Below are 57,671 nucleotides of genomic sequence, written 5' to 3'. Positions count from 1 at the left end.
TTCACTTTCATGTAGTAATGTATGGGAACGTCAAGTAATTGTTCCACCGTTTGCACAGACATGTTAACGCCCCCAAAAGCATAGGCATGGTTGATCTTATCCTCCGTGCCGTGACCAACAATATTCGTTCTGGTATCTCGGGGGATGTTAAACATAAGTGCGGATTGTTTCGCAGGATTAACACTTAATACAATCATGGTGTCGGAGCGCCCCCGATCATTGGAACGTTCATCCACACCCAGGATCAAAGCATTAAAAGGTTCTTCATTCTCCATGTCCACAGGGAAATCTCCCCCACCCCGCTGGTCAACAATAGATACCTGCTTGATGGGTTCCCGGGGTTCATACATTTGATCCGCCGCAGATTTAACATGCAGATACAGATACACCGAATATCCAATCATGACGACTGCAACAAGGGATATGGCCCCTAATATAATTTTGATCCCGCGTCTCATGTTATGGCCTCCGTCAGATGACTGCCGTTTTTCTTCCATCGATATTGGTTAGACCTGGACGACCGACGGAGTAGTATTGAAAGGATGTGCCTTGAATCTGTTCTTCTCCGTAGATATTTCTTCCATCAATCAGAATGGGCTGATTCATATGCGCTGCCAAATCGGTCAGATTAACCTCCACGAACTCTTTCCATTCGGTCAGAACACAGAGTGCATCAGCGCCTTCCGCCGCGTTCATGGCACGATCCTCCCACGTAATGGATGGGGAATCCACCTCTTTGCGGAAGTTCTCGGTAGCGATGGGGTCATACGCCCGAATCACTGCTCCTTGCTCAAGCAAACGCTGAATGATCTCAATCGCCGGAGCATCACGAACATCATCGGTATCCGGCTTGAAGGCGAGCCCCCAGATCGCGATCTCCTTCCCTTCGAGTGAGCCCAACGCGTCTTCCAGTTTGCGAATGACGTTGAAGCGTTGATCCTTGTTCACTTCCACCACGGACTTCAGCAGTTTGAAGTCATAATCTACATTACCTGCAATTTGAATCAGAGCTTGTGTATCCTTAGGGAAACAGGAACCTCCGTAACCAATGCCTGCCTTGAGAAAGGAAGCACCGATTCGTCTGTCATAGCCCATGCCTTCGGCAACCCGGGTAACATCGGCTCCTACTTTTTCGCAAATGTTAGAGATTTCGTTGATAAAAGAGATCTTGGTTGCCAGAAAAGCGTTGGATGCATATTTAATCATTTCGGCTGAGCGAATATCCGTAACAATAATCTGATCGGTTAATGGCTGATGCAGCTCTTTCAACGTGGCAACAGCCCGATCACTATGTGTGCCAATGACTATCCGGTCAGGATACAGTGTGTCCTGCACAGCGGTACCTTCCCGTAGGAACTCTGGTACCGATGCCATGTCAAATGGATGATTCGTCAAACTGCTGATCCATTCCTGAATACGATCGTTAGTTCCGACAGGAACAGTGCTTTTAGTCATTATTATTTTATAATTATCCATATGAGAACCAATTTCTCGTGCAACAAGCTCAATATAACTCAGATTCGCTTCGCCATTAGGCAGGGATGGTGTTCCTACAGCGATGATAATAATATCCGAACGACTGATGGCATCCTGAATGTTCGTCGTGAAGGACAGCCTTCCCGCTTTCATATTGGCATTCATAATGTCCTTGAGACCCGGTTCATAGATCGGGACGTGACCATCCGTCAACAAATTTACTTTTTCCACATTATTGTCGACACAGATCACGCTATTTCCCAGTTCCGAAAAACATACGCCCGATACCAAACCCACATACCCTGTGCCAATCACCGTTATATTCATTCCATAATCTCCCCCATGTCCTAATGTGTTGGTTACGCGTGCTTCACATATGTCTGAACAATGTCCTGCCATTCGGTAGACACTCTAACGATATCTTCCTCGATCAGCTGGCTGCCGATCTGCACTTCGATGATCTCCAGTTCCGTAACGGCTCTGACGGAATGAAGCATACTCCGGTCAATGACCACCGTATCTCCCTGCCCGATCATTCGGCTCTGACCATCCAGAATCAATTCCCCTGTTCCCGATACAACCGTCCACACCTCATTGCGGAGCAAATGGTATTGATAACTCAGGTTTTTCCCGGCACTGATGCAGATTCGTTTGGTGAGAACCTCACCGCCAGCTTCATTTCTTGTATAATCCAGAACCCGGTAGCAACCCCACCTACGCTCCTCATACATGGGGCGTTGATCCTCGTTCTTCAAGATTTCCTTGATGCGTGGACTCGCCTCTTTGTCACTGACCAGAATGCCATCCGGACTTACGGCCACCACCACATCCGACAAGCCCAATATAGCAACCGGAATGTTCAGTTCATTGACCAGGTGTGTGTTCAGGGAATCTCCTGTAATCCACCCTTTTCCTACCACCGAAGTTCCCATTTCTTCCGTGAGTGTGTTCCATGTGCCTAAATCTTTCCAAAATCCGTTATAAGGAATGGCGATAATCTGATTCGCCTTCTCGACAACCTGGTAATCAAAGCTGATCTTGTTCAATCTTCCGTATTGCTTCAGCATCTCGTCATACTGGATCGGTAGTTCCATCTCAATCAGCAGATTGATCAAATAACCCAGCTTAAAAGCAAAAACCCCGCAATTCCATAATGCGGCCTGCTCCATCATAAGGACCGCATCGGATTCGCAGGGTTTCTCCTGGAACTTCGCTACATTCACGTATTCATTGTTATTTTCACTGGAAGATAGGGATTGCGGAATGATGTATCCGTACTTCTCTGACGGATAGGTCGGCACAACTCCCATTAAGGCCAGATCGGCACCTGACTTATCGAGCATCTCCGGCAAGGTTGCCAGCACTTCGAAGAATTCTTTTTCAACAAAAGGATCTACCGGCAATACTGCAATCGTCTCATTCAAACTCACACTCTCTACGGAATACAGATAGGAGGCCGCCAGCGCAATAGCAGGAAACGTATCTCTGCGTTCGGGCTCCACGACCAGTCTCACATCATCTCCCAACTGAGAAGTCAGAATCTCTACCTGCGGCAAACTGGTTGCGATCAGGGCCTGTGATGCAAGTCCGGCATGATTCAGCTGTCGCCATACCCGCTGTACCATGGATTCCGGACTCCCCTCCGGCCCATGGAGCACTTTAAGAAACTGCTTGGATCTGGAATCATTGGATAACGGCCAGAGACGTTTGCCAGAACCACCGGATAACAGAATACTTCTCATAGGGCTGCACCATCCGACAGTACAACCGAACTTGCTCCCTTGCCGGTCTCGGTTTGCTTGGTATATGTGCTGGTCTGATTGGATTCGAGTCTGCCTGCTGGGTTACTCTTGGTCCAGGCTGCATAATAATTCGAGTTCTTGCCATATGAATTATCCAGCAGGATGTTCGGTTGATCCAGGAGACAGGCCAGAATATGTCCATGCAGACGGGATGTCGTAATGGTTTGGTATTTATTGAATTCCTTAATGGCCGTATGTACCATCCGATCAGAGTATTTGTACCACAACCAGCGGGCGAAAGAGCTACCTTTCCCTGACTTCAACCGGGATGTAATCATGCGAATGATCTTCCGGTCAACCCGGTTGTACAATGTCTCCCAGTCTTTAAACGTGGCCTTAGGTCCACTGACGGATTCGTAATGCACCTGATTCTGAGTTTTCTCAATGTCTTTACGGAAGAAATACAACATCTCTGCAGTGGGCTTGCTCTTGGACTTCAAAGGCCACAATTGATGTGCCATATCCGGAGACAGATAGACATTTGTTTGTTGAAATTCTTTACTGGCTATCTCATAAGATAAGGTATCCCGGACAAAAAAGTGCACATCCTTATGACGATTGAATACTTGGGCTGTCTTTTTCAATTCAATATCACTTTTGTAAAACATCGTCTGAGGCAGAATGACGATCCGATGATTCGGATGCTGGGCAATCATTCGTTCTCTCAATTTCTGATGCGCAGGGTACAGATCACCAAAGTTACCTCCCCCATGCAACACAATCGTGATACCTTCCGGTACCTTGAGAGACAAAGGGCAATCCAGAATGCTGTATCTGGCACGTACATGAATATCATTGTCCCGGAAGAAAGCCTCAGTACCTTTCATAATCAACAAGTCGCCACCATTGCTATGCACCGGGTAATCCAAATAATAGATTTCGGTACGCGGTGGAATGACCTTCAAAATCTGACGTAACTGTCCCTTCAACTCTTCCATTGGATGAATATTGTTAGTGCCCAGCATCTCCATCTCCTCCTTGGGTGACTCTTCTTCTTTTTTTGTTTAACCGTTCATAGAGAAACGGTAGATCTTCCTTGTCATAGAACATGCCCGCAAACTTCACCTTAAAAACAATCTTCATCGCGGCCACAGTAACTACCATTCGTACAATGGAGCCGATCAATAAAGCAATCGCAATTCCGTTGAGCCCCCATAGCGGAGTGAACACGAAGAACAAGGCCACCGTCACCGAGAGTGCAATGAGCTGTCTGATCATCACAAGCCCTGGTCGACCAAGTGCATTAAATGCGGATGCCAGAATCCATGAACCACCACCAATGATGCATTCCACAGCCAAAATATAAAATGCGACGCTCGCTTCCAGGAATTCGGAGCCAAACAGAAGACCCATCAGGTAGTTCCCCACAAACATGGTAGGGATTACAATGATCATCATGACTATGAGCGAGATGCGGAAGGCCCTGCCAACCGTGCGAATAATCTGCTCTTGAGGCAATCCGGTCACTTTCGGAAAAACAACATTGCTAATCGCCGTCTGAACGGCATTATAGATTCGGGATAAGGCAAATACGACAGAATACAGCCCAAAATCACGCGGGGTGAGCAAAGCCAAAATAATGATTTTATCGAACTGGGTATACAGCGTTCCTAACAATTCAACGCCATACACCTTGCTGCCATAACCAAAAAGCTTCTTGGCTGAACTCCGGTCCACCCGATCCTTGAACCATCTCAGTCTCAATTCATTACGGTTGGCATAGATGGCCCACGTCACCACGGAGAAGCTGGTTACAAAATAGATGGCAGCCGCGAGCTGAATGCTCAGCATGCCCAGGCCCCATAACACAAAAAGCCCACCTACATTAAACAGGGGGATCATTAACCGGATGCCATTATATACAGCAAATTTCTCCCGACTCTGCGAGAGGGCTGATATGAGATTGATGACAATAAGTACAGGAACCGTAGCAATCGTATACCATCTGGATATCTGCACAACCTCCGGCGGAAAGCTGGAGAGCCAGAAAGGTAATCCAAACCAGGCCACAATACCAATGATGATGCACACTGGAACTTGAAAAAGAAAGCTTAATCGAACATACTGCGCACTCTTCTCGGTTGCGCTCTGTTTGATGTTATAAATGATAGAAGTGGGTAGTCCAAATCCGACCAATCCGGTTAAGAGCGCAGGCCAGAACAGAATGGCCGAGAATGCTCCCTTTCCTTCTACGCCGAACATGCGTGACGTCAAAATGGAAGACAGCATCGTCAGTGTCATGACCAGCAGGTTGGTTCCGCTTGTCTGAAATATGGCACTCATTAAGCCGTTTCCTCTGAATACTTTGCGAAGTGCAACTTGCGCCATAGCGATCCTCATCCCTTACTGTTTTGACGAAGCGACCCAACAATCATGCCGTTTCGGTAACATACTTTGGCAAGCTGACGTGTGAACCGATCTGCATTATAAATGTAGATCAGAGAGGTTGTGATCCCCTGTGCAAGCTTGATGCCATGTTTGGCCGTACGCACAACACCACGATCTTGATCACGAATGGCATCACTCACACCCTGCCAATAGATTCGGCGCAGAAACCAGTTCTTTGTCGTTCGCTCTTTGGCTACTTTATGTTGTACCGCGCCGTACGGCGTGTAATATACCTTGAACTTTGTCCGTATTCTTGCAATCAACTCACTCTCTTCACTGGAGAGGAGATTGTTCCCCACTCTTCCAAGGTCTTCACGGAAGGGAGCCAGTTGATCAAAGACGGATAAACGAAAAGCCACATTCGCACCAAATGGAATATAGGGGCTTTTCATTTCAGTGACTTCATCTGCAAAATCCAGAATGGTGAACAGTGACCTGTTTTCAGGTGGAATCCACATCGGTTCTGGCACTTCCCAGATCGGATCAATCTTGCCACCGACACACCCGATAGTTTCACTCATCTCAAACACACTAACGATCTGGCGAATCCAATCCCTGCAAGCATAGGCATCATCGTCAAGAAACAGGATATACTCGCCGCGCGCCTCGTGAATGGCCCGGTTACGGGCTACAGACAAACCTTGCTTTTCTTCCAACACATACCGGATCGAATGGTTCTCATGCTGCAAGATTGTTTGAAGCACGATTTCCCGTGTGTTGTCTTTCGAATTATTATCAATGAGTATGATCTCATAGTCGCTGCTTGCGTAATTCTGTTGTATTGCACTTCGTATAGCCTCTACCGCATCATGTGCACGGTTATACGTACAGATCGCGACGGTTACCTTCATCATTTCATCCCCATATTTTTCAATTAGGTCCACCCTTTCATCTGTACTAACTGGAGTACAGGGTAAGTGTCCTTTGGGCAATCACTGGCCAATCCAGCCGCTCTAACGCTTTGACAAAACCACTGCCTTCCTGAAACTCCGATTGTTTTAAACGGATCATATTCATCGCTTTAAGCAATCCATCCGGATCGGAAGGTTCATAGAGTACCGCACAATCGTCGGGCAGGTATTCTTCCAATAAGCCAATCCGTGGTGCCACGACCGGTTTACAGAAGGTCAATGCCAGAATCGCACTACCCGAAGTTGCAATTTGCTTGTATGGTAGAATGATGGAATCGACCGCATCAAAATAGTCCGAATATTCATCATCTTCAATAAAATGAAAATGGGTATGAATATGTCCGCTCTCGAGAAATTCTTCACCGAGATCGTAGTCCTTCACTTTTTTACCGGCAATCAACAAATGGGCCTGATCCGAATCCAGCTCCTTGAATGCCTCCAACAAATCATCCACGCCCTTGTACGGTGACACCTGACCAAAGAACGCATACACATAACTATCCTCCGGTATGCCAAACCGGGAGCGGATATTCACACCTTTTCCTTGATACACTCCCTTGTAATGTCCATGCGGAATAACCTCGATCCGGCTGGAATCAATCCCGAACGTTGAACAGATCTCAGAGATCAGGGGTTTGCCCATGACAATCAGCTTGGAGCAGTTTCGGACCAGTATTTTTCTCATCCAATAATCGAAGCGCGTCTTACCACTGTTGTGAGGCCAGATGTTGTGCACCGTCCAGAACAATTTGGCCCCACGCAAACGTGCAAAACAAATCATCAATACATATAGAATGGATTTGATCACGGTTGACAGCATGGATGAACCTCTGTAATAGAAGCTGGGCCAATGAAAATGCAGCACATCATTTTTTCTCAGTTTGATTAGATCTTTTTTGGTAAACTGTTTTACTTCCCATCCCTTGTTCTCAATGGAATCGGATAACAGCTCATTGAATTTATTGTTCTCAATCATCTTAGGCAGCATATACACCGTCGGATTTTCCATCCAGGCACCTCTTACTTTAGTTTCATTCGCACAGGTTCCTCTGTATACGTTCCAACTGCGCGCCTTGCATGAAATCTCATCAGAAATCCTTGCATCATAATTTTGGTATTACGCTTGAGCAGCACCCAATCTTTCCACCAGGGATACAGCGACAGTGCTTTTTTCAAATAAACGTTATTGCGAAGCGTATTTCTCGACCATTCGAGCATTCGATAATGATGTAATTGGCGGCGCTTCTGTTCCTTGGACATATCGTTGTAGTATTTCAAAATAATCTTGCGTTGGCCTTTGTACTTGGCCGTTGTGGAGGTTGAAATGCGCGGCCCGCTGTGGATATTGATATCCACGAGCGGTTCTTTCACGTTCACGGCGATGTAGCCACGTTTCAATATGCGCAGATAAAAATCATAGTCCTGAGCGGATGTCAGATTTTCATCAAATCGAACTTCACGGGCAAGCGAGGTAAGTACCATGATTTTGGACGTTTCCCCAATCCAGTTGAATGTAAGCAGATCCTCATACCGAATAACATCGCGAGGTTCCACCGACAATTTCCGTTTGACCACCTGATGCTGCTCATTCGTGTATGCGAGATACTTGCTGCAAAAGGTGAATGATTCCTGTGTACGCTCCAGCACTTCCGCCTGGGTTTTAATTTTGTCAGCCATCCATTCATCGTCATCATCCAAGAATGCAATGTACTTGCCATTGGCATGGGATATCCCCACATTCCGTGCATGATTGGCTCCTTTGGGATACGGAACCCGAATGTACCGAATCCGCGAATCTTCCCGTGTCCAGGCCTGACAAATTTCCGGCGTCTGATCTTCTGAACCATCATCCACAATGAAAATCTCCAGGTACGGATGTGTTTGCTCCCGTACACTTCTTAACGCATTTTTCAATAACTCGGCCCGGTTATGGGTCGTAATGATGCAAGATACCAAGGGGTTCATTTCATCACCTTTTCCTGTTCACTAGGATACCTTCACTTGAAGTGCATCATATATTCCTGACAATCTGCCTACGAGAAGATTCATATCAAATCTATCCGATATAATCGCTCTGTTATATGAACCCATTCTTGCTCTAATCTCTTCATCTGTAATGAGATATTCCAGTGCTGATGTTAGCCCGTGCACATCTCCCGGCTCGATTAACAGCCCATTATGACCGGATGTAATCACTTCGGGGATGCCTCCGACGTTGGTCGATATAATGGGCAAGCCACAATTCATTGCTTCAAGTATGGCCATAGGTAATCCCTCATGATAAGAAGGCAGGACCAGCAGATCCGCTTCCCGCATCAGCTTTTCCTTTTGCTCTCCGTTAATCCAGCCGAGTACGTTGACACGCTCCTCTATTCCATACTGCTGTACAAGCGCTTTGACTTCTTCGACTTCGCCATCCCCCGCCAGATTGAAGGTAGCTGTAACGCCCAACGCCTTTAATTGCTGAATAGACTGAAGCAGATCATAGACGCCTTTTCGCTCACCCAGTCTTCCCATGAAGAGAGCATTAACTGCCGCCTTCTGCTCTTTCGCAAAGGGCTCTTTCACAAAGACTCCGTTATAGAGCACCTCAATAGCTGTCTCCGGCACAATCGTGACAAAGTATTCTTTCCACGTCTGGGATAAGACAATCAATTTATCGGCCTGATTCAAAATGTAGTGACAATACTTGCGTTGCAGGGCGAATCGATTGTAGAAATCATCAAAGCTGGCCGCATGAATATGCAGAATGACTGACTTTCGAAACAACTTTCTTGCGGTTAGCAGGAATAGTGACTTCCGATAAAAGCTTCCGTTGTTCGCCATATGAATATGAACAATATCCGGCTTGAACGTGTACAGCTTCATCCAGAATTGAATGAATCCCCGTATAAAAATAAGCAGCCGTGAGAACACGCTGCCCGTGATATACGTTTCGACCCGCTGCATGGCATACATTTCCGAGATCGAGGAATCCTCAATATTTTTGATTACACTCACAATTCCGCCCATATCCTTCAAGGATGATCCAACAACCAATACTTTTGGTTTCATGATAGACTCCTTTTTTCATGGTTAATCTTCAGACTACTTACAGACTATTTACGTAATTTTTAATGGATGAGATCAGATCAGACTGTTTTCTCACATAAGGCTGGAACGTCTGCTCCTCTATGCAAGGAATCAGTTTTTGTAATTCAGCCTGACTCTCTGCAACGGCAACATAGCCGTTCTCCTGAAAAACCTTGGAGATCTCGAGTTGATGATCATCGACATGTTCGCCCCACTCTTTCCGGCGCGGAATGACGATAACCGGCTTGCCGTGTTCGAGACAATTCGTGATGGAGCCAACGCCCGCATGGGTGATAATACATCTGCTGCGCTGCACATATCCGTTCATCTCTTCCTGCGTCAGGAAAGGAATTGCAGTGAAGTTTCGCGGCTGATACTCCGTATATCCGGATTGGGCGACAACTTCTTCTTCAATAATGCCCGCCTCAATCGCCTCATCAATAAGCTCGAACATGCGATTGAAGGGAAAGCGCTGGGTTCCAACAATAGCAAATATCAAAATAAAGCCCCCCTGTATTTCGCATTGGGATAGCTATCCTGCAACGTTTCCCACTGGATAAAGAACTCATCCGAGATTTTGTACATCAATCTCCCGGTTGCGCTGGAGGAATAGATTTTGGCATAACTTTCGATATAAATCAGCTTGGCACCGAAGATTTTACCGATGAGGCAAAAAGGATATGTGGCCCCTGCCCCTGTCGTAATGATGACCTTTGGACGCTCGCGCAGATATAAAAAGAATGATTTGAATATGTTAGCCATAAAAATCAGGAAAAACATCGCATTCTTACGCTCTTGCTGCATTAAGAAATATACTTTGCCCTGAGACGATTCTACTTTTCTGCTTTTGTTCTTCTCGGTAATCAGGAAATAATCATGTTCTTCAACCGCAGGAATAATTTTGGTTAATTCATCAAAATGACCACCTGTAGAACTGATTAAACAGACCTTCATGTTCTAATCTCCTTTGAAAAGGATACGTCCTTGGCTCGCTGTACCTGTATATCCACTTCTGCTTCAGCCCCTGACTTGGAGTTTACTCCTTTTCCCGTAGCATATAATGCGTTCAGGAAGATACAGAATGGAGCAATCAGATGAACCGTGGACAGGGTATTGTCAAAAAAGGAATAGGTCAGGAAACCGATAATCATACCGGCAAAATACAACCGGATCATGCCGCTCAATCGGAAGTACACGGCCCGGAATACCAGAAGCAGTGATAGAAACAACAGGATGGCTCCAACTAACCCGCCATCGTAATAAAAACGAATGTATTCATTATGCGGAACGACGAAGCCAGAAAAGATACTTCCATCATTAGCGACGAGAGTTGAGCCGAGCCCACGTCCAAATATCGGATACTCATTCGCTTTACCAATAAAATAATTCCAGGCTACATCCCTTCCCGACAAGCCTTTGCTCTCTGACCTCATCTCATAATTGTCCCACTGCGCAATCACCATATAGGCCACGGCCACAACGAATAGAATGAGAGGAATGATGGCACTGACTCTGCCTTTGATGAAGGCTTTCAGTTGATCAAAGAGATAGACCAGAATAATCGGAATAAGCGCAATAAGTGGCCCCCTTGTTCCCGTCTGGACCAGAATGACCAGATGTGTCAAGGTAAGCATGTAATACAGAACAACCTGATGGCCTTGCTTGATCTGAATCAGACAGACGCAGCTCGAGATAAAACACAACATGGCCAGATGCGCAGCGATGTTTGCTCCCTGTAACCGGGTTACGCCTGACATCTCCAGGTTAGTAATGGACAATATGCCGGCGAGTTGCAGAATATAACCACCAGCAAGACTGAACAATGGCAACCATGCGAGTACACGTATAATTCGTTGACTGATCTCTCTTGAAAAATGGGGCATCAGCAACAAAAAAGGAACAATTACTCCTAGAAAAGCCTTGAATGGATCGAGTGGACTAACCTTACTGGGCAGATCCGATAGAAAATAACTCTCCACAAATAAAAACCCAATCGCCAGTGCAGGATATATCAGATCTTTTCGAATACCAAAGCGTAAAAAAAGAGAAATGACAAAACCCAGAATCGCCAGCTTGTAGAAGGACAGCGAATCCAACCCTGCCAGATGAATGCTAAATATCTTATCAATGGACAATGAAAAACTTACAATGAGAATCATAAAAATCCAGCTGGGCTGTTTAATATAAACGCCCAGCAGAATCACAGCTATAAGTGCAACAACCGAAACTAGCGGAAGATAGATTGCTGCGAAGACGATTACCAGCGAAAAAAGAATGATATTAAACGACTTCATATTCAATGCAGCAAGTATACCGGTCTTTTGCATATCTGCTATGCCACCTCAAAGCCAGAATCGTGTTTCAAAACGCATCCTTCGAACCTACCAGCACCTTGAACGTTCTGAAGATAATTTTGATATCCACCATCATGCTGCGTTCACGGGCATACGTCAGATCCAGCTCTACCATTTCTTCAAACCCAACACTATTTCGACCGCTGACTTGCCATAATCCCGTACAACCCGGGATCATCTGCAGGCGTTGTCTGTCATAGGAAGTGTAGTTCTTCACTTCTCTGGGCAGAGCCGGTCTGGGTCCAACGAGACTCATCTCACCTCTGAACACGTTCCACAACTGAGGCAGTTCATCCAGACTGGTTTTCCGAATGAATTTGCCAATGCGGGTAATGCGGGGGTCGTTTTTCATTTTAAACATATTCCCGTTCACTTCATTCTGATCAATCAGTTGTTCCAGTAAATCTTCAGCATTTGCAACCATGGACCTGAATTTGTACATATGAAACTCTTTCCCATTCTGTCCGACCCGTACCTGACGAAAAAAAACAGACCCCTGAGGGGCCTCGATTTTGATCAGTATTCCGATGACCGCAAACAAGGGGCACAAAATGATCAAACCTATGAAAGAACCCAGCAAATCGAGCATTCTTTTCATAAATAGATACACTTTATCCGCATTTTGTCCTGACATCGTTGATGCATTGTACCCCAGACTTGGGTCCATAACAATCTCCGCTTCCTTCGTTTGGGGAGATGGACTCATTCAAACTCCCCCCCGGCTGCATATTCTACCGACTCTTTTTCCAGGATATGTTGCAGTGCTTGCAGCATTGGAATTCTAAGTTCCTGTTTTTGCAGAGCGAAGTCGATGGTTGTCAAAATGAATCCCAGTTTCTCGCCCACGTCATAACGTACTCCCTCGAAATCGTAAGCATACACTCCTTGTGTCTCATTTAAACGCTGAATCGCATCTGTTAATTGAATCTCTCCCCCTTGGCCAATCTCTTGTTGCTCCAGATGTTCGAAAATCTCTGGACTCAGTACGTATCTCCCCATAATCGCCAGGTTGGAAGGCGCTGTGCCTTGGGCAGGTTTCTCTACGAACCTGAGAACCTCTGTCAAACGACCATCCGATTGAAGCGGGTCAACAATACCGTATCTGTCTGTTTGTTCAGCAAGTACGGTTTGTACGCCAACAATGGAATGTTGAACCTGATCATATTGATCAATCAATTGTTTGGTGCATGGCACTTCCGATACGACGATATCATCTCCGAGCAACACGGCAAAAGGTTCGTCACCGATAAAGTTACGTGCACACCAGACAGCATGACCAAGTCCTTTGGCCTCTTTTTGTCTTATGTAGTGGATATCCACGTTAGAGGATTTGCGAACCTCTTCAAGCAGGCCCAGCTTCCCTTTTTCCAGCAAGTTATGTTCCAGTTCAAAAGCGTTGTCGAAATGATCTTCAATCGCGCGCTTCCCTTTACCTGTTACGATGATAATGTCTTCAATACCAGAGGCAATGGCTTCCTCAACGATATACTGTATAGTTGGTTTGTCCACAATAGGGAGCATTTCTTTGGGCATCGCTTTCGTGGCTGGCAAAAAACGTGTACCCAGTCCAGCTGCAGGAATGATTGCTTTTCTCACTTTTTTCATAAATACCACCCTATCCTCTTTTTTTTTAGTTTAAAAGTTGAACCAGGGCATCTAACCCGTCCTCACGTCATACCTTCGACGATTAACGTCTAAGGTTCACTGAACCCACAGCATGACCGAGTGCCTACAGTGATAAAGGTGCAGTAGACATTACCTGTTTACCTGGAACAACGGACAGAACTTTACTTCTCTCCGTAACCCACCGGAACTGCAACGTTTTTGATATTGTTCAGGATTGCGCCCAGGATTCGTGCATTCACATGCTCCAGAGCAGCCTTGGTTTTCTTCACCAATTCCTTCTTGACCTTGCCTGAGTTCACGACCAGCAGAACACCATCACACAGCGAACTCACAATGAGAGCATCCGTTACTGCGAGCACCGGTGGTGTATCAAACATGATGACATCATATTGATCCTCTAACTTCTCCATCAGCTTTTTCATCCGGTTGGAACCGATCATCTCGGACGGATTGGGCGGAATTGGGCCAGAAGTGAACAATTGGAGATTATCGATATAGCTCTCTCTGAGCACTTCTTCCACACTGTACTGATTGGACAGCACACTGCTAAGCCCGATATGATTGGGTACGGAAAACACCTGGTGCAAAGAAGGGTTACGCAGATCCGCATCGATTAGCAGAACTTTTTTGCCTTCCTGGGCATAGGTTACCGCCAAGTTGCTAATGGTTGTGGTCTTGCCTTCGCCGGCTTCGGCCGAAGCCACCATGATCTTTTTGATATGACTGTCGATTGAGGAGAACTGAATATTGGTCCGTAATTTACGGTATCCCTCCGAGATTTGAGATTTGGAGTTAAAATAGGTCACCAGACTGTTATTTTCATTGGTTAGCCGCGACATATTTGCCATCCCCCACTTTCTGTTGAGATACGTAATTTTTCGTATTTTTCAGATCATCTTTTTTCATTTTGGATATCACCGTAAGCACAGGCAGGCCCAGTTCTTTTTCAAGTTCGGTTTCGGATTTGAATGTGTCATCCAGATAATCCATCAGGAATACGAGTGCAATCGCGAGCACAAGTCCTGCGAACAGGCTGACAATGATGCTTAATGTGGTTTTCATATTAATTGGAGATGCGTTACTATCCACTTTGGCTTCACTGAGGATAGCCACATTATCGATTTTCATGATTAGGGGGATTTGAGATTGGAACACGTTGGAGATGGCATTGACCGTTTTTGCGGCTTTTTCGTAGGTAGTCCCTTGTACAGTTATGCTCATCACTTGGGATTCGCTGGCTGTAGAGACGGAGGTGCTATTCATGAGCTGTGCTGAGGTTAATCCCAAGTCCGGATACGTGGCGGCCACTTTATCCATAATGGCGGAAGATTTAATAATTTCTCTGTAGGAGTTAATGAGTTTGATATTCGTTTGAATCATGCTGAAGTCCATCATCGCCTGGCCTTGAACGTTAGAGGTCTGATTCACGATAAGCTTGGAACTTGCCTCATAGATTGGTTGGGTGAAGAAAATACTTTTGACCCCTGCACCCACACCCGCTACCAGAGCTATTGCAACAATCAACCACAGTTTCTTTTGTAAGAGTCGAAAATATCCTTTCAGTTCCACTTTCATTCCTCCTATACGTTGTGATCTATCCTATGTAACTACCAGATGGACAGTAGCCATTTGCGAGGTTTCCAGCGTTCCGTGACCAGACACGAATTCGATAGGATGTGCGACGCATTCTCTGCCAGCCTCTTAACGGCTTCAGCTCCAAAACGACGCTCGATGACCCGCTCCCCTTCACTTATGGCAAATGTCCTTTTGCACGTATCATGTGCATCTGATGAAATGAAATGAAACCCGTTTTCTTTGCAAAAATGAAAACACCACTGCCGAACTTTCCATCCGAAAAGCCCAGTGAAAGATTGAGCCGTAAGCTGACATAGTCCGCCTTGACTCAAGTAATCAGCCAACAACTTTGGCTTCTTCAAAATGATACGATTGCGTTCCGGATGAGCAATAATAGGGGTAATTCCCGCTATTCGTAATTCATGCAGTATCCTGGGGAACTGTGAGGGAATATGACCAAAGGGCAGTTCCAGCAACATGTAACGACTTCCGGCGAGTGTGCAGCACTTTCCTGCATATAAGTCTCCAATCAGGTTGTCATGCACCCTGATCTCCTGTCCGGGACGGATCTCCAGGCGAATGTTACGTTTGCGAAGTTCTGCATGAAGCAGGTCCACGGCCTGATTAACCACCATCGGTTCATTGTTGTATTGCCCGTTCAGGTGATGCGGAGTAGCAATAATGGAGGTGATTCCAGAGGCTGCCGCCTTCTCAGCCATCGCAACGGACTGCTCCATTCGAACAGGACCATCATCCAGACCGGATAATATGTGGCAGTGCATTTCAACCATATCCAAACTTCCTGAAATAGTATGAGCCCCCTCGCCCCTTTATTCATTGCGCAAATGCTTTTGGTGTTAAAGAACTAATGCATAACGCTATGAAATATAGTAAAATGGCGTTAAGTACATGTTTTGTTCAGAAAATGTTAAGAATTTACTTGGAATTATATGGTGAAATCAATGTAATGATAGGTTTCCTGCAGAGCCTTCTGCTCTGTTGCCTTTTCATACTGTAAACGGGAAACCGTGGGAAACTGAACTTCAGTAAGCATTGTGTTTAACTGTCCAGTTATATATAGTTTCTGTTCGTGCTGAATATGCAAGTTTGAATGATACATTGTGAGCTCTCCGAAGGGCTGTTTCCATTGCAACCTTGCGTGGAGTCTTACACATACATGATGATCTTCAACATCCAAACCTATGAGCATTTCTGATGATACTGGCAAGTTCAGGTCGCTCAGGAATGTGATTGCTTGAGTGTCCATTCCAAGTAACAGAACAGGGCGTCTTTTGCGGTCTACCATTTTCCCATGAAACTCCTGAATGTACATATGGACATTTAATTTCATATCAGCCCATTCCTGAATCATTGAATACATGGTTTCATTCCTTTAGAATGGATTCGCCTACATGGACTGCTTCTACTTCCTTCTCACAGGTATATGGTCCAGGCAACAAGGAGATACTTAAAATATCCCAAATGATACATTTTGTAACTCCATACGTCCAATTTACGATACAATACGTATCATGTCAAGCGGTATTTGGACATGGTTCTTTTGATTTACGACAATTTGAGATGTCCTTAGACAGACCTATTTACAAATGGAAATGGGTTAAAGGAAACGCATGAGGAGTTACTCTTTTGCAGGAAAGCTGCCCTGATCAAAAACTTGGCTCAGGATTGTTTCAATATATATTTGATGTCGTTCAGGGGGAAATAGCTTATGAGCTACGGAAATCGCATTGCTGAATTACGGGAACAGCGGGGACTTACTCAAGAAGAACTTGCGAGCTCCATTCATATTACCAGAGCTGCTCTCTCCCACTACGAGAAGAACCGACGTAAACCGGATTTCGAAGTGTTAACGAGACTTGCTGACATCTTTGATGTGTCTATTGATTATCTTATAGGACGTACGAAGCAAAGCGATGTCGTGATGGATGAAGACGTACGTGAATTCGTTGATACCTTGGAGTTATCGGACAAAGAAGTGTTAGAACGCTTCGATCTGATGATTGATGGGAAGTCCTTAACGGAAGAAGAGGCACGTCGTTTTATTGCGTTTGTCCGAATGGAACGCAGCATGGACTAAACCCGAAAAGAGGACCCAGTTCCCGAGAGATGGTATCTCTGGCTTCTGGGCTTTTTTTGTGTGTCCTTATTCCCCTCCATTCCATGGTTATCTATTGTGTCAAGGACGCTTGTTGTTGACGGAGGATATGAAATGGTTCCAACGCTCCGGGTCGATTCCGCATTGCAGTAAAACTTTCATGATGTCCATCTGGGTTGCTTCGACTTGTTTACCTGTCGGCCTACGATCGTCCCTGTTTGGATGCTTCATATTCATTCCGCTAACCTCTCTTATCTATATACTTTCCCTGCCCTCCAAAACTAGCCTTATTATACTTGAGAACGTTCCTCGATGTTGTCGTCTCATGACGATAACGTTTTTTGAAGGGGTTCTAATTTTGTCGAAAACCAAATAGGAGCTATATGGTGCCAAAATGGCAACCATATAGCTCCTATTATTCTTAATACAACCTGTTCATGCACTTCCACCTTTGAACAAGGAAGTTATTAGCCCCCGGCACGTGCAAGTTCACGCATATTCGCTTCAAACGCTGCAAGCAGTGCTGCTTCTCCAGTCAAGCCTGTCGCCTGAACCCGTTCAATCTGCTCTGTCATACGCTTGAAGTCCTTCGGAATAACCCGAACGAACTGGTTCACCGCATCTTGCCAGTTATCCAGAATGCGCTGACCGACAGCACTTCCTGTATTGGCAACATGACGTTGAATCATACCTCGCAGATCTGCACTTTCGGCCACATCTTCGATACGCTCCAAAAGAACCATTTCCAGATTACAACGTTTCAGGAATGTGCCTTCTGGATCATAGACATAGGCAATACCTCCGGACATCCCTGCTGCAAAGTTACGACCTGTATCGCCGAGTACAACGACACGTCCACCTGTCATATACTCACAACCATGGTCGCCTACACCTTCAACGACTACTTTGGCGCCGGAGTTACGTACAGCAAATCGCTCACCCGCAATACCACGGATATACGCTTCACCACTTGTTGCGCCGTAGAGAGCCGTGTTACCGATAATGATGTTATCTTCTGCCTCAAACGTTGCTTTCGGAGAAGGCATCACGATCAGTTTACCTCCGGACAGTCCTTTACCTACGTAGTCATTGGAATCCCCTTCAACGGTCAAGGTCATGCCTTTAGGTACAAAGGCCCCAAAGCTTTGTCCGGCAGAGCCGACAAATTTGAATTTAACCGTATCTTCAGGCAATCCTGCGAGTCCATATTTACGTGTGATCTCACTACCCAGAATGGTACCTACTGCACGGTTAACGTTCGTAATTGGAAGCACCGCTTCAACCGGTTGACCGGATTCAATAGCAGACTGTGCCAGTGGCAACAATTGCTGCATATCCAGCGTTTCTTCCAATTGGTGGTTCTGATGCTGTGTACGGTAACGTGCAGAGCCTTCCGGCATTTCAGGCACGTGCAGCAATACAGACAGATCCACACCTTTTTTCTTCCAGTGATCTACGGCTTCTACCGTTTCGAGGCAATCTGTACGTCCGACCATCTCCTGAATGGTACGGAAACCAAGATCAGCCATGATCTCACGCACATCTTCAGCAACAAATCGCATGAAGTTAACCACATGAGCCGGATCACCCATATAATTTTTACGCAACTCCGGATTCTGTGTTGCTACACCAACCGGACAGGTATCCATTTGACAGACACGCATCATGATACAGCCAAGTGCAACGAGTGGTGCTGTAGAGAAACCGTACTCTTCAGCTCCAAGCAAGGCTGCAATCGCCAAGTCACGGCCGTTAAGCATTTTGCCATCTGTTTCGAGTACGACACGATCACGCAGATTGTTCAGCATCAACGTTTGATGTGTCTCTGCAAGACCCAGTTCCCACGGCATACCCGCATGTCGGATCGAACCTTGCGGTGATGCACCTGTACCACCGTCATAACCGCTGACGAGGATAATATCGGCACGCCCTTTGGCTACACCTGCCGCAATGGTACCGACGCCCACTTCCGATACGAGCTTCACGTTGATCTCAGCACGCGGATTGGCATTTTTCAAGTCATAGATCAGCTCTGCCAGATCCTCGATCGAGTAGATATCGTGATGCGGCGGTGGCGAGATCAGACCTACACCCGGTGTTGAACCACGGACTTCAGCAACCCAAGGATACACTTTGCGTCCTGGCAATTGTCCGCCTTCACCCGGTTTTGCTCCTTGTGCCATTTTGATCTGAATTTCGTCGGCATTAACCAAGTAGTTGGATGTAACACCGAAACGTCCGGATGCGACCTGTTTGATGGCACTGCGACGGGAATCTCCGTTGCTATCTTTAATGAAGCGAGCCGGATCTTCTCCACCTTCTCCGGTATTGGACTTACCTCCAACACGGTTCATCGCGATGGCAAGATCTTCATGCGCCTCTTTACTAATCGAACCGAAGGACATTGCACCCGTTTTGAAACGACGCATGATATCTTCTACGGATTCAACTTCTTCAAGTGGAATGGAAGCTCCAACCGGTTTCAGTTTCAGCATGGAGCGAATGGTCAACAGTTGATCATTCTCACCTTGCACAAGTTTGGAATATTTTTTATACAGCTTGTAATCCCCGGTACGAACTGCGTGTTGCAACGTATGAATGGTTTGCGGATTGAACAGATGCTCTTCTCCGTCATTACGCCATTGATAATCGCCACCGGAATCCAATACTTTGTCGTTACCGTCTTTCTCTGTAAAGGCACGGTTATGATGTGTCAGCGCTTCGGCCGCCACTTCTTCCAACCCAATTCCACCGATCCGGGAAGGTGTCCAGGTAAAGTAACGGTCAACGAAGTCTGACTTCAGACCCACCGCTTCGAAGATTTGAGCGCCACGATACGATTGAATCGTAGAAATCCCCATTTTGGACAACACTTTAGTAACGCCTTTGGTAGCTGCTTTAATGTAGTTTTTCACTGCTTTCTCATGCGAGATGCCACGCAGCAATCCTTGCTGAATCATGTCATCCAGCGTTTCAAAGGCCAGATAAGGGTTCACAGCACTTACACCGTAACCCAGCAGTAATGCATAGTGGTGAATATCACGCGGCTCTGCTGATTCAAGCATAATGCTGACTTTCGTTCTGGTTCCCTGACGAATCAGATGGTGATGCAGACCTGCTACAGCAAGCAATGCAGGAATGGCAGCATTCTCTGCGTCCACACCGCGGTCAGACAGGATCAGAATGTTATGACCTTTGTCGATGACACGGTCCGCAGCTTCGAAGAGCAAATCCATTGCTTTGCGCAGTCCTTCTGCTCCTTCCGCAGCGGTGAAGAAAATCGGAATCGTCATGGAGCGGAAGCCTGGGCGGCGCACATGGCGAATCTTCGCAAAATCTTCATTGGACAAGACCGGTGTATCCAGACGGATCTGGCGACAGCTCTCCGGTTCAGGGTTCAGCAAGTTGCGCTCAGGACCAATGGTTGTTGCCGTAGACGTTACAATCTCTTCACGGATTGCATCGATTGGCGGGTTGGTTACCTGGGCAAACATCTGTTTAAAGTAGTTGTACAGACGCTGCGGACGATCCGACAGCACAGCCAGCGGTGCATCATAACCCATCGAACCCGTAGCTTCCATACCTGTTGTTGCCATGGGCTCCAGGATTTTGCGAAGCTCTTCAAATGTATAACCATATGCCAGCTGAAGCTGGGTCACATTATCATGTTTTGGATCAGGAAGTTCCGGTGCTTCCGGCAGCTCGCTCAGATCCATCAAATGCTCATCGAGCCAATCCTGATACGGATTCTCGGCTGCAATGAGTGCTTTTACTTCCTCATCAGCGATGATGCGGCCTTCTTGTGTATCCACAAGCAACATCCGGCCTGGACGCAGACGATCTTTGTACAGGATCTCTTCAGGTGCGATATCAAGTACCCCAACTTCAGAAGACAGGATAATGCGGTCATCCTTGGTTACATAATAACGAGCTGGACGCAAACCGTTACGGTCAAGTGTTGCACCAATTTGCAAACCGTCTGTAAAGGCCATTGCTGCTGGTCCATCCCAAGGCTCCATCATCGTGCTGTGATACTCATAAAATGCCTTTTTGGCAGGGTCCATACCCTCATCTGTGCTCCAAGGTTCAGGAACCATCATCATTGCCACGTGTGGCAATGAACGGCCGCTCAGATACAGGAACTCCAGTGTGTTATCGAACATCGCTGTATCGGAACCATCCGGGTTAATGACCGGTTTCACTTTGGCGATGTCGTCACCAAACAATTCACTCTCGAACAGGGACTGGCGTGCATGCATCCAGTTCACGTTACCACGCATCGTATTGATCTCACCGTTGTGGATCATGAAGCGATACGGGTGGGCACGTTCCCAGCTTGGGAAGGTGTTCGTACTGAAACGGGAATGCACGAGTGCAATTGCAGATTCCACAAGATCTTGCTGTAGATCCAAATAGAATTCTCCCACCTGTTCAGTGGTCAGCATACCTTTGTAAACAATTTTGCGACAAGACAAGCTTGGCAGGTAGAATGAACCGCCTTCTGCTTCATCTGCCGAATATCGAATAGCAAGCTCAGCGCGTCTGCGAATAACATACAGTTTACGTTCGAATCCAAGCTCATCCTTCACATCTGTGGATCTTCCAATGAACACCTGACGTACATAAGGTTTCGCTGCAAGTGCAGAACGGCCAAGCATTTCATCAAAAGTAGGAACATCCCGGAAACCCAGGAACGTCTGTCCTTCTTCTTCAATAATCTTCTTGAGGCTCTCTTCGTGCGCACTACGGATGGCAGGGTCTTGGGACATGAACAACATCCCTACGCCATAGAAGCCCTGTTCAGGTAATGCAAAACCAAGACGTTCCGCTTCCTGTGCAAAATAACGATGTGGAATCTGAATCAGGATACCTGCTCCGTCACCGGAATTCGGTTCACTTCCCTGTCCTCCACGGTGCTCCATGTTACTGAGCATGGTCAGTGCCTGACTAACGATATCGTGTGAAGGTACTCCTTTGATGTTGGCAACAAAACCCATTCCGCATGCGTCTTTTTCGAACTGCGGGTCATACAGACCCTGTTTTGGAGGTAATCCGATGTGTCTCATGGAACGCAACCTTTCTATAATGAAGTATTTCGGAAAGATCAAGAACATAGGCAACAGGCAACAATGAAACGGGAGGAGCTGGCCTTTCGCTTGCGATAGAGCCTGCTAGATAGAAGAGGTGACAGCATGAGACTGTCAAAAATAATGCCTGCTATTGGGCAGAAGCCATTGAATGAGATGAGCTGATCCGGACGATCCGGCAAACAGCATGTATAAATCAACACGCAACCGCTGGCACGGCTACTGAAATGGAGCGACGTTTTTTTGATATAGTTCTATTATTTTAACACCGACCTAACATCAGCGCAATTTAAACTTTTTAATACCTCTGATAAGAAATGTTTTGCAGTACAGCTTTACAGTAGTGACGTTTAAATTCATCTCTTTTTCGAATAATTATACACTTTTTAAACCAGAGTACAACTGAATTAAATTGCTGACAGAAGAAAATCGTTCCATGTACAGCCTACGTTTATCCATAATTCAACCAAATTTTCACTGCTTAAGCCAGCGAATCTTTACTTCTTTATGCATTTGTATACAAAATAGCCTGCAACCCCTTTTTGGGGCTGCAGGCTATTTGCACTATTTGACTACTATATTGCATAATTTCACTACAAGAAAATAAAGTTTTTTTCAGAAATATGACTATGCTGAAGATCAGGTTCGACTTATGCCGTCACAACTTGACCAGAATCAGCCTGTTCGACTTCTTTTTTCGGACGTCTGCCATTCCAGAGGAAGTAAGCAAGCGTCAGCAGAATGGATACACCTGCATAGATACTAAGAATTCCTGCTTGATGCCACATCACATCCAGATTACCACTCGATACAACGGCTTTGAAGCCCATAATGCTGTGTGTCATTGGCAACCAAGGGCTAAATGCCTGAAGCCACGATGGAATCAGTTCTACCGGGAAGGTTCCTGCACTAGCCGCAAGTTGGAAGACCAGCAGCAGAATGACAACATAACGTCCAGGCAGATCCAGCCAGGTTACAAGCGCCTGAACGATCAACATGAAGGTCAGCCCTGTAATAATGGTAAACAGATAGAACAGCCCTACGCTGTGCGTCTCCAGTCCAAGACCGTATAACATGAAGCTTGCCACGATAACCGATTGGAAAATACTCACGGAGCCAAATACCAGTGTCCGGCTGACAAAACGATTCCAGCCTGTTGCACCTGGTACGGACGTTTCCCGCATTTTCAATACAATCGTGGAAATCAATGATCCTACAAACAGACCGATCGACAGGAAGAAAGGTGTCAATCCTGTACCATAATTGCTCACGTTCTCTGCTGTGTTCTCAGAGGAGTTCACCGGTTCAGCGAACATGTTCACCACATCATCCGTTTTCTTCACTTCGGATGTTTTCTGAGCGGCATCATTCAGTTTGGTTGCCAGTTCACTTGAGCCATCTTTTAGCTCGGTAAGACCGTCAGCCAGTTTGCCCGCGCCATCACCCAGTTGCTTGGAACCATCGGTTAGTGAATTAACGCCACCACTGAGTTTACCTACACCCGTTTGCAAAGCCGTTGTCCCTGAGCCCAGCTGCTTGGCACCATTGGCGAGCAATGTACCGCCATTTGCAGCATCACCCAATTTGCCGCTGAATTGCTTCAGACCATCGGAGAGTTTCGCTCCCCCTTGACTAAGCTGTCCAGCCCCTGCCAGCAATTGCTTTTGTCCATCTACCAGCTGGTTTGCACCAGCCAGAAGTTGCTCCTGGCCACCATGAAGCTCGGATGCGCCCGCGGCCAGCTGCTGATTGCCCTGATGCAGCTGATCTGCACCCTGTGCAAGCTTCTGCTCGCTCTCATGCAGTTGCGCACTACCATCGGCAACCGCTTCACTCGCCGCAAGCAGTTTCTGTACATCAGCACTTTCGGCGAGTTCCGGGTTCGATGCAGCAAGCTGCTTCAATCCGGCGGCTACGCTCTGTGCGCCATCAGCAACCTTACCACTGCCATCTACAGCCGATTGCAGGCCTGTTGCCAGTGTACCGCTGCCCTGAACGGCACTTTGCAGACCGTCAGACAGCTTCGCACTGCCCTGTTCTGACGATTTCAGGCCAGCCTGCAACTTACTTGTACCATCCAGTGAAGACTGGAGTCCGGTTTCCAACTTGGTGCTGCCATCCTTCAACTGATCTGCTCCGCTCTGAAGCTGGCTCGAAGCGGCTGCCTGAAGCTGTTGCAGACCGGATACAAGATTCGTTGTTCCACTCTCAAGCTTGGTCGCGCCCGTGTGCAATGCGTTAACGCCATCACTTAATGGAGAGAGTCCTTCCTGAAGTTCAAGCGTTCCGGATGCAAGCTTCGCCAGGTTATCCTTGAGCTTAACAGCACCATCATCCAGTTTGCCTGCGCCGGTATTCAGTTCACCAGCTCCATCACCTGCCTCCGCCAAGCCATCGGATACTTCGGAGAACTTGTCGAGCAATGTCTCTGCATAGGATTCTGTTACTTTGGCTGAGACTTTTGCTTTCAGATCCTTAATAGCGGTCTTACCGATCTGTGCACCGACAAAGCTGTAATTGCCGTTTGGTTCATAGATCAGATCAGCCGGCTCCGGCTTGTCATCGAGCAACGTTGTGGCTTGGGATGAGAAGTTCTCCGGAATCGTAATTTGCATATAATATTTGTCATTGCTCATGCCTTCTTTGGCTTGACTCGCACTGACAAAGTCCCATTTGAAATCAGCATTTTTCTTCAGCTCATCGACCAGATCACTACCTACATGAAGTGATTTGCCCTCCAGCTCTGCACCTTTATCCAAATTGACTACGGCAACCGGCATCTCATCCACATGACCATATGGGTCCCAATAAGCTGCCAGATAGATGCCACTATACAGGATCGGTATAAACATAATTGCAATAACAGGGATCAACACCTTCGGGTTTCTCACGGCCGATCCCACATCCTTGAAAAACACGGATAAAGATTTCATGTCACTTTCTCCCCTTAATCTCTCTGCTTCATGAGCAGGAATAACTATAATGAAATAAAATGTCGCATTCCAGAAAAATTACCGAAACACGGACTGACCACTTTCCTCAAACAGTCAGTTTAGAGCAAAAAAACAAACCTGTCTTCCGACAAGCCTCGCTGCTCTGCACGCATAATAACCCTTATTTATAGTAGATTAAATTCGGATTACGTTACAGCAGCAATTCCTTCCATTAAGAAAAGGCGAAAGTAAGTCTTAATTTCCTCTTTGCTCAGCGGTTGATGTTGTTTGTTCCAGTCTGAGGTCAGTGCAATATACAGGCGGATCATCATAAAAGCGACGACTTGTGGATCACAATCCCGAATCTCTCCATTATCTTTTGCCTTTTCAAGCTCCCGAGCCAGAAAGTCGGAAATAACCTTCTCCACTTTGTCCAAACCATCCTTGGCTTGCAGTGTACCAAAGTCCTTCAGTTCCTGTGATAGCTTAACCAGCAGATCGTGATCACGGCGGAACTCTAACAACGCATCCAGCACTCGAAACAGATTATCAAAAAATGCACTTTCCTGATGCACTTCACGGTGCGCGATGTTCTTCATTTCCTGAATGACTTCTACCAAAATCTGATCAAACAATTGTTCCTTATTGGTGAAAAACGTATAGATCGTTCCTTTGCCAACGTTCGCAATCTTGGCGACCTGATCCATCGTGGTTGCTTTGTATCCAAACATGGCAAACGACTGGGCTGCTGCATGAATAACCTGCTGTCTCCTGTCAATCGGAGCCATCGTATCCCTCCTTTAATCTCCTTCATTGTTCATTCGTCCTACATAAATGACCAAAAATACAATTCGGTCATTCGGTCAAAATATACATTACCACCTTGGTAATAAGATTGCAACCCTAACATTTTAAAAATTGTGTTAATTTTTTTTAACCGAAATGCAGTGGAAACTCCTTCTGTCCTCGTCTATAGTGTAAGATGACTCAAACAATACGTATATAAATGAAGTCAGACTGTCTCAGAATAAGATATATGGTGTAAATATTCATGGATGAAACATGATTCTGCGCTTCAATGTATATTCATGTAGTAATGTAATCCATAGCGAGAATAAATGATAAATATCTTAATCTTGAATTTAAACTTATGAATAAAGGTGAACTCATGCGAAAACCAAGAGTGCTCTTATTATCGGAAGGATTCGGTACCGGTCACACTCAGGCCGCTCATGCGCTGGCACATGGCATCAAAAAAGTCAGTCCACATGTTCACAGTCGTGTCATTGAACTAGGCAAATTTTTAAATCCAACGGTAGCTCCATTAATCTTTTCTGCATATCGAAAGACACTGTCGGTTCAACCCAAACTGGTCAGTCTGTTGTACCGCACACAGTACAACAAGTCATTAAATGGCTTTACCAAGTTGGCGTTGCATCGAATTTTCTATACACAGACAGCACAGGTCGTATCCCAACTGAAACCGGATGCGGTGATCTGTACCCATCCTTTCCCAAATGCAGTGATCTCCCGGCTCAAACGCCAGGGTCTGAATATTCCGCTCTATACCGTCGTGACGGATTATGACGTGCATGGAACATGGATTAATCCGGAAGTGAATAAATATCTGGTCTCTACCCCTCAGGTCAAAGCATTGCTTGAAATTCGGGGGGTTGATCCCTCCCACATTCAGATCACAGGAATTCCTGTGCATCCTGACTTCTGGGAAGCGGGCGACAAAGTAACGCTGCGAGAAGAAATGGGGCTTCAGAATATGCCTACCGCACTGCTTATGGGTGGAGGCTGGGGACTCTCTTTTGATGAGGATCATATGAAAGCTCTCACGTCCTGGGCAGATCGTGTTCAATTGGTGTTTTGTCTTGGAAGCAACGAGAAAATGATTGCAAAGATGAAGGAAATGTCTTGCTTCCAGCACCCTAATATTCGTATTCTGGGATATACCCGTGAAGTAAGCAAACTGATGGATGTATCCGATGTGCTAATCACGAAGCCTGGTGGCATGACATGTACCGAAGCGTTGGCTAAGCGGTTACCCATGCTGTTCATACCTCCGCTGGCGGGTCAAGAGGAAGAGAACTGTGAATACTTTGTACAAGCCGGATACGGCCAGGTCATTCACTCTGCCGACGTGATCACCAAACGTTTCACCCAACTATGTGAGCAGGCATCCACTCAAGCTGAAAGCCCGCTGAACGTAGCACATATTACCGGCAACCGCTCAGCCTATGATCCAACGTGTTGCGCGCAAGCTGTTCATGACTTATTATTCCCGACGACAGCCGAAGTTACAAAAGCACCCGTAGAGCGCTTCTCAGCCGGAATTGCTGCCACGTCCTTGTCAGGTACCAGAATACCATTCTGACGTCTCTATGGACCTGTAGAACAGCTCTCATGAGGTGTTATAGAGGACAAGACAAGTCCTCATGATATATAAAGAAGGTTCCCTTCCGAATTATTGGAAGGGAACCTTCTTTTATTTTCATTGATTCGACCGTATGATTTGGCAGAAAAAAGGGTAATTTAGAGTATAACCATATTTTAAATAACGAAATAAAACTACGATTCAGGCTTTTTGAAGGGCCGTGTGATGCACACACTGTTAACTACCCTGCCTGTTTGCAGAATTTACGGGTCGATTACTTGTAAAAAGTATGATGACCGATCGTTTTTACTTTTTTCTGCGAGCGGGCAACTGTCAGATCGTCGGCAAGCGTCAATGATAAGAAATAATACGTATCATCGGAAACTTCCTTCTTCCCGTTCAGCGCAGCATTCACTGCTTTGATACTGTCCTCGTTGGGAACTACACGTTTCAAACGTCCGTTCGCTACAGGACTGAACTGGGATTTCTGATAGATCACCTTGTAAATGGTATCGGGAAAATTGGCTGACCGCAGCCGGTTTAAGACAACATTGGCAACTGCCACTTTGCCTTCGTACGGTTCACCTTCCGCCTCTGCCATGACGATTTTTTGCAGCAGATGCAGTTCTTTATCGGACACACTGTATGACCAGGTTGCGAGTTTCGAGTCTTCCTGGTTCAGAAGTTTGGTCCGCGTAAAGTATAGTTTTTGGGGGGGAGTTGTTACAGCAGCCACCGCTTTGGCTCGTTCCACTTTTGCCAATTTCAGTGCAGCTTCTTTTTTGGCTTTGGCCGCAGCTACAGCTCTAGCTTTGTTCTTGGCCTTGGCTTCTTGCAATTCCTGCTTTTCTTGAGCAGTCGTTAGCCAGTTCTTCGCTGGAAGAGATTCAGTCCAGGCTACGGTTTGTGTAGACAGACTTGTCCCATCTTCCATCATGCGCCTCTCTTCTTGCGTAGATGTTTGGTTATTTTGCACAGAAGCCGCAAGTTCGGTCATCTGTTTACTATCACTAGCTTCGTTCCACTTCCCCGTCGCCTGAACGACATTTACCCCCACTATACATACAAGCAGCACTGATAACATCGGTGCTACCCAACGATTCTTGCTTATAATGTTCATTCGAAGATTCCTCCTGTCGAAACATTTCCCTTATCTAAGTAACCCAAAAAAAAGAATTTGAATAACGATGGCTAATATTACATAGGGATAAACGTAATGTCAATGTGATTTTATGGCATAAAAATGATTATCAGGAAAAAGAGAATGTGTCTACGACCTCATACATTGGCGATTTCCCCAGCCTTGTCACATAAAGTACAATGTCCTCCACCATCCATGAATTAACACCTGTGGCATGTTCCGGAAGCACTCCAGATACCCCTTTATTCTCATTACCTGGAAGTTGTCCCAGATATTTTCTAGCAATGGTAATGTGGGGAGAATAAGGTCTTAATTCAGCTTCGAATCCAAGGGACGATGTGGCCTGCACGATTTGTTTTTGCAGTGAAATCAACCGATCAACCTCTCCGCTAACACCTTTCCATAACACTTTAGGCGCTTCTTCAAGCCCAAATGTGCCCCAATCCGAAAGCTGAAGTTCAAACGCCTGGAATTCAACTGCTACTGAGCGCAATGCTTTCCGTAGATGCCCAATGTCACTAACAAGTGTATCCCCAAGAAATTGCAAGGTTATATGATAATCCCTATGATCTGTCCATTTACGAAAATCTAGCTTGTTCTGTACAAGCCTCGCATCCATCTGAAGAGACTGCTGAACAGCAACAGGAAGACGAATCGCTACAAACAATCTTTCCCGTCGGGATGAATGATCCTGTTGTGATTGGTTATTCATTGCATACACCTCTCTAAAGTTCGCTCTATTATTTCATAACTATACATATCGTTTCAAGTTGGGTAAGTATAGAGTGACACAAAGATAACCATTTGCAAATAAGGCTAGATTCCTGCATTTACCACCTTATGCACATTCAACATCAAATCTGATACACTTCAATTATCAAACTTATCAAACTATTGCTCTCAGGAGGACCACACATTATGGGTAAAATTGTATGTTTTCCATCTCTATCCGAAGAACAGCAACAACGCATTCAGAATGCTGCACCGGGGTACACCCTGAAACTCGGAAAAGCCAAGGAATTGGACGCCGCTGAGTTGAAAGAGGCTGAGATTATTGTCGGCTGGTCACCCCTTGTCGCTGAACATGCATTGAAACAGGACAGCCTGTTGAAGTGGGTTCAGGTCTGGTCTGCTGGTGTGGACAGTCTCCCATTTGCAGATTTGCAGCAGAAGAACATTCAGGTCACTAGTGCAAATGGAGTTCACGCGATTCCAATTACTGAAATTATTCTGGGCATGATGTTATCCCACAGTCGCTGGCTGAGACAAGCCATGTTGCATCAACAGCAGTCCGAATGGAAAGCTCCCGCCAAACCACTACCAGAACTGCACGGCAAAACAGCGGTCATCGTTGGTGTAGGTGAGATCGGAACCGAAACAGCCCGCATTCTCAAAACACTCGGCATGCGTACGATCGGAGTTCGTCGCTCAGGTAAAGATGTCCCTAACGTGGATCAGATGTACGACATGACCGGACTGCATGAAGCCTTGAGCCAAGGCGATTATGTGATTAACATTTTACCGTTGACCGATGAAACCAAACATATATATGATCAAACTGCATTTGAGCATTTCCAATCTGGTGCATGTTTCGTCAATGTGGGCCGAGGCCCCAGTGTGAAAACGGAAGCCTTGCTGAATGCACTCCAAAACGGCCAGATCGCCTTCGCCGCACTTGACGTGTTCGAAGAAGAACCACTTCCGGCAGACCACCCGTTATGGGGCATGGATAACGTCTTAATTACGCCACATATCGCAGGAAGTACAGAGCAATATGCGGATCGTGCAATCGATATTTTCATCAAAAATCTGGAAGCTTATGTTGCTGGTAAGACCCTTCCGCTTAACCTAGTGGATTATAGTCATAAATATTAACACAAACATCCGTTCCCATGCAATATTGTGCAAATCAACATCAAGGATATAAAAAAACTCCACCTCTGGAAATGTAATATCTCCCAGGTTGGAGTTTTTTATTCTTATACTTACACACACAACCAAATATGACGTATAAACGTGCCTTTGTTTACTGTTCGGTACTCTTTTACCGTCCATCCCGCTTCCAACAAGTGCTCTTCTACCCACTCTGTGGAAACAACTACCGCCCGTTTTGCCAATCTGCGCAAGCTCTCCAGCATGGCTCGTTGCTCAGCATCTGGAAGTACAGAACAGAGATTATAGGGCATGTCCAGAATTGCTGCATCATACCAATCTTGCAGTTCATTCATATCCCCCAATGTGATTCGATCCGAATCATATCCATAATGCGGCAGATTGATACGCGCACCTCGGACAGCCAGAGGATTCAGGTCGTTACCACTCGCATCAATTCCCATGGATAAAGCCTCAATGACAACCGTTCCCATGCCGCAGCACGGATCAAGTAATCGCTGGTTTTCCACGTATGGAACAGCAATATTCACCAGTGCTCTGGCGAGTGTGATGCCAAATCCAGTCGAGTAATTTTGCGGCTTCTGCCGATGAATCTGCCATGATCGATCAGCTTCTGTCCACTGGCCCAAGATCCATTTTTCTCCTGTTTGGATTAGGCCGAAAGTCACCTTTGGCTGCTTCATCTGTGCCTTGCCTTTAATACACATGCCAATTTCTTTTTCCAGTTGACGAGACTGTGCATAATCAGGGGCATGATCCCCTTCTTTCAGACAAATCACCTTAAATGTCTCTTCTGGCAACAGTTGAATCTCTTTGGCAAGAGGGAGCAGATCAGTCACCGTGTCCCCTTCACCGATCACATCTAATCTGCCATGAATAAATGGACTTCGTCCAGGTGATATACATCGTTCAGACCACACATACGCTCCCATATGTATACCGATCTCTGAACTCGGTTCAAGCAACGTATTCAGCTCCAGCATGCATAATTCCCGCTCGTTCTCGTGACAAGCAAAGGTGTAGAGGTATTTCCCGGAAGTAGCGTAAATACCAAGTGTTTCATCAGGCAAAATTCCCCTCTCCTTCCTTCATTAATCATGTTTCTTCTATATAAATAGTAGCTCATTGTAGACATATCAATTATCAGCTGTTAGGAAAGCTTCAGGTAGTCATTGTATACAATGTTAGACTGCTAGACAACTATCCATTTCTTTGCACGTAACTATCTGGAAAGAAAAAAATAAGGTGTTCCCATGATTAAGGAACACCTTATTTTATTTTGAATCTCTCACCAATCGCCGCATGCATGAGCCAGTTTCTTCTATTATAAGAAGAAGGTTATATTTTTAATTTTTCAATGGATGTTAGCAAGTCTTCCGATAATTCTTTCAGACTTTGAATATTGCCGCTAATCGTCTCCATGGAACTTACCTGCTCTTCCGCCGATGCCGAAACTTCTTCCACACTCGCTGCAGATTGCTCCGAAACAGCGGAAATCTGTTGACTGAAATCATTCATTCGTCCGCTTGCTTCCTGCATGCCTGCGAGGCCATCTGTCATGGTGCTGATCACACCCACCATGCCTTCCACCGATTCATTAATTGTACGGAAGAGCTGACCTGAAGCAAGTACATGTTCCTGACCCAGTTCGGTCTCCTGAACGCCGGTACGTAATTCCGCAACCACCCCTTGTGACTCCTGTTGAATATCCTCGGTAATCGCCGTGATCTCTTCGACCGAAGTCTGCACAGCCTCAGATAACTTCCGAACTTCTGATGCCACTACGGCGAACCCACGTCCACTTTCTCCCGCACGGGCTGCCTCAATGGAGGCATTCAGTGCCAGCAGATTGGTTTGGCGTGCAATGTCATGAATGACCTGAACCAGCTTGGAGATATCTTCATTTTTACGATTCAACCGCTCCATCTTGTTCATGGAAGTTGAGACTGATCCGGAAATCTGTTGCATCTGCTGCACGGACTGCTCCATCGCCTTGCGACCATTCAGCCCTTGCTCCAGTACAAGATCCGACATGACGCGCAGCTGGCTGCCTTGTTCCGTATGATTCTGAATGTGATCATTCAGCGCTTCAACTGTACGGGCTGATTCCACCGCTGTCTCTGCCTGGCTTTCCGCGGCCTTGGCTGACTCTTCCATTGTCACAGCAATTTGCCGACTACCAATCTTAACCTCTTCGGAGGAGATTGCCAGTTCCCCACTTTGCCGATTGACAGCTTCCGCAATTCGTCTGACGCTCAGAACCATGGAAGTCAGGTTACCTTTCATGTCATTCACTGCTTTGGCCAGAACACCGACTTCGTCCTCATGTTTGGTATGTATATCCTGAACATTCAATTGGCCTTCTGCAATCAGTTTCACCGCACTAATAACACGCAGTAGTGGTTTCACGACCTGTGAACGAATAATCGGAATACTGATCGCTGTAATGACAATCATGACAAGAACACCGATAATGATGATTATTCTACCATCCTGAACGGATCTGATCGTTTGGGCCGCCGCAATATTGGACTGCTTCTGATTGTATTCCACAAGATAATCCAGATCGACTTGCATGGCGTCAAAGGAGTCTGCACCTTTTTCAGCCACTTCCTTAGCCAGCTGTGTCTGACCCTCATCACTCAGCTTGATTGCTTGCGTATTAATCTTAAGATACGCTTCCCATTTGTTCTTGAACGCAGTCCAGTGATCGAGTTCCTCCGTAGACTTTTCCTGCTGGTCATAAATTTTAATCGCCTGTGTCGTTTCACGAATATACTTGGTACGCTCTTCTGACAAGGCTGCCTTGTCCGTTTCATCTGCGTCAAAGTGACGATAACTTAGCGAAAGAACGTGCTCTGTAGTATAGTTTAACCGGTTAATTTGCTGGATTGATGGCATCCAATTGTTCGTAATCTCATTCGTGTTGGATTCGATTGAATTCATACGGGTGACAATGGTGACACTCAAAACAATTAAACAGAGGATTAACAAGTAGAACGCGATGCTGATACGCAGACCGATACTTTTGATCTTAAATCTGCTGAACATATGATTTCCCCCTTGACCTCTTCGGTCATCCCGAATTCAGGTGCTTTTGTCATTGTTTTCCCCTTCTTTTGACCTCTTGTCAGAAGAACTTATCTATATTATATCGATAGGAAAATAGACGTAAAGTATTATAACATTATTTTGTTATTAAGAAGCTTAATTTTGTAAAATATTGTTGAATTTTGGCACATTCTAAAATAAAAAGCTGCAGCATACGGTAGAATCCCGATCTGCAGCTCTCCGCTTTATTTGAATTTTAACGCTTTGCATCATAAAATGCTTCGCCTACTTCAAGTGCTGTCTCTGCTCGGCGAGCAATCGGTAAGAATTCAGCCTGCGCTCATAATCTGGTCCTGCCGTAACCAGAAGCAACCGCTCCGTATCCAGCCTGCGACTTACTTGTTCCAATTGACCCCATACCTGCTCAGGTGTACCTGCATAGTGCCGCTCTGATTCATGATGATCAGCACTGGCTGAGTCATTCGTGCCGGAGACCGCGATACCACTCGAATTCAGCTCGCTTGAACGTTCTTTTCCATCCGACTTGCGTCTCTCCGCCATGTCACGACCCCAGGCCAAGGCATCCGTCTCTGACTCCGCACACAATACGCTGACTGCTACCATAACCTCAGGCTCCTTCATGGTTGCACTGGGGGTGAATCCTTCCCGATATCGCCTTACAGCCTCTGTACCATCGGCATCACTCATGAATTGACCAAAGACATATCCCATGCCAAAGCGTGCCGCAAATTCTGCGCTCTTCACGTTGGTCCCCAGCATCCAGAGCGATAATGGGAGCTTGGGAATCGGACGAGCCGTCACAGGATGATCCTCGTAGGTATATCGATCTTCAAGCAGTTCCGTCAGTGCTGCGAGTGATTCAGGCAGCTTGGACACATGTTGCAAGTAATTGCCACTGAGTGCCATCGTCGCATGAGGTCCACCGCCAGGAGCACGTCCGAGCCCAAGCTCAATGCGTCCCGGATAGAGGGTAGCCAGCAGACGGAACGATTCTGCAACCTTGAGCGGACTGTAGTGCGGCAACAAGACCGCACCTGAGCCAAGCTGGATCGTTGTCGTCTTTGCTCCGATATGTGAGAGCAATACTTCGGGAGAGGCCGATGCCAGTTCAGCCATGTCATGATGCTCTGATGTCCAGTATCGGGTGTATCCCCAAGCCTCAGCCTGTTGCGCAAGTGCCACCGATTGCTGGAGCGCATGTTCCGCTGTGGCATCGTTTAACCTTGGAACAAGGTCAAGTACGCCCAGACTGAACTTATCACTCATTCTTGTAGCCAAGCGTCTCATCTCCCTTTATATCGGTTCATTTTAATCCAGATCGTAGATGGAACCCACCTTCAGCCCGTAAAGTTCATTGTATATTTTCTCGGCAAATGCATCCGTCATTCCTGCAATATAATCGATGACCATGTGTTCCCAAGTCCAGATTGGCTGGGCTTTGGCCTGATCCTTCTCATACCGCTGCAGCCAGTCAGACGGAATAATGGATTTGGACGTTTCCGGATCAAGAAATGCATCCCATAATCGCTTAATCATCCATTCACTTCGCTTCTGTAGCCGTTGCACACGCAGGTCACGAATCATCGTCACCCAGGCAAAACTCTTGAGCACACTCACCGTACGCAGCATATCAAGGTCTTCAGCCCCTTCACGGACAAAGGTAACCTTCTTCCAGTCGCCATCGTCAATAACGCCCAGGCTGCCTACAAAAAAGCTCACCCAGTAGGCTTTCACCTCACGTCGGGTACGCGAGTAATCATGCTCGCAGAACGGCATCTTCTCATTCCAGATGCGCAGGAACGAAGCGAGCACTTCTTCTACCTTTTGCCCAATTGCTTCTCGGGTCCATCCGTTCCAGAACAGATCCTCCAGCGTTGTAATCTTATCCACAATCAGTCGATTCACATGCGGATCTTGCAGGAAATGCTCATGTACTTCAATTTTGCCTGCTTTGATGCCATCCTCCAGGTCATGCGAGGAGTACGCAATATCGTCGCAGAGATCCATCAGCTGTGCTTCCAGCGTCTTCTTGCCTGCCGGCACTTTCCAACGATCACGGATCTCAAGAATATATTGCCACTCATGATGATACATGCCTTTCTTGCTCTCTGTCCCGGGGTACGGATACTTGTTGATTCCTAGTAATACCGCATCAGACAGGTTCAGTCCGTCGATATCTTCACGCTTCTCCAAGTGCATAATAAGGCGGAAGTTGTGTGCATTGCCTTCAAAATGCTCGTATTTCCGTTTTAGCTCGGCACGGACTTCAGACTCCACCTTGGGAACTTTGGCGCTGCGGCTTTTTTTCATAATTTTCTTAGCCTCGGTGTTAATGAGGTCATCCAGAATACCATCCAATACTTCTTCACCTTTATGTCCAAACGGCGGGTGACCGAAATCATGTGCGATTGCAGCACACTCCACCACTTCTGAATCAATAATAAGGCCGGGGTTATCCGCACGGTCCCAGTCCACCTCGGGAAAACGACGAATCAGGCTGCGGGCAGCCTCTCGTGCAATCTGCGCCACCTCCAGGGAATGGGTCAAACGAGTACGATAATAATCCCCCGTTCCTGCGCCAAACACCTGCGATTTGCCCTGTAACCGACGGAAGGTCGGTGAATGAATGAGTCTGGAATAGTCCCGTTCGTATGCTGCACGAGATCCATCCAATTTGGTTAGTTCAGGATATTGTCTATGTTCTCTCAGATCGTTCCATTGCATGGGGATCACTCCTAGCCGACTGTCTCTATTTTGAGTGATTATACACAACATCTGTGGTTTCGAAAAGTAAAACCTGTCTGCGATTGTCATCTCTTCTTACATCAACTTGTAATAAACAGTCCTATTCTTTTATTATACCCTGCCAGACTATCATTCGTGCACCTAAATGATCATGATTCTATATTGAACTCATTATTCACATATGCTTGCTCACATGGCAGAACAACCATAAGTATTCACGGTGCCAGCAGGTGGCCGTTCCGGTTACGGATCGTTCCTATGATCGCTGTTGTCTCCGGGTTTTCTGAATCCCCTATATTAAGGGGAAAACCCTGAGACAAAGGCGACCGCTCCGCTTCTTCAGAATCGATTCCGTCCCCTTCACTACTTTTGCTGTCCTTTAAAATACATTAATGGTATTCACCATTTATCACGCTAAAATCGAATAACAATCAAGTTCAACTTATATTAATATCATCATTTGCTGCAATGATAGTCTGCCTCCCCCACGCCCACCCCGTTGTGGGTAAAAAAACAAAAACCGACAGGACGGAAATGCCCTGTCGGATGATTATGGTGGATGCAGCGTTGCGATTTAGCTACTAAACTTAATGTTCACGCAGTGTACTCTTGAAACTACGTGAATTTTTGCATAAAGGATGTATTATCGCACCCTTGTACGCCGGATTGTTACACCATAACCTTACAGATATCGTTGGTGAACTCTACTGGGTCCTGAATTGGCAATCCCTCAATTAACAATGCTTGATGGTACAGCAAGCTTGTGTAGAGGTTCAGTTTTTCCTGATCCTGTGCAAAAGCGTCTTTCAACGATTTAAATACATCGTGATTCACGTTGATTTCAAGCACTTTGTCGGCTTGTACGTTTTCACTGTTCGGCATAGCTTTCAGGATTTTCTCCATTTCAATCGTCAGTTCACCTTCGGTGGACAAACATACCGGGTGGCTTCTGAGACGTTTGGAAGCTTTAACCGCTTTGACTTTACCGGCCAATTGAGCTTGCATCGCTTCAAACAGCTCTTTGTTGTCGTTGTCCTGGGCGTCCGTTTCTTCTTTGTCCGCGCTATCTTCGATACCCAGGTCACCACTGGAGATGGATTTGAATTCTTTCTCCTTGTAGTTCATGATCATCTTGATTGCGAACTCATCGATGTCATCGGTGAAGTACAGTACTTCGTACCCTTTCTCAAGAACACCCTCGATCTGTGGCAGCTTCTCAATACGGCTAATGGACTCACCGGATGCATAGTAGATGTACTTCTGATCTTCCGGCATTCTGGAGACGTATTCGTCCAGGCTCACGAGTTTGCCCTCTTTGGAAGACGTGAACAACAGCAGATCCTGCAATGTATCCTTGTTCACACCATAGTCACTGTATACACCATATTTCAATTGACGACCAAACGCTTGGTAGAACTTCTCGTAATTCTCACGTTCGTCCTTCAACAGGCTTTGCAGTTGGCTCTTGATTTTGTTCTTAATGTTCTTCGCGATCAGGCTAAGCTGACGGTCATGTTGCAACATCTCACGGGAGATGTTCAGGGACAAGTCTTCGGAATCCACCATACCTTTGACAAATCCGAAGTAATCTGGCAGCAGATCCCCGCATTTATCCATGATTAGTACGCCGTTAGAGTAGAGTTCAAGGCCTTTTTCATACTCTTTGGTATAGTAGTCAAACGGCGTATTCTCCGGAATAAACAGGATTGCATTGTATACCACTGCGCCATCAGCGCTGATGTGCAGATGTTTGAGCGGTTTGTCAAAACCGTAGCGTTTTTCATTATAGAAGTTGTTGTAGTCTTCTTCGGTCAGTTCACTTTTATTTTTACGCCAGATCGGCACCATGCTGTTCACGGTTTGTTCTTCTTGGTATTCCTCGAACTCGTTCTCCGTGCCCTCTTTCGGACGTTGACCCGTCACATCCATCTTGATCGGGTAGCGAATGAAGTCGGAGTATTTCTTGATGATGGATCTCAGGCGGTACTCTTCCAAAAATTCGTCATACGAATCTTCTTCGGTATTTTCTTTGATCGTCAGGACGATCTCTGTACCTACGGAATCTTTCTCAGCTGGTGTGATCGTATAACCATCCGCGCCCTCGGACTCCCATTTCCACGCCTCGTCGCTGCCCAGCGTTTTACTTGTTACGGTGAGCTTGTCCGCCACCATAAATGCAGAGTAGAAACCAACCCCGAATTGTCCGATGATGTTATGGCCGTCTTTGGCTTCATTTTCCTTTTTGAACGCCAGGGAACCGCTTTTCGCGATAACGCCCAGATTGTTCTCCAACTCTTCCTGTGTCATCCCGATTCCGGTATCCGTCAGTGTGAGCGTGCGATTTTCTTTGTCGATTGTAAGCTTGATGAAGTAGTCCTCTTTGTTGAAAACGAGTGTATCGTCTGTCAGTGCTCTGTAGTAAATTTTATCAATGGCGTCACTGGAGTTGGAGATCAATTCTCTCAAAAAGATTTCTCTTTGGGTATAAATGGAGTTGATCATCATATCCAGCAAACGTTTGGATTCTGCCTGGAATTCTTTTTTGGCCATGAGTGGTTGGACTCCTTTCAAATTTGGATATCGAATGATTTGATTGAAAATAGAAAGTAACTGAGATAATCCTGCGGCATTAGTAGACTCAAAAACCTTTGATCGCTCTAGTCCACAGATATTGTGCTTCACTTCTAACTGGCTCATTGTAAAAATGAGTGCACGACGTTCTGCAATGTAGCCGTTCCGGTTACGAATCGTTTTTCGGATCGCTGTTATCCCCGTATTTCTTTGATTCCCTTTTTAAAAAGGGAGAAATCCGGTGATAGCGTATGCTTCCGAAGCAGCTTTCTTTCAGAAAGCTTTTAGGCGAACGCTCTGCTTCCTCCAAATCGATTTCGTCCCCTGCACTATTTTTGCATTTAATCAGGAACTTGTATGAGGATTAGAACCTTCTATTTAGATGGAGTCTGTTGATTAAGCAAACATTTCGCTTCTTCAGGTCTGTGCGTCCCTTGGCTTCGCATGTCCTACTCAGGTTCAATATCTATTTTCAAAAACAGAATCATTCCATATGTAGGCTTATAGTAAAAACATCATTTGTTAGCACTCTAATGATCGGAGTGCTAAACCCTTCCTTTTATATAACATATGGGAAAATTGGGTGTCAATACGCAGGCGGTTATTTTAACAAAAAGATCGGATAACCCTTCTACTTTTGCACATCACCAATCATTTTAACGTAATCCCGCAGGTATAACAAAAGCCGCCTCGAACCAAAGTTCGAACCGGCGTGGGGAAAAGTTGTAATGAGTCTGTTGGTATAGCAACTAGAGCTAGCATCGAGACATCCCTGTCCAATGTAACTCGGAGTACCCTCGGCCTTACTGTGTTGAGCTTGTGATTGCTTGAATGTCTTGAGAAGCATGACAGCCATGCGCTAACGAACCTCAGAGGTGTTAATTGGCCTTTTTAGGATGACTTCATAATCTAACGAATCGCAGACACGCTATTGCTCACCTTTAGCAACCTTTCCGAGACTTTCCGCAGTTTTTTCGCAAAATAGCGCGTGTGAGATTCGTTAGAATAGGAAATTGGCTGGAAATCGTAAAATAAGGTTCCCCAGGTTCGTTAGAGTTGAAGCAGAAGCTGGCGTTACAGCTACAAATAGGATTGCGATAAAAATTAGTGCTTACGGTTTGTTTTAACGTTGCCTTTGGCACGCATGCTGCGTTACAGAAAAAGTTAGGGTTGCAGAGCTAGGATTTCAAATCAAACTTGCAGTTTGATTTCGAGCTTGGGTTAGAAGTTACGGTTACGGTTACGGTTACGGTTACGGTTACGGTTACGGTTACGGTTACGGTTACGGTTACGGTTACGGTTACGGTTACGGTTACGGTTACGGTTACGGTTACGGTTACGGTTTGAGTTTGAGTTTGAGTTTGAGTTTGAGCAGAAGTTAGCGTTACGGTAGAGTTAGAGCCTTCTACTTTTTGGCCATTTTCGGATCAAGGGTATCGCGTAGTCCATCGCCCATTAGGTTGAAGCCAAGAACGGTCAACATAATGGAAACGCCGGGGAAGATCAGTGTCCACGGTGCTTTTTGTATAAACTGACGGGAGTCCGACAGCATTTTACCCCACTCCGGGTCGGGTGGTTGCGCGCCCATGCCCAGAAATCCAAGTGCAGCAGCTTCGATGATCGCCGTTCCAATCCCGAGAGTACCTTGCACGATCAGCGGAGTAAGGCTGTTGGGTAAGATGTGGCGAAACAAGATTCGCCCGTTGCCCGCCCCAAGTGTCCGTGCCGACGTAATGAATTCCTCCTGTCTCAAGCTGAGTACCCGTGAACGCACCAATCTTCCGTAGGTCGGGATGTTCACGATGGCGATGGCTAGCAGTGCATTTTGCAACGACGGGCCCAATATCGCCACAATGGCGATGGCCAGCAAAATCCCCGGAAATGCGAGCAAGATATCAAATAAACGCGAGATGAGCATGTCCGCCCATTTTCCATAAAATCCAGCAATCAGACCAAGCAGCGTACCCGCAATAATGGAACCAATGACGGAGAAGAAGCCCACCCACAATGAAATACGCGCCCCATGCAGCACTCTGGAAAACACGTCACGCCCCAGATCATCGGTACCAAACCAATGCTCTGCCGAAGGAGCCTGAAGCCGATCCACCAGGACCTGTTCCTTGTAATCGTAGGGGGCAATGTATGGCGCGAGGAAGGCCAACAGGATAAAAAACACGATAATAATCAAGCCCGCAAGCGCAAGCCGATTCTTCCGAAACGTTCTCCACGCTTCACGCCATGGACCGGATGTGCTTGCTGTTGCAGCATCAATGGATGGTCCGGTATTGGTCGATAATTTGGCCATGCGGCGTCTCCTTTCTTGGGTATGAATGATTATTCCTATTTATAACTAATTCGCGGATCGAACACAGCGTAGAGCAAGTCCACAATCAGGTTGATCACCACGAAGAAGAATGCCACGATCAGAATGCCACTCTGGATCACTGGATAGTCCCGCGAACTAATCGCTTCATATATATAACGTCCCACACCCGGCCAAGCAAAGATCGTCTCGGTCAACACTGCACCCCCGAGCAACGATCCAGTCTGGATGCCGATAACCGTGAGCACGGGAATAAACGCATTTTTGAGGGCATGTCCATATACAACAAAAAACGGCCCCAGTCCCTTCGCCTTCGCCGTACGAATGTAATCTGAACTCATCACTTCCAGCATGCTGGAACGAGTCATCCGGGCAATAACAGCCATCGGGATCGTGCCAAGTGCAATACTTGGGAGCAACAAATGTTTCGTAACGGTCCACAACTGGTCCCAGCGTCCGGCAATCATCGTATCCAGCACATACAAGCCCGTAATGGCATCCACCGGATCACGTGCATTCATGCGTCCAATGGACGGCAGCCACTGTAACTTGTTCGCAAATAACCATTGTTCCATTAGACCGAGCCAAAAGATTGGCATGGATACACCCACTAGAGCAATCACCATACAGCAATAATCAAACCAGGAGTTGTGCTTCCATGCACTGACAATCCCGGCATTCACCCCAATAATGACAGCAAACAACATACTTGCCATCGTTAATTCAAGGGTTGCTGTCAGATAAGGCACAATTTCCTGGGCAATAGGCACCTTGGTGCGGATGGATGTTCCCAGGTCGCCTTTGATCAAATCGCCCAAGTAGGCGAAATATTGCTGGAACCAGGGTTTATCCAGACCGAGTTGGTCACGAAGGGCCTGCTTGGATTGTTCGGTTGCCTTTTGCCCAAGTATGGTCTCGGCCGGATCACCCGGAATGGCGTGGATGATGGAAAAGACAATCAGGGTCATGCCCAGCAGTACGGGCAGCAACACAAGCACACGTTTGACAATATAGCTGTTCAATCCTGTTCACCTGCCTTCGACATATCGTGCAAAATAAAAAGCGCCGGCAGAAACGCATGCTTTGGATAGTTACGTCCGGATGTGGGTTCTGCCAAGCATTGCGTCTCACCAGCGCTTTGTAAGAAAGAATTAAAACGTAATCACTCCGAACTGTAGTGCCGTCTTCAGATCGCAGTTATCCTGAAATGGATAAGTTCAGCTTACAGCTTACTCAAAATAAGCACCGGCATAGGATTCGGTACCCAGTGGAGAAGGGACGAAACCTTTCAGGTTGGCTTTACCCGCCAGAATTGGCGTCGTGTGTACCAGAGGAATCCATGGTGCGTCTTCCTTGATCATCTCCTGCGCTTGTTTGTACAGTTCAGCACGCTTATCCTGATCGGTTTCTTTCTGTGCACCCGTCAGCAATGTGTGTAATTCTTCGTTTACATAATAACTGCGGTTGTTGCTTGGAATGGCATCTTTATCCAGCAGTGTATACAGGAAGTTATCCGGGTCACCATTGTCACCTGTCCAGCCGAGCATGTAAATGTCGTCCTTCTCCCCGGCCTTTGTATCTTCGAGATACGTTGCCCACTCAGGTGATTCGATGGTGACAGTCACTCCGATTTTCTCAAAATCGGCCTGGATCGCCTCGGCAACCTTTTTGCCATCAGGCATATACGGGCGGGATACCGGCATGGCATAGAAGGTTACCGGATCAGGCAAACCGTCAGGGAAGCCAGCTTCGGCGAGTAGAGCTTTTGCTTTTTCCAGATCATATGGGTAATCCTCAATGGTATCGTTGTACCCCCACAGCGTTGGCGGCATCGGGTTAACAGCAGGCTCAGCTTGTCCAGCAAAGAACGCATCAATAAGTGCCTGTTTGTTCACCGCATGGTTGAGGGCTTGTCTGACTTTGACATTATCAAATGGTTTCTTCTTGAAGTTAAAGCCGATATACGCCACGTTGAATGGTGGACGCTCAATCTTCTGCAACTCGCTATTGCCTTCAAGGATGGATAGATCGTCCGGGTTCAAGTCTTCCATGACATCAATCTCACCGTTTTGCAGGGCATTGAAGCGAGCGGTGTTATCCGGAATTGAACGTACGATTACTTTGTTCAGCTTCGGCAGTCCTTCTTTCCAATAATCCGCGTTTTTCTCCAGGGTAATGGAGTCGTTACGCTTCCACTCTTTGAATACAAATGGGCCGGTGCCCACAGGCTCGCTCTTGAAGTTTTCTTTTTTCTCCTGAATCGCTTTTGGGCTGGCAATACCAAATGGCGTCATCGCAATATTTTGCAGGAAAGGCGCTTGTGGCTGGTTCAATGTGAACTCCACCGTAGTCTCGTCCGTCGCCTTCACTTCCTTGATCACACGTCCGTCCTCTGGACCAAACATGGAATCATAATAATCGAAGGAATCTCCTTCGAATTTATATTCACTCGCCGGATCACCCCAGCGGTTGAAGTTGAACACAACAGCCTCCGCATTGAAGTCAGTTCCATCATGGAATTTCACACCGGACTTCAGCTTAAACACATACTTGAGCCCATCCGCCGAAATCTCCCAGCTCTCTGCCAGTCCAGGAACGACTTCTGTTCCACCTTCCTTGTAGTCCAGCAACGAGTCAAACACCTGATGTCCAATCTTCAACGACTCCCCATCCGTCACAATTGCCGGGTCGAGTGCAACGGAATCCCCGCCACGCCCCATAATCATCGTATCCTGCGCTACCGTTTCGGTTGGAGGATCGCTTCCTTCCGCTGGAGCAGGCGTATTCTCCCCACTCTCGTTACTGGAGCAACCGGACAACACCAAGACGGTACTCAAAGCCAGAGTCAAAAAACCGGACATCCATTTCTTTCTCATTCGCATACGTACAACACCCTTCCCTGTCTCATAATGTGTGTGATACTGGCATGAAAAAACTTCAATGATAGCCATTGGTTCGGTGCTTGCTTGTATCAATGAAAGGCTTTAGGTGCCTGTGATACCTGAATTAAATTTCTGGGATAAGTAAGGCATGTATATGAAACGTAAAAAGTATGGTAGAAAGATGAATAATGGATATAAGTAAAAGCCAGATCATTATGCTCACGGATTACGGATATGCACGATTACTTTTATAGAAAAAGAAACGTACAACGAACGAAGTACCTTGTGAGATGACTCTATGCAATGAAATGAGATTGTTGCGATTTATTTGAACTCAGGTCAATAAGTAACCGCAAATGGTTACGGACCGGTAAGAGCGAATTCAAGTCAGTAGATTAGAAATAACAGATGGGCATATGAATACTACGCTGCTGGGTACCAATAAAGTCTGTTCCTTGAGCGGGTCGCGGGTCGTCTTAATTATGCAGTGTGGGAGCTGGACTAGGTATCGTTTGCAATACGGACGAAAGAAACTCAACATAGGCTAGGTTGTTTAGATCGTGTAAGTTTTTTAAACCGGTGGTTTTCTCTTGCAAATTGGATGTGTATAACGTATGAACGAGTCATCTTGAGATGTTGGATTGTACAACAGGGAGACATTACAATAACTTCTTATGTTATGGTTTTGTCATGATGAGGAGGATTGTGTAAATAAACCGTAGTGAAAAACAATTTCGTGTAACTTACTTTACATCACATTAATCAATTAGACAAGAGATTTACAGACATATGTCTTCAACTTTATTATATGCGTCAATATTACTTACACAAAGCACAAAAAAGGAACACAGTTCGACAAAAAGCGTCTTGTGTCCCTTCTCCATTTCATCCCTATTCAGATAAGATCAACAATTTAATTTGCTAAGAATCAGCTCACTTTTTAAATAAACCTCTGCGATGCATCACGGTAATAAAACGGTAAAAATCATAACTCGCCCCATTATCGATGCTGAACAATGGATTTTTCGTGTCATATGCCAGTGCTGCATCCACAGCAGCTTTCGCCCATACTGGAACTTCCATTTGCTGACGCGCCTGCAGTTTATCGACCTGGGATTTGAGCGCGTCAAACGCTGCTTTCTCTTCGGTTGTCATCGGTTCGCCCCCTTTCGGTGGTTCGGTTGGTGGATTCGGATTACTTGGATTTGTTGGATTGGATGGCTCCGGAGGTTTCGGAGTGCCTGCTGCGTATCTTGCTCTGAGCTGTGCCGCTGTTCCCTCGAATTCATTCATATCCACGTTGCCACTAATGCCATTCACCTTGCCCGAATCCGTGTACTGCCAGAATGTCCAACGCTTCCATGCCGGCTGGTCATCTGGTACACGGGTGTTGCTGTAACGTGCGATCCATAGATCGTATGAGCTGAGTGATGTATCAAAATTCCCGGCAAAAGAATTGCCCGTGTATATGATCGGTTTTACACCTGTGAGGCGTTGTAGTTCGGTTAAAAAAGCTTTGGCAACCGTATTCATCTGCGCTTTGCTCAGGTTGCCAGGGTTGTTCTCGTAGTCCATGACGGGTGGAAGTTGTAGCGCCTTGGCGCCTCCAACTTTGTTAAGTGTATTGGCATAATGCGCCGCTTCTGCTTTGGCTGCTTCGGTGGATGTCGCACGGAAGAAATGGTATGTTCCAACCAGCATGCCCGCCGCCAGTGCACCTGTTACATTTTTCTGATAATTTGGATCGGTATAGGTCTGCCCCTCGGTTGCCTTGATGAATACAAATGTCATGCCACTTGCCTTCACTTTCGCCCAGTCAATATTGCCCTGGTATCGGGAGACGTCAATGCCCTGTGTGTTGCCCGAACTTCTCGTTTGCATGTTTCTCACACCCTTTATGCGGCAAATTGCCGTTTGTATCAGCATTTTACATCATTCGATTCTAGCGTTCCCGGGTACAAGTATAGACAGACTAAAGCATTCTGATCTATACGTTCCTGATTGGATGTCACTCTCTGGATTGATGCAAAATACTCCTATAGTTAATGCGGTTGGATCAGGGGTTGCTTGTGTGCGTGTCCCTGATGTGTTGGAGATTACCAATTCATTGAATAGTAAAATAACTATGTATCTGTTAGACTACTTCTGTTAGATGATAAAGATTGTCTAATTTCAGATTGTAAAAACTATTCATTGGAGGAAAGTGTCATTGAAAAAGCTATTAACTGCCGTACTTAGTCTAAGCGTTTTACTATCTGCTACTGCAGCTGTTGTCATTCAGCCAAGCGTTGAGGCTGCAACCACAAAGAAAGAAAGTACATACCAAGAGAAAATGGCTTACTACAAAAAACAAATCAAAAAAATCAAAGCGCAAATTGAAACGTTGCGGGATAAAAGGGAGTATCTCGAAACTTCTTCAGCAGCCTATAGAGCTAGTCTCATGAAGGAAGACTCTTATCTGGAGCAGTTGATTTATTACAATAAACTTATTGTTAAGCTAAACAAATAGTTAGTAAGAAGATTATACAAACTATGAGTATCGGAAAATATTAAAGCACCCGGATCGGGTGCTTTTCTCATTCCAACTTTACTTCTATCCATTTTATCTTTATCTACATTACTAGAGAGCTGATTCACTAAAATTCTAATCATTTTTCTCAGCAGTTGGACTGTTATTCTCCGTTTTCTTTTCTACTGAATTTGTATCTCCATTAGGGCTATTAATTGGCCGCTCGCTGTCTTCTGGTGGGGGACTAAAAGGTAAATGATTCGAAATGGCACCCTCTCCCGCCTTCCCCTTGAACACTTCAATTGCCTGTCGAATCACTGGCGGGATTGGAGCGCCCAACTTACCCCCGTTTTCGATAATGGACAATAACTCATTTGCGATATAAAAAAAGGCGACCGCATCCCTGAACAAATGTCCGTCTCCCAGAACACCGTCCACCAGATGAGCCACCGATACCATTGCAAATATAAATACCTTCCGCGCAATGCCGAACATGCCGACATTACTTTCTAACTTGCCACTCATACCTGCCGCCGCGATACCGGTTAGGTAGTCGAGGATGACGAATACGAGTAGTACACCGAGTACGCCTGACCAACCTCCGAAGAAGTAGGTTACTGAGCTGCTCATGAGTGCAATTCCCCATTTCCATAGGGTATCCCATCTTTCCATGGTTTCACCTCCTTTATTTTTAAAATATATACATTTGCTACCTTAATTAAAGATTATATTTGGATTAATACATCTCACAAATATACGTTATAAAATCCAAGATATTTTCTTTTTCCATATGCTATCGAAGAAAATACCTATCGTTCAAACAATTTTTTTCCAATTTCCATTCATAAGACAATATTACTTCAATTTCAAGTTAAATACCCATTTAAACTCCAAACGCTTCCCATTCAAAATTGTTCTGCACTGGAACAGGCATTATAAATGACGTATCTCCGACACTCGCGTACGAGGATGCGATACCTGTACGCTCATACACCCGCACATTATGTCCTGTTGAGCCTGATGCACCGTTTACTACAGTTGCTAAATTATAGTTTTCACCTCCCACAGTTGGAGTTGCTTTACGTGTTGATGCACTGTAAACAGTAATCGGAATATGCGTATTAGCAACGTCTTGGCTGGGGAGACGTATGATAATACGGGTTGGTCGAAAACTTAATCCCGTCACAGTTATCGAATTGAAGGCAACTTGTGCACCATTATAATTTATAAAGTTAACACTCCCACTTGCATATACTGACCCTTTCGCATATTTAGGACCTGTGCTGATCTGACCGATCTTGGTCGCCAATTGTGTGTATGTATCGCTGCCTGAAGCTGCTACTCCCTTGCCAGTAATGGCGGCAGCGATAGCCGATTTCCCATCACTGACAGAGGACTTTAAACTTTCAAACTCTTCTCTAGATGGAACTTGTACCCATGCGCCCCATATGTCATAAAGATTTCGCTGCCATGTCGTAAATCCTACTGGAAGAAATGTTATTAAAGTTTGTGTTACTCCTGGGATGGACTCTTTATTTTGCGTTCCATTTTTACTCACCTTAAGACTGAAAGCTACTCCAACAGGACAATTTTTTAGAGTTTCCGCTGTCGTATTAAATTGGCAATAATATTCTCCTTCAGCTACAAAGCCATTTAAGTCTTGATTTTCACTGATACCTGATGATTTTCTGAGATAGTTTTTATCAGCATATTTCTGTAATTCCATTTCGTTATTTTTACTTTCCACTACGGATAGCTGCCTTGAAATATTGGAAGAATCGTTTATAAATTGTTCTATAATAGATTTCTCACTTACTCCTATCGTTCCGTTAATCGATATTGGTGAAAATTGATCCTGAACCTGATATGTTACAGTATAATAAGCCGATGGATCATATTGAGAGGCTGGCATGGAAGCTAACTCTAACCCATAAACTTCTGACTCCGGATTAAATCGTAGGATCTCCCAGTAATCTCTGACATCATTTTTATAAACGGACAGTATTTTTTTAACCTTACTATTTAATTTAGCTGACAAATTATAGTTATTAATGTTATATGATTTATGCACATCTGAAGTATATACTGGATTAGCACTCTCTCTAATTATCATTCCTGTACCTACTTCAACCTGATTATCTCCCTCATTGAAAGTCAATTGACCCTCTGACGTGATCGGCTCGATAGTTGGGGTCCCCAGTTGGTATATCAGTTGATATGGCTTCCATTCAGAATATCTTGTATATGCTGACCTTATTGTAGGAGAAACCGGCAATGTGGTCGTAAAGTGAGACGCAGAACTTCCTGACATATATATCGATTCTAATGGACACCAAGCTTTGCCAACTGTTTCACCATTGTATGGCTTACTTACATCGCCTTGATTACCAAGATACATCTTCCATCCCATAAAATAAGCCTTGATCTCATCTGCTGTCGGCGTATATGAATCTCCCCATCCACTATCTGCATTAGCAATAGATACATTGAAGTCTGATAAATCTGTAATTCTGAAGTAGGCGTTATCAGATTCAGACATATTTCCGTTTTTAGTAAGCACATTACCATTGTACTTCGTAACAACCAAGCTGTTAAAAGCTGCTACTGGTTCGGATAGAGTACAACCAACTATCTTGTAACCAGACGATGATGCTATTGATCGGTAACGAAGACTTTCATCCAAAATTATCTTGCGCCACTTGGTCATCTTGTGATATTGGCCATTCTTTTCAAACACTTCGTCAGCATTCAAACCTGTCACCGGGTCTGAGTATAAATCCGTTTGAAGTGCGAGCATACAATCTTCACGTGTTTTCAACGGTTCTACTACCTTACCAAGAGTCATGGTTGGATATGCAAAACTCGCTTTATTCCCGGTAGTCCATGTCCATTTATTCACATCAAACTCTTCTGTATACTGCGTAACACCACTAAGATTTACACCCATTTTTATGGCCCTTGAGACAGTTTTAATGGTTTTAGTCTCACCCGGATTAATGAACATACCTTGTAATCTTGTATATGAATCATATATACTCACTCGAATTTTGCCCGTACTTGCTGCCGGGTTACTAATCGTGTAATCTTGATTTGCTAATACACTTAAGTAAGTCACGGCGTATGCATCAGTTCCCATAGAACCAGATACTAACTCACCAGTAGCCGTATGTGGAGACGTTTCTAGAAAAGTGTGTCCTGTGTGCTCCCATTCGTAGAATGGCGGCAATAAATTCTCTCCATAGCGAATTACATAAGGATTTCGAACAGGCTGAATACTATTAACATATGGAAATTTAGTTCCTACTTGTTCCGGAGACATACTGGCAAGCGCAGCGTAATCGGTAGTGCTGACTTCATAGAGACGTACTGCATCTGCGTAACCGTACTGACCTACGGCTGTACCTGAAACCCCCACGTCAATATTTAGCTTTATATCCGTTGGTGCCGTATAACGAGTCCAGGTTACGTTAAATTTAGAGTTATCCTTTACTGGATTCCCCACCGCCCCAACTCCGGGGAGATTAATAAACATACTTGCCCCATCGAAATTTTTGACTTCAGCGATTGCTACATACGATTTCCCTGCCTTAAGCGATACAGTAAAGAAGCCAATACCTGATGTACCTGTATTAATCGCTATTTTCAACCCGTTTGATCCCTGCACTTTGTTCGCACTGTCTAAAGTTAATGTCGATTGATGTACACCAATCTTTGACAAGTCTTCACACCCGCCATCACGCCCCAACAAATTCACGAGCGTACGGCCCTTCAATCCTTCCAGCTTAAATGCCGAGGCACGCTCAGCATTAATGATCTGCAATCCGGGCTCCAACGTCACCGATCTACGCTTCTCCGTATCCAACCGCTCCTGAATACTACCCACCTGTGCAACGGTTTCCTCAGTCTTTTCTTCCACTTGCCCTATACCCTCATCAACTTTCTCCCAGTTCTGATCCAAATATTTATCCAGATCAAAATAGGTTGTCGATGGCGAGGAACGGTCAATCTTATTCAACCCCAAATTCGGTGTTTTTGGTTCATTCATCTATGCTCCACCTCCTGCAAATTTATCCTGCCGAGTCTGTTCAATCTCATCCAGCGTCATGCTTTCGACCTCCGCAATCGTCAAATACCGCAGACGGTACTCCACGGTCATATGTGCTGGTTTAATATCCTCAATCGCTGCCTTCAGGTCGTCCAGATTGGGCGGCAAGCCCCATGTGTCGATGAAGCGGATTCGGATCAAGTACTCTTCGGGCGAAACGGATACATCAATCCCGCCACTTTCGTAGGCCTGCGCTACGTTCTTGAGCATGGAGCCAGAAACTTTGCCGCTGCCGCGCATTTTGGAAATGATTACGGATCTTCGCTGATCATCCGGCTTGGCTTGATTTGTAGGAATCTGCAAATCCCGCTCATAACGTTCCAATGCCCAAGTCGCAGACTCCGGGTAGAATTGGTCCAGCACACTTTCCAAACCCACCGTAAGCTTGTCCAGCTCAACACCTTCGGTCTCCGTAAGAAGTTGCATCTCCAACACATTTTCATACAACGGGGGCAAAAGAGTCATTAATACCTCTGCTTTACTCATTTCACCTTCACCGTCCCAAGAACAGCTACTGCGCCGGGGGCAATCTCCAGATTGGACATACCACCATTCACCAGCAGATCACTATAATCGATCACCGGTGGGATATCCAGAATGACATTGGCAATACGTGTCCAACGAACCAACGGATCGGCAAAAGCCAGTTCTTTCAGATACGCCGTAACTCCCGTTTCAATAAGTGTCTTGACGCCCTCGTACGTTGAACCAGAAGCAAGCGTGACCTGCACTTCAACATCAATAGGTATCTCTTGCGCTCCTACTACTGTGACCACGGGTCCGATTGGAGCAGCACCTTCACCCATTCCATCCTGGGATGGATCGATATAATCCTGCACCGCCTCGATAACCGCCTCAGCAGGTGTTTGCATTTCATTATTCAGCAATGCCACTTTGACTGTACCTGGCCCGTCCCACAGTGGAAAAGCCTTCGCTTTGCCAACCCCGGAGTTTTCCCGTGCCCATAACTCATACTGATATTTGTTGGCACTCGTGACCGGACGGGAAACTTTGTCCTGATATCGGTCATACAAGGCCTGATCCGTTTCTTCGTCTTCGCCAGGAACCAGCAACTGTGTCAATTCAGCTGTCGTCAGGCCAGCAATATAATCGATGGGCAGCAGGGCCCCCGTATATTCATTACCTTCCGCTCTCGCGACTTCACATTCCAACACATATCGCCCTGCCGCGATGCGTTCCACAACAACATACACCCGATCCCCCGTGGAAAAACGACTATCCAAAGGAACCTCAACAGGCTTCCCTTCGTTATCCCGAAAACTACCAACCCAACGCGCCTTCGTGGCCGGCTTCCGACTAATGCCAGACCAAGCGACTGCGCGATCCAGATACTCTCCAGAGGCTGTATCCGCAAACTTCAGATTGGCGTTCACATCCAGCTCGATATACATCTGAGCCATTTCCACAGCCGCTGGGGCAAGCGCATCATAGATAATGCTGCCTTCACGTTTATCCATACCATTCGGCACTCTGTCCAGCATTCGATTTAAAATAATCTCAAACGTCTGCTCTTCATACATCCATGTTCACCTCCGTTTCTTCCCTGAAGCTGCCAAAATCTGTTTCCACGGTAAACGAAACCCGTACGCCATCGGCCTCGTGGACAAAATCGAACTCCGTTACATCCGAAATTCGATCATCCGGAAGCAACGCTTCGCGAATCCAGCGTTCCAGTTCCGATTCAACCATGGATCTCCCGGCCATTCCTTCCCAGGACCATTCCATGCCGTAATCCGAGGAATAGATTAGATGTTCGTAGCGGCGTGTAGATAACGCTTTGTACACCGCCTGTTTAACCGCATCTTTTCCATCCAGTTGCAGTCTTCCAATTCGCTGTCCAGAAGCTTGAAACACATACGTCAGACTTGGAAGTACAGCAGCTTCTTCCTGATCTTCTGCACTAATCTGCGCGCCTTGAGGGATCATGGATTCACCAGCCGATCCAGCACGACAAAGCTGTCCCCACCTTGAACACGTAACAACAAGACATGGTCACCCACGGTCCAAGCTTTGTTCACTACGGATTCCGGCAGTACCAGAAAAGGTTCAGCCAATGCCAGCCGTTGTTCAACGGTGATCTCCAGAGGCTGGGTGTTTGTGACGCTTCCGTACATTACCTGAACGGGAGACTTGGCATCTACGGCGGCCACCGCCGCCTTTTTAATCACGTCCAGCATCATTTATCGTTACACCACCTTCAAATCCAGTGACATCGTGTGCACGCCCCCCTGTACCTTATGCGTACATTCGTCTACCAGAAAATATTGATTAATCTTCAGTTCATCGATCTGAATGTTCACAAAACTGCCTGCCCTCACCTTGAAATCACCAAGCGCATCCACTTTCAACGTCTGCGTCTCGCGATTGCGGAGGGTCATCAGGGTCTTGAGCATTTCATCAATCTGACCTTCGTTCAGGCCATCATCCGCCTTTTGGTACAAAAAAAGCAGCCCCCATTGACGGATGCTGCCTGAATCCTGATGAACAAACGTTTCTCTTTTGCCCGTATCCTTGTTATCCCGATACAGCTTGATCTTGTTATACGTCTGGTCATCAATAGACCTTGTATAGCTATAATCCGTGAGTAGACTGTTATCCCCAATAACAAAGCCGTAAGGCATCTCTTCCACATCCCGAAGCACAAGCTTGCCGAAATCATCGTAGAAAATATAGTTTTTACCGCCATAGATCAGCGTTCGGTCGAGCGCCTCACAGATCATGTCGATCAGCTTTTTGTTATCAAACAACATACGCGGTATAACATATTTCGGCTGGATCAGCTCGCCCACCTTCAACTGAAAGTCGGTAGCAATTCGTTTGATCACATCCGTAGCGGTCGCGTTCACGAACTTGTACGTCTGACTCGCGGTCAGATACCGAGTCTGGTCGTAGGCTTTGATTTTGACACTTTCGTCCTTACCGCTATCCACCGAGAAGATATATCCGTAAAATATGCCTACCTCGTTGCTAATATATTTCACGATATATCCATTCTCATAGGTGAATTTCTTATTCTGGTACAGACTGCCCTTGATCAACGTGAATTCCAGAGAGGAAGGCTTGCCGATACGGGAGGTTTTGTACGTAATGTCACCGGCAATCTCGCTAATGTCCCAGATGTTGCCCTGCTTATCATCCAGCAATAACCGTTCCTTCATGTTTGCCAGCTTATCATCCAGCCTGATCTGCTCTTGCATATTGCCTCTCCTTTCACGGAAGCTTGATCACAAGTCCAATCTGCAGCTTCTTCAGTTGTGCATCTTTGATGCCATTCAGCTTTTGCAGCTCTTTCCAGCGAGATCCATCTCCCAGATGGGCTTTGGCTACAGACCACAAGGAGTCTCCTGCTTTAAGTATGACGGTCTTGGGCTGGATTTTTTCATTGGGCCGGGAGGCTTTGGTTTTTGTTTTCGAAGCAGCCGTATCCTTGCTGTCCTTGAGCGGTACTACTTTTTTGGCGGCATAAAAAATGAACTGCTTCAGCTTGATATCATACTGGATATCCCCCACCGTACCCGCAGTCTCCTTCCAATCGAAGCTCTCAATGGAAACCGCCATATTAATGGTGTACCTTGCACTGGAAAAGAACAGCCTGACGGGTCTGCCCGTCTGCATCCAATGGATGATCTTTTTCACATATTCATAGGGATCACGGTAAAACTGCTTCTGAATTGCCGGATGTCTTGCATCGTAGTTCAGATGATACGGGCTGTAGTCTGCCGGAAAAATCCCGCTGAAACTGACTTCTCGCAGCTTCGGCGACTTGATCACGTTAATTTCACCCAAAGCGCTAACGTTAAACGTACTGCCGTCTCCCGAATCCGAAAATTCAATGCTCTCTGGTGTCACCGGGAAAAATATGTATTCGGAGCGGTTATTGAAGCTTAGCTGAATATAATATTCCACTTATCCATACACCCCCTGGGCACTGGAGACGATCTGACTGTTCAGTCCATCAGTGATTTTGCTGATGATGCTGTCCACGTCATGTCCGCTGTTGATATCACCCGTAGTAACCTGAACAGTTGGCGTCAGACTGACAAATCTCTGAATGGCCTGCATCTCGGCAAGTTCACGCATCAGTTTCAGATCCTCACTCGTTACATCCACTGTGCCATCCACGTCACCAATCTTATCCACCTGTCCGATATTGTTGATTTTGTTGATGTTACTCATGTTGCTGTTGGGAACAATAGTGGGAGCAGGCGCAGTTGGTATGGAAGGTGTTTTGGGTATTTCGGGTGTGTAGTCTTGGCCAAATTTATATGGTAAATCTTTATCCTTGGAGTCATCCTTCGGGTTAGAAGAGAACTTAGAAACCCACTCCTCCGCCTTTATCTGACCATCCCCATATACACTGGGATTATATTCTCCATCCATTCTCACAGACTCAAATACATTTTTGTCACTCTGTGGCTCCATAGACTTCAGAGTGTCCATCCAACTCTTAATGTTCTTGCTGCCAATGTTAATATCCGATTCGGACATCACACTCAGGTTCGTACCAAAGGTATCATTGATAAATGAAGCAACATCGCTAATGGCCCCTACTGCTCTTTTAAGAAAATCCTCGATGCCTACCATAACATTGTAAAGAGTTTGTAAAACAAACATGCCTAGATCATAGAACAACTTTTGAATTGCGTACACAGGATCAATAAAAAGGTTAATCAAGAAATCTGCCAATGAAGCAAATATGTTCCACACGGTAGCAATTACCACTCTGATGATTTCGCCAAGCATCATAAATGTACCAATGATAGCCCCGAGAATATCGGTACCGGTTGCTCCGAACATTTGGAAAATCATAATCATTGCAGCAATTGCTGCGATGATCAGCAATATAGGCCAGTTTACCGCCAACCATGCTACAGCAAGCAAAAACACTTCAGCGATCACAATACCAAGCGAAACAATCATATTGTAGAGCAGCACCATGGCTATCGCAGTCAAAATAGGCGCAATGATATCCCAGTTTTCTTGCACAACTGTAGCAAAATTGATGAACCCATCCACGATAAATGCCACCACCTGAGCAATAATTGCGAAGGCCCCACCAATCCATTCGATGAACGCACTGAACTGACCTGAGCTTATGGCTTCGTTTAATCGGTCAAGCACAGGAGATAAAACTTCCAAAGCTCTTGTTCCGATTTCAGATAGTATTCCATTGAACTGATTGACGAGAGCCGTCCATTTTTGCAATGGAGAATCCAGCATGGTATCAAAGGCTTCTTGTGTGTAACCTTGCATTTCAAGAACCGTCTGCAAACCTTGTATAAAACCGTCAAGGTCTTTCGTCTGTATAAATTCATCCAATCCAGCTCCGTTTAATGCACTTTCTGGGATGTTAAATTGATTAGCCAAATCTGTATTTTTTCCATTCATGGCACTAACAATAGCCTTGGATGCATCGGTCAGACTTTTATTATCCGGTGACAACATACTCAGTCGTTGAGTCATTTCATTTAACTGATCTACCTGCCCTGTATTCTGTGCCAATGGCACGAACCCTAGAGAAGATTTAAGCGAATCATTGACATCCTGACCACTCTTGAAGGCTTGATCTCGATACTTATTATAGATGCTTTCCCCGAGCCCCGGATCTTCTGCGGCAAACATGTAACGATATTTGAAGTCTTCTTGTTCAGCAGCAGCTTTTAACACAACACTTCCAGCGGACTTTACCATTTGCATCCACTTAGAGAGTTTGCTCAGATTATCACCCAAAGCATTGCTTGTATCATCAGCCGTATCCTCCAACTTTTCCATCAGATTAATCGTTACATTTAGTTGTTGATTTACTTCATTAAAATGGTTGGATATATTCGTCTGGTTAAATTGGTTCAGATTAATCCGGTTAATCTGGTTGAAATTATTAAGGATCTCAGTAGTTCTTACTTGAACCAGATTTAGATTATTGATCAGGGTATTCATGGACGGAGGATTGATTACATTGATACTTGTATCGGACATTCATTTCTCCCTCCTTTCCTTTTTATTTCTTCCGGGCGCGATTCTTAGACCGTTCTTTCTTCTCTTCCTCCACCCGGATGGAGATCATCGCATAGATCGCTGCTCGTTCTCGCATGGAGAATGCCATAAGCTCATGCGGCAAAATGTTTAATTCATGGAGAGCGTAATAAGCCAGATTGGCTTCGGAATCGCCCTCTTTAATTAGTTTTTTACGTCATCCACCAGTTCGTTCATGTCCTGATTGAAGCCGTTCAGCTTCTGAACCTGTTCACCCAGCGAAGCAAATTCCCCAGGCAACAGCATTTTCCGCAAAAGCGATTCCGCCCCCATTACGCCATATGACCGCTGGAGTTCTGCGTTTTTCAAATCGGGGTAAACTACACTTGCGCTCATCAGGCGAGCCATGTAATCATTCGCATCGATGTCGGGTGTGTAGACACCGTTCTTACCCTTGATTTTGCGGGTAGCCGATTTGCGGCATTCCTGATTTTCGTCCTCAGTCATGCTGCGCAGTTTCCAGGCAACCGGCTCGCCTTTCTCATCTTTAAATCGAGGGGATACGATAAACTCCTCCGTTGTATCCGTTGCTGCATTTTGGGCAAAAAACATACTCAATCCACTCATGTATTGTTCCTCCTCTAAAGTTAGGCTCCCCGCCGCAAGAAGCGGCGAAGAGCAGAATTTTGACACGCCAAATAGCCCGTAACACA

The 57,671-nt window shown here is 45.9% G+C and carries 47 protein-coding genes and 1 pseudogene (1 of these 48 running past the window's edge); 5 read left to right on the top strand and 43 right to left on the bottom strand.

Features of this window, described 5'->3' with window-relative positions:
• The 18 genes from NKT06_RS06550 to NKT06_RS06465 all read right to left on the bottom strand — a co-directional run.
• Positions 1-458, bottom strand: the beginning of a protein-coding gene (locus tag NKT06_RS06550; RefSeq protein ID WP_253431580.1) for an LCP family glycopolymer transferase. It extends 463 nt beyond the left edge of the window; 458 of the gene's 921 nt are visible here — the first part of the coding sequence; the start codon lies at positions 456-458; its stop codon lies beyond the left edge, outside the window.
• Between the two features lie 13 nt (positions 459-471).
• The gene (locus NKT06_RS06545; RefSeq protein WP_253431577.1) at positions 472-1,803 is read right to left on the bottom strand and encodes a UDP-glucose dehydrogenase family protein; all 1,332 of its coding nucleotides are present in this window, start codon (positions 1,801-1,803) and stop codon (positions 472-474) included.
• A 32-nt stretch (positions 1,804-1,835) separates the two neighbouring features.
• A complete protein-coding gene (locus tag NKT06_RS06540; RefSeq protein ID WP_253431574.1) occupies positions 1,836-3,218 on the bottom strand; it encodes a sugar phosphate nucleotidyltransferase in 1,383 nt (460 codons plus the stop codon).
• The gene (locus NKT06_RS06535; protein WP_253431571.1) at positions 3,215-4,243 is read right to left on the bottom strand and encodes a polysaccharide pyruvyl transferase family protein; all 1,029 of its coding nucleotides are present in this window, start codon (positions 4,241-4,243) and stop codon (positions 3,215-3,217) included. Before NKT06_RS06535 ends, NKT06_RS06540 begins: the two co-directional genes overlap by 4 nt.
• On the bottom strand, positions 4,230-5,606 hold the full coding sequence (locus NKT06_RS06530; RefSeq protein ID WP_253431567.1) for a lipopolysaccharide biosynthesis protein: 1,377 nt from the start codon (positions 5,604-5,606) through the stop codon (positions 4,230-4,232). The genes NKT06_RS06535 and NKT06_RS06530 overlap by 14 nt, the downstream gene beginning before the upstream one ends.
• Before the next feature lie 8 nt (positions 5,607-5,614).
• Positions 5,615-6,520: a glycosyltransferase gene (locus tag NKT06_RS06525; RefSeq protein ID WP_253431564.1), complete on the bottom strand. Its 906-nt coding sequence runs from the start codon at positions 6,518-6,520 to the stop codon at positions 5,615-5,617.
• A 43-nt stretch (positions 6,521-6,563) separates the two neighbouring features.
• Complete coding sequence (locus NKT06_RS06520; RefSeq protein WP_253431561.1) at positions 6,564-7,586, bottom strand: glycosyltransferase; 1,023 nt, start codon at positions 7,584-7,586, stop codon at positions 6,564-6,566.
• An 11-nt stretch (positions 7,587-7,597) separates the two neighbouring features.
• Complete coding sequence (locus NKT06_RS06515) at positions 7,598-8,542, bottom strand: glycosyltransferase family 2 protein (RefSeq protein WP_253431559.1); 945 nt, start codon at positions 8,540-8,542, stop codon at positions 7,598-7,600.
• 21 nt (positions 8,543-8,563) lie between these two features.
• Positions 8,564-9,631: a glycosyltransferase family 4 protein gene (locus tag NKT06_RS06510; RefSeq protein ID WP_253431557.1), complete on the bottom strand. Its 1,068-nt coding sequence runs from the start codon at positions 9,629-9,631 to the stop codon at positions 8,564-8,566.
• Between the two features lie 37 nt (positions 9,632-9,668).
• Positions 9,669-10,148: a PssE/Cps14G family polysaccharide biosynthesis glycosyltransferase gene (gene pssE / locus NKT06_RS06505; protein WP_253431555.1), complete on the bottom strand. Its 480-nt coding sequence runs from the start codon at positions 10,146-10,148 to the stop codon at positions 9,669-9,671.
• Positions 10,145-10,603: a PssD/Cps14F family polysaccharide biosynthesis glycosyltransferase gene (gene pssD / locus NKT06_RS06500; protein ID WP_253431552.1), complete on the bottom strand. Its 459-nt coding sequence runs from the start codon at positions 10,601-10,603 to the stop codon at positions 10,145-10,147. Before pssD ends, pssE begins: the two co-directional genes overlap by 4 nt.
• The gene (locus tag NKT06_RS06495) at positions 10,600-11,976 is read right to left on the bottom strand and encodes an O-antigen ligase family protein (protein WP_253431550.1); all 1,377 of its coding nucleotides are present in this window, start codon (positions 11,974-11,976) and stop codon (positions 10,600-10,602) included. The genes pssD and NKT06_RS06495 overlap by 4 nt, the downstream gene beginning before the upstream one ends.
• A gap of 34 nt (positions 11,977-12,010) precedes the next feature.
• Positions 12,011-12,709, bottom strand: a complete 699-nt coding sequence (locus NKT06_RS06490) for a sugar transferase (protein WP_413405052.1) — start codon at positions 12,707-12,709, stop codon at positions 12,011-12,013.
• A complete protein-coding gene (gene galU / locus NKT06_RS06485; protein ID WP_253431548.1) occupies positions 12,706-13,608 on the bottom strand; it encodes a UTP--glucose-1-phosphate uridylyltransferase GalU in 903 nt (300 codons plus the stop codon). Before galU ends, NKT06_RS06490 begins: the two co-directional genes overlap by 4 nt.
• Positions 13,609-13,790: 182 nt before the next feature.
• Positions 13,791-14,468, bottom strand: coding sequence for a CpsD/CapB family tyrosine-protein kinase (locus tag NKT06_RS06480; protein WP_253431545.1), 678 nt, complete (start codon positions 14,466-14,468; stop codon positions 13,791-13,793).
• On the bottom strand, positions 14,449-15,204 hold the full coding sequence (locus NKT06_RS06475; protein WP_253431542.1) for a YveK family protein: 756 nt from the start codon (positions 15,202-15,204) through the stop codon (positions 14,449-14,451). The genes NKT06_RS06480 and NKT06_RS06475 overlap by 20 nt, the downstream gene beginning before the upstream one ends.
• A gap of 32 nt (positions 15,205-15,236) precedes the next feature.
• Positions 15,237-15,995, bottom strand: a complete 759-nt coding sequence (locus NKT06_RS06470) for a tyrosine-protein phosphatase (protein ID WP_253431538.1) — start codon at positions 15,993-15,995, stop codon at positions 15,237-15,239.
• A 155-nt stretch (positions 15,996-16,150) separates the two neighbouring features.
• A complete protein-coding gene (locus NKT06_RS06465) occupies positions 16,151-16,510 on the bottom strand; it encodes a hypothetical protein (RefSeq protein WP_253431535.1) in 360 nt (119 codons plus the stop codon).
• Positions 16,511-16,933: 423 nt separating this feature from the next.
• Between NKT06_RS06465 and NKT06_RS06460 the strand changes: the two genes are divergently transcribed.
• Complete coding sequence (locus tag NKT06_RS06460; protein WP_047841965.1) at positions 16,934-17,302, top strand: helix-turn-helix domain-containing protein; 369 nt, start codon at positions 16,934-16,936, stop codon at positions 17,300-17,302.
• 99 nt (positions 17,303-17,401) lie between these two features.
• Here the strand turns inward: NKT06_RS06460 and NKT06_RS06455 are convergent, their stop codons facing one another.
• The 4 genes from NKT06_RS06455 to NKT06_RS06440 all read right to left on the bottom strand — a co-directional run bounded on the left by NKT06_RS06455 (position 17,402) and on the right by NKT06_RS06440 (position 26,128).
• Positions 17,402-17,557, bottom strand: a complete 156-nt coding sequence (locus NKT06_RS06455; RefSeq protein WP_215078381.1) for a hypothetical protein — start codon at positions 17,555-17,557, stop codon at positions 17,402-17,404.
• Between the two features lie 230 nt (positions 17,558-17,787).
• On the bottom strand, positions 17,788-22,386 hold the full coding sequence (gene gltB / locus NKT06_RS06450; protein ID WP_253431532.1) for a glutamate synthase large subunit: 4,599 nt from the start codon (positions 22,384-22,386) through the stop codon (positions 17,788-17,790).
• Positions 22,387-23,057: 671 nt separating this feature from the next.
• Positions 23,058-25,340 carry a YhgE/Pip domain-containing protein gene (locus NKT06_RS06445; RefSeq protein WP_253431529.1) on the bottom strand — a complete coding sequence of 761 codons (2,283 nt, stop codon included), beginning with the start codon at positions 25,338-25,340 and terminating at the stop codon, positions 23,058-23,060.
• A gap of 206 nt (positions 25,341-25,546) precedes the next feature.
• Complete coding sequence (locus tag NKT06_RS06440) at positions 25,547-26,128, bottom strand: TetR/AcrR family transcriptional regulator (RefSeq protein ID WP_253431525.1); 582 nt, start codon at positions 26,126-26,128, stop codon at positions 25,547-25,549.
• A gap of 380 nt (positions 26,129-26,508) precedes the next feature.
• Here NKT06_RS06440 and NKT06_RS06435 point away from each other — a divergent pair, with 380 nt between their 5' ends.
• Positions 26,509-27,723 (top strand): MGDG synthase family glycosyltransferase, encoded by a 1,215-nt coding sequence (locus tag NKT06_RS06435; RefSeq protein WP_253431522.1) that lies wholly within the window; start codon positions 26,509-26,511, stop codon positions 27,721-27,723.
• Positions 27,724-27,997: 274 nt separating this feature from the next.
• On the opposite strand, the gene NKT06_RS06430 is transcribed toward NKT06_RS06435, so the two are convergent.
• Together NKT06_RS06430 and thpR are read right to left on the bottom strand one after the other, a co-directional pair.
• Positions 27,998-28,843: a cell wall hydrolase gene (locus NKT06_RS06430; RefSeq protein ID WP_253431519.1), complete on the bottom strand. Its 846-nt coding sequence runs from the start codon at positions 28,841-28,843 to the stop codon at positions 27,998-28,000.
• 130 nt (positions 28,844-28,973) lie between these two features.
• Positions 28,974-29,576, bottom strand: coding sequence for an RNA 2',3'-cyclic phosphodiesterase (gene thpR, locus NKT06_RS06425; protein WP_253431516.1), 603 nt, complete (start codon positions 29,574-29,576; stop codon positions 28,974-28,976).
• A 206-nt stretch (positions 29,577-29,782) separates the two neighbouring features.
• Here thpR and NKT06_RS06420 point away from each other — a divergent pair, with 206 nt between their 5' ends.
• Entirely contained in the window at positions 29,783-30,739 is a 957-nt protein-coding gene (locus NKT06_RS06420; protein WP_253431512.1) for a D-2-hydroxyacid dehydrogenase, read from the top strand.
• A 110-nt stretch (positions 30,740-30,849) separates the two neighbouring features.
• Here the strand turns inward: NKT06_RS06420 and NKT06_RS06415 are convergent, their stop codons facing one another.
• The 5 genes from NKT06_RS06415 to htpG all read right to left on the bottom strand — a co-directional run bounded on the left by NKT06_RS06415 (position 30,850) and on the right by htpG (position 39,124).
• Entirely contained in the window at positions 30,850-31,827 is a 978-nt protein-coding gene (locus tag NKT06_RS06415) for a TRM11 family SAM-dependent methyltransferase (protein WP_253431509.1), read from the bottom strand.
• A gap of 268 nt (positions 31,828-32,095) precedes the next feature.
• The gene (locus NKT06_RS06410) at positions 32,096-33,808 is read right to left on the bottom strand and encodes a methyl-accepting chemotaxis protein (RefSeq protein ID WP_253431506.1); all 1,713 of its coding nucleotides are present in this window, start codon (positions 33,806-33,808) and stop codon (positions 32,096-32,098) included.
• Between the two features lie 285 nt (positions 33,809-34,093).
• Positions 34,094-35,116, bottom strand: coding sequence for an MsnO8 family LLM class oxidoreductase (locus tag NKT06_RS06405; protein WP_483311564.1), 1,023 nt, complete (start codon positions 35,114-35,116; stop codon positions 34,094-34,096).
• A 21-nt stretch (positions 35,117-35,137) separates the two neighbouring features.
• Positions 35,138-36,553, bottom strand: coding sequence for a deoxyguanosinetriphosphate triphosphohydrolase family protein (locus tag NKT06_RS06400; RefSeq protein ID WP_253431503.1), 1,416 nt, complete (start codon positions 36,551-36,553; stop codon positions 35,138-35,140).
• 690 nt (positions 36,554-37,243) lie between these two features.
• Positions 37,244-39,124, bottom strand: coding sequence for a molecular chaperone HtpG (htpG, locus tag NKT06_RS06395; RefSeq protein ID WP_253431500.1), 1,881 nt, complete (start codon positions 39,122-39,124; stop codon positions 37,244-37,246).
• A 1,218-nt stretch (positions 39,125-40,342) separates the two neighbouring features.
• Here htpG and NKT06_RS06390 point away from each other — a divergent pair.
• Positions 40,343-40,492, top strand: coding sequence for a hypothetical protein (locus tag NKT06_RS06390; RefSeq protein ID WP_253431497.1), 150 nt, complete (start codon positions 40,343-40,345; stop codon positions 40,490-40,492).
• A gap of 58 nt (positions 40,493-40,550) precedes the next feature.
• Here NKT06_RS06390 and nikC read toward each other — a convergent pair whose 3' ends face one another.
• From nikC to NKT06_RS06370, 4 genes are all read right to left on the bottom strand, one after another.
• A complete protein-coding gene (gene nikC / locus NKT06_RS06385) occupies positions 40,551-41,450 on the bottom strand; it encodes a nickel transporter permease (RefSeq protein ID WP_253431493.1) in 900 nt (299 codons plus the stop codon).
• Between the two features lie 35 nt (positions 41,451-41,485).
• Complete coding sequence (locus NKT06_RS06380; protein WP_253431490.1) at positions 41,486-42,490, bottom strand: ABC transporter permease; 1,005 nt, start codon at positions 42,488-42,490, stop codon at positions 41,486-41,488.
• Positions 42,491-42,697: 207 nt separating this feature from the next.
• Positions 42,698-44,344, bottom strand: a complete 1,647-nt coding sequence (locus NKT06_RS06375; RefSeq protein WP_253442421.1) for an ABC transporter substrate-binding protein — start codon at positions 44,342-44,344, stop codon at positions 42,698-42,700.
• A 939-nt stretch (positions 44,345-45,283) separates the two neighbouring features.
• Positions 45,284-46,231, bottom strand: coding sequence for a glycoside hydrolase family 25 protein (locus tag NKT06_RS06370; protein WP_253431487.1), 948 nt, complete (start codon positions 46,229-46,231; stop codon positions 45,284-45,286).
• A gap of 328 nt (positions 46,232-46,559) precedes the next feature.
• Here NKT06_RS06370 and NKT06_RS06365 point away from each other — a divergent pair, with 328 nt between their 5' ends.
• On the top strand, positions 46,560-46,859 hold the full coding sequence (locus tag NKT06_RS06365; RefSeq protein ID WP_253431483.1) for a hypothetical protein: 300 nt from the start codon (positions 46,560-46,562) through the stop codon (positions 46,857-46,859).
• A 276-nt stretch (positions 46,860-47,135) separates the two neighbouring features.
• Here NKT06_RS06365 and NKT06_RS06360 read toward each other — a convergent pair.
• The 10 genes and pseudogenes from NKT06_RS06360 to NKT06_RS06315 all read right to left on the bottom strand — a co-directional run.
• A pseudogene (locus NKT06_RS06360) lies at positions 47,136-47,531 on the bottom strand (phage holin family protein); the annotation flags it as partial.
• A gap of 211 nt (positions 47,532-47,742) precedes the next feature.
• Positions 47,743-50,904, bottom strand: coding sequence for a pyocin knob domain-containing protein (locus NKT06_RS06355; RefSeq protein WP_253431478.1), 3,162 nt, complete (start codon positions 50,902-50,904; stop codon positions 47,743-47,745).
• On the bottom strand, positions 50,905-51,450 hold the full coding sequence (locus tag NKT06_RS06350) for a putative phage tail protein (protein ID WP_253431475.1): 546 nt from the start codon (positions 51,448-51,450) through the stop codon (positions 50,905-50,907).
• Positions 51,447-52,505, bottom strand: coding sequence for a baseplate J/gp47 family protein (locus tag NKT06_RS06345; protein WP_253431472.1), 1,059 nt, complete (start codon positions 52,503-52,505; stop codon positions 51,447-51,449). The genes NKT06_RS06350 and NKT06_RS06345 overlap by 4 nt, the downstream gene beginning before the upstream one ends.
• Complete coding sequence (locus NKT06_RS06340) at positions 52,498-52,911, bottom strand: DUF2634 domain-containing protein (RefSeq protein WP_063564533.1); 414 nt, start codon at positions 52,909-52,911, stop codon at positions 52,498-52,500. The genes NKT06_RS06345 and NKT06_RS06340 overlap by 8 nt, the downstream gene beginning before the upstream one ends.
• Positions 52,908-53,165 carry a DUF2577 family protein gene (locus NKT06_RS06335; protein ID WP_175383663.1) on the bottom strand — a complete coding sequence of 86 codons (258 nt, stop codon included), beginning with the start codon at positions 53,163-53,165 and terminating at the stop codon, positions 52,908-52,910. The genes NKT06_RS06340 and NKT06_RS06335 overlap by 4 nt, the downstream gene beginning before the upstream one ends.
• Before the next feature lie 6 nt (positions 53,166-53,171).
• Positions 53,172-54,182 (bottom strand): XkdQ/YqbQ family protein, encoded by a 1,011-nt coding sequence (locus NKT06_RS06330; protein WP_253431469.1) that lies wholly within the window; start codon positions 54,180-54,182, stop codon positions 53,172-53,174.
• 13 nt (positions 54,183-54,195) lie between these two features.
• Entirely contained in the window at positions 54,196-54,891 is a 696-nt protein-coding gene (locus tag NKT06_RS31875; RefSeq protein ID WP_253431466.1) for a LysM peptidoglycan-binding domain-containing protein, read from the bottom strand.
• On the bottom strand, positions 54,892-56,961 hold the full coding sequence (locus NKT06_RS06320) for a phage tail tape measure protein (RefSeq protein WP_253431463.1): 2,070 nt from the start codon (positions 56,959-56,961) through the stop codon (positions 54,892-54,894).
• A gap of 201 nt (positions 56,962-57,162) precedes the next feature.
• Positions 57,163-57,585, bottom strand: coding sequence for a phage tail assembly chaperone (locus tag NKT06_RS06315; protein ID WP_253431460.1), 423 nt, complete (start codon positions 57,583-57,585; stop codon positions 57,163-57,165).
• Positions 57,586-57,671 lie beyond the last annotated feature (86 nt).

The sequence above is a fragment of the Paenibacillus sp. 1781tsa1 genome (assembly GCF_024159265.1).
Taxonomy (GTDB): domain Bacteria; phylum Bacillota; class Bacilli; order Paenibacillales; family Paenibacillaceae; genus Paenibacillus.
The sequence above is the reverse complement of the archived record's forward strand: the minus strand, read 5'-3'. Positions and strand labels throughout refer to the sequence as shown.

Bases quoted from the DNA above. Each gene is read 5' to 3' on its own strand.
- NKT06_RS06545 (WP_253431577.1), bottom strand. From the start codon at position 1,803: ATGAATATAACGGTGATTGGCACAGGGTATGTGGGTTTGGTATCGGGC.
- NKT06_RS06540 (WP_253431574.1), bottom strand. From the start codon at position 3,218: ATGAGAAGTATTCTGTTATCCGGTGGTTCTGGCAAACGTCTCTGGCCG.
- NKT06_RS06535 (WP_253431571.1), bottom strand. From the start codon at position 4,243: ATGCTGGGCACTAACAATATTCATCCAATGGAAGAGTTGAAGGGACAG.
- NKT06_RS06530 (WP_253431567.1), bottom strand. From the start codon at position 5,606: ATGGCGCAAGTTGCACTTCGCAAAGTATTCAGAGGAAACGGCTTAATG.
- NKT06_RS06525 (WP_253431564.1), bottom strand. From the start codon at position 6,520: ATGATGAAGGTAACCGTCGCGATCTGTACGTATAACCGTGCACATGAT.
- NKT06_RS06520 (WP_253431561.1), bottom strand. From the start codon at position 7,586: ATGGAAAATCCGACGGTGTATATGCTGCCTAAGATGATTGAGAACAAT.
- NKT06_RS06515 (WP_253431559.1), bottom strand. From the start codon at position 8,542: ATGAACCCCTTGGTATCTTGCATCATTACGACCCATAACCGGGCCGAG.
- NKT06_RS06510 (WP_253431557.1), bottom strand. From the start codon at position 9,631: ATGAAACCAAAAGTATTGGTTGTTGGATCATCCTTGAAGGATATGGGC.
- pssD (WP_253431552.1), bottom strand. From the start codon at position 10,603: ATGAAGGTCTGTTTAATCAGTTCTACAGGTGGTCATTTTGATGAATTA.
- NKT06_RS06495 (WP_253431550.1), bottom strand. From the start codon at position 11,976: ATGCAAAAGACCGGTATACTTGCTGCATTGAATATGAAGTCGTTTAAT.
- NKT06_RS06490 (WP_413405052.1), bottom strand. From the start codon at position 12,709: ATGAGTCCATCTCCCCAAACGAAGGAAGCGGAGATTGTTATGGACCCA.
- galU (WP_253431548.1), bottom strand. From the start codon at position 13,608: ATGAAAAAAGTGAGAAAAGCAATCATTCCTGCAGCTGGACTGGGTACA.
- NKT06_RS06480 (WP_253431545.1), bottom strand. From the start codon at position 14,468: ATGTCGCGGCTAACCAATGAAAATAACAGTCTGGTGACCTATTTTAAC.
- NKT06_RS06475 (WP_253431542.1), bottom strand. From the start codon at position 15,204: ATGAAAGTGGAACTGAAAGGATATTTTCGACTCTTACAAAAGAAACTG.
- NKT06_RS06470 (WP_253431538.1), bottom strand. From the start codon at position 15,995: ATGGTTGAAATGCACTGCCACATATTATCCGGTCTGGATGATGGTCCT.
- NKT06_RS06465 (WP_253431535.1), bottom strand. From the start codon at position 16,510: ATGGTAGACCGCAAAAGACGCCCTGTTCTGTTACTTGGAATGGACACT.
- NKT06_RS06460 (WP_047841965.1), top strand. From the start codon at position 16,934: ATGAGCTACGGAAATCGCATTGCTGAATTACGGGAACAGCGGGGACTT.
- NKT06_RS06455 (WP_215078381.1), bottom strand. From the start codon at position 17,557: ATGAATATGAAGCATCCAAACAGGGACGATCGTAGGCCGACAGGTAAA.
- gltB (WP_253431532.1), bottom strand. From the start codon at position 22,386: ATGAGACACATCGGATTACCTCCAAAACAGGGTCTGTATGACCCGCAG.
- NKT06_RS06445 (WP_253431529.1), bottom strand. From the start codon at position 25,340: ATGAAATCTTTATCCGTGTTTTTCAAGGATGTGGGATCGGCCGTGAGA.
- NKT06_RS06440 (WP_253431525.1), bottom strand. From the start codon at position 26,128: ATGGCTCCGATTGACAGGAGACAGCAGGTTATTCATGCAGCAGCCCAG.
- NKT06_RS06435 (WP_253431522.1), top strand. From the start codon at position 26,509: ATGCGAAAACCAAGAGTGCTCTTATTATCGGAAGGATTCGGTACCGGT.
- NKT06_RS06430 (WP_253431519.1), bottom strand. From the start codon at position 28,843: ATGAACATTATAAGCAAGAATCGTTGGGTAGCACCGATGTTATCAGTG.
- thpR (WP_253431516.1), bottom strand. From the start codon at position 29,576: ATGAATAACCAATCACAACAGGATCATTCATCCCGACGGGAAAGATTG.
- NKT06_RS06420 (WP_253431512.1), top strand. From the start codon at position 29,783: ATGGGTAAAATTGTATGTTTTCCATCTCTATCCGAAGAACAGCAACAA.
- NKT06_RS06410 (WP_253431506.1), bottom strand. From the start codon at position 33,808: ATGTTCAGCAGATTTAAGATCAAAAGTATCGGTCTGCGTATCAGCATC.
- NKT06_RS06405 (WP_483311564.1), bottom strand. From the start codon at position 35,116: ATGAGACGCTTGGCTACAAGAATGAGTGATAAGTTCAGTCTGGGCGTA.
- NKT06_RS06400 (WP_253431503.1), bottom strand. From the start codon at position 36,553: ATGCAATGGAACGATCTGAGAGAACATAGACAATATCCTGAACTAACC.
- htpG (WP_253431500.1), bottom strand. From the start codon at position 39,124: ATGGCCAAAAAAGAATTCCAGGCAGAATCCAAACGTTTGCTGGATATG.
- nikC (WP_253431493.1), bottom strand. From the start codon at position 41,450: ATGGCCAAATTATCGACCAATACCGGACCATCCATTGATGCTGCAACA.
- NKT06_RS06375 (WP_253442421.1), bottom strand. From the start codon at position 44,344: ATGAGAAAGAAATGGATGTCCGGTTTTTTGACTCTGGCTTTGAGTACC.
- NKT06_RS06370 (WP_253431487.1), bottom strand. From the start codon at position 46,231: ATGCAAACGAGAAGTTCGGGCAACACACAGGGCATTGACGTCTCCCGA.
- NKT06_RS06355 (WP_253431478.1), bottom strand. From the start codon at position 50,904: ATGAATGAACCAAAAACACCGAATTTGGGGTTGAATAAGATTGACCGT.
- NKT06_RS06350 (WP_253431475.1), bottom strand. From the start codon at position 51,450: ATGAGTAAAGCAGAGGTATTAATGACTCTTTTGCCCCCGTTGTATGAA.
- NKT06_RS06345 (WP_253431472.1), bottom strand. From the start codon at position 52,505: ATGTATGAAGAGCAGACGTTTGAGATTATTTTAAATCGAATGCTGGAC.
- NKT06_RS06340 (WP_063564533.1), bottom strand. From the start codon at position 52,911: ATGATCCCTCAAGGCGCGCAGATTAGTGCAGAAGATCAGGAAGAAGCT.
- NKT06_RS06335 (WP_175383663.1), bottom strand. From the start codon at position 53,165: ATGATGCTGGACGTGATTAAAAAGGCGGCGGTGGCCGCCGTAGATGCC.
- NKT06_RS06330 (WP_253431469.1), bottom strand. From the start codon at position 54,182: ATGCAAGAGCAGATCAGGCTGGATGATAAGCTGGCAAACATGAAGGAA.
- NKT06_RS06320 (WP_253431463.1), bottom strand. From the start codon at position 56,961: ATGTCCGATACAAGTATCAATGTAATCAATCCTCCGTCCATGAATACC.
- NKT06_RS06315 (WP_253431460.1), bottom strand. From the start codon at position 57,585: ATGAGTGGATTGAGTATGTTTTTTGCCCAAAATGCAGCAACGGATACA.